The sequence below is a fragment of the Muricoccus roseus genome, assembly GCF_900141905.1.
GTDB classification, from domain to species: Bacteria; Pseudomonadota; Alphaproteobacteria; order Acetobacterales; family Acetobacteraceae; genus Roseomonas; species Roseomonas rosea.
Map to the genome: position 1 here is coordinate 1 of NZ_FQZF01000014.1, position 56,735 is coordinate 56,735.

Sequence of the window (56,735 nt, forward strand, 5' to 3'; positions counted from 1 at the left end):
GGTGGAAGTCGGGTAACCGACGCAGCCGAGCGGTCCTAATCGCCCGATCGAACTCATCCCCCCCACCGCTGAGGCCTAAAAACCCTCGCCGTGCGCAGCACCAATACGCAAACCCCTCCCACACAACACACCAACCCATCCATCACACCATCCGTCCCCAAACCAAGATCTGGCCCGGTGGCCTGGTGCCTATAGCGAGGTTGCCACACCCGATCCCATCCCGAACTCGGCCGTGAAACACCTCCGCGCCTATGGTACTGCGTCTTAAGACGCGGGAGAGTCGGTCGGCGCCAGGCCACCAGACCAGATCTTGATCAAGGACGGATCACGCCGCTGCGCCTCATCGCGCAGCGGACATCGCGGGGTGGAGCAGCCCGGTAGCTCGTCAGGCTCATAACCTGAAGGTCACAGGTTCAAATCCTGTCCCCGCATCCAGATACAACCCCGTTCCCTCACCGGAACGGGGTTTTTTCGTGCCTTGTATCCGGCGCCGCAGAGCATAGAACCGCTGGGAACCCCAAGCGGAGTGGCGGCGTCCATGCCCAATCCCCCAACCGGCTTTCAGCACGGCATCACCCTCGACCAGGCGCAGCGCGTCGCGACCGCTGCGCTCGAGGAAGGCCGGCGCCTTGGCCTCGCCCCGCTCACCGTCGTGGTCCTCGATGCCGCGGGGCAGATGAAGGCCTTGCTGAAGGAGGATGGCTGCAGTCTTCTTCGCCCCGCCATTGCGCATGGCAAGGCCTTCGGCGCCATGGGCCTGGGTTTCGGTGGGCGGGAGCTCGCCCGGCGCTCCCAGGGCATGCCGGGCTTCATGAACGCCTTCTCCGACCTCGCCGGCGGCGCGGCCGTGCCCGTGCCGGGCGGGGTTCTGGTCCGGGACGGGCAGGGGGCCATCCTCGGCGCCGTCGGCATCTCGGGCGACCTGTCCGACAAGGACGAGGCGGCCGCGGTCGCCGGGATCAAGGCCGCGGGGCTGACCCCGGATACGGGCGACGACGCATGACCGCCGCGCCCTCGCAGGCTCTGCCCCAGGTCCTGGCGCGGATCGACGCGGCGGAGGCCGAGATCCGGGCCCGCTACTTCGACTTCCTCCGCATCCCCAGCGTCAGCGCGCAGCCTGACCATGCCGGCGATTGCCGCCGTGCCGCCGCCTGGCTGGTCGAGGAGCTGACCTCCCTCGGCTTCACCGCCGAGATCCGCGAGACCAGGGGCCACCCGGCCGTGGTCGCCTTCCATCCCGGCCCGGGCGGCGAGGCGAAGCCGCTGCTCTATTACGGCCATTACGACGTGCAGCCGGCCGAGCCCTTCGAGCTCTGGACCTCGCCCCCCTTCGAGCCGACGGTGAAGCAAGGCCGGAACGGCCCGGTGACCGTCGCCCGAGGGGCCGTGGACGATAAGGGGCAGGTGATGACCTGGCTCGCGGCCATGCGCGCCTGGCACGAGGTGGCCGGCGGCCCGCCCGCGCCCATCCGCGTGCTGGTGGAGGGCGAGGAGGAGATCGGCAGCCCGAGCCTCGACGCCTTCCTGGAGGAGCATGCGGCGGAGCTGCGCCAGGCGCGGGCCGTGGTCGTCAGCGACACGAACATGTGGGACGCGAAGACACCCGCCATCTCGGCGCGGCTGCGCGGAATGGCCTATGCGCAGATAGACCTCTTTGCCGCCTCGCGGGACCTCCATTCCGGCCTCTATGGCGGTATGGCCCTCAACCCCATCAACCTGCTCTGCCGGATCCTTGCTGAGCTGACGGATGCGAATGGCCGAATCCAGCTCCCGGGCTTCTATGACGGCGTGCCGGAGGTCGGCGGTAATCTCGATGCTGCCTGGGACTCCCTCGGCTTCGACGAGGCGCGCTTCCTCGGAGATATCGGCCTCTCCGTCCCGGCGGGCGAGAAGGGGGTGAAGCCGCTGGTCCGGCAATGGGCGCGGCCGACCTGCGATGTGAACGGTATCTGGGGCGGCTATACCGGCCCGGGCGCGAAGACGGTCATCGCGGCGGAGGCCCATGCGAAGGTCTCCTTCCGCCTCGTCGGCGACCAGGACCCGAACCAGGTGCTGGATGCGCTGGAGGAGTTCGTGAAGGCACGCCTGCCCGCTGATGCCCGGGCCGAGATCCAGCGCTTCAGCGCCGCGGCGCCGGTCGTCGTACCGGAGGACAGCGCGGAGGTGGCCGCCGCCCGGCGGGCGCTCGCCGCCGAGTTCGGGCGCGAGGCCGTGCTGATCGGTTCCGGCGGCTCCATCCCGGTGGTGGAGAGCTTCCGGCGCATCCTCGGTCTCGACAGCGTGCTGATGGGCTTCGGCCTGGATGACGACCAGGTGCACAGCCCCAACGAGAAGTTCGACTGGGCGTGCCTGATGCATGGCGCCCGCAGCCACGCCCGGCTGCTGGCCGAACTGGCGGGCTGAAACGCAAGACGGCCCCGCCTTCAAAGAGAAGGCGGGGCCGTCCTTACGCCGTAAGCCTCAGCGCTTGGTGGCGCCGCCGATATCCGCGCGCAGCTCCATGATCCGGCCCTTGATGCTCTCGCGCAGGCTTGGGGAGGTGTGCGGCTTCATCCCGGCCAGCGTCTGCTCCAGCTCGGCCAGGAGGCGACGCTTCTCGTCCACGCTCCGGCGGATCGGCTTGTTGTCGCTGAATTGTCCATCGAAGGCGCGCATTCGGCTCCTCCTCTCCCTGTCATCTCAGTGGCTGTCCCGTGCCGGGGGGTGGATGCGCCGGCAGGCGGCACGATCAGGACCCACCCTGCCTTGCCGCTCGGAGCAGCCATCGGCCCGGGATGGCGGGACTCTAGCCATTCCGGCGGCTGACCGGAATACCCGGCCCATCCCCGTTCGCCTGGGCAATATCCCCAGCCCCGCAGGGGCCGGGGCGCGAGCGGTCAGTACTCGTATTCGTAGGTCAGCCCGAGCCCCTGGCTGTCGGCCCCGGCGCCGCTTTCCAGCTTAAGGCGCGGCGTCAGCTCGATCTCGACGCCCACCCGGGGCGAGCCCGTGCTCGTGCCAGGATCGACGTTCAGATAGATGCCCTGGCCGAGATAGCCGCCTGCCTCGATTCCCGGCGTGCCGTTCGCCCCCGTGCCGATCCCGAGCCGGTCCAGCCCGAGCGTGCGGCTCACCCGTCCCAGCACGCCGCTTACCGGGTCTTCCTGCCCGCCCGAGACGGCGCCCGAGAGCACGCGGGCTAGCTGCGCGATCTGGAAGGGGGAGAGCCGGTCCGCCGAGCGGTTGAAGATCAGCCGCGCCAGCACCTCGTCCTGCGGCAGCTCGGGGCTGGAGGTGAACTCGATCTTCGGCGCCCGGGGAGTCCCCGTGACGGTCACGTTGATCGTCGTGGCGCTCACCCGCGAGGTGGCGAGCAGGTCGATCTCGGGGGACGCGACATCGCCCTGGAAGGTCAGCACGCCCCGCTCGAAGTTCAGCCGCCGGTCCAGCACGGTCAGGTTGCCGCGGCGGAGCCGCAGCGCGCCGTTCGCCTGCGGCTCCGAGATGGTTCCCCCGATCCGCACATCGCCGCCCATTTCCACATCCAGCCCGCGGCCACGCAGATACACCTGCCCCGGCGCGCGGAAGGTGATGTCGAGCGCCATGGGCGGGGCATCGGACGGAGGCGCCGCGGGCGCCTGGCGCCCCGCCGTCCGGCGTGCGGCGGCCGTGCCCGGCGGCGGGGAGGGCGCGCCGCGACCGACCTCCCGCACTTCCCCGATCTCCGCCACGCCGCCGGGGAGCCCCTCGGGGATGCCGATCGTGGCGGTGCGGGTGGTGATCATGCCGGCCAGCCGCATCCCGTCCCCGACCGAGCCGGAGAGGCGGAGATCCGTGTCGAAGGCGCCGCGCAGCAGGTCGGAGGAGATAGGCTGGAGGTTCTCGCCCCGCACCGTGAGGTCGATGGGCTGCCCCTCCGCGAAAGGCTGGATCTGCCCGCGCGCCGTCAGCGTGCCCGGGCCGGCTCGCGCCGTGATCGATTCCACGACGATCCGGTCCATGTCGCCCCGCACCGTGCCCTGGATCTCCCGTAGGGCGAGCCCGTATTCGAGGTTCCGGAAGAGGCCGCGAGAGAGCCGTGCCGTCCCCGAGATCTGCGGGGAAGCGACCGTGCCGCCCGCCCGGGCGTCGATCGCGACGGTGCCGGCCACCCGGTTCGCGCCGCCCAGCAGGAACGGCCCCGCAACCACGCCCAGGTCGGTGGTGCCCCGCAGGGTGGCGTTGATCGGCCCCTCGAAGTCGCTGGGCACGCGCGCCTCCAGGTCCAGCCGCAGCGCGGGCCCGACGCGGAATTCGGCGCGCGTCTCCACCGTTTCCCCGCGCATCCGCGCGGTGGCCTGCAGCGTCCCCGCCGGAAGGCCGCGCGCCCAGGGCGCGCCGGCCCGCAGCCCGGTGCCGCGCAGCTCTCCCTCGATACCGGGCTTCGCCACGGGCCCGGACAGCCGGACCTCACCCGAGAGAACGCCCGAGAGCGTCGGGTCGGGCACGAAGAGATTGACGAGCGAGAGAGGCAGGCTGGAAAGGTTGGCGCGCAGGTCGGCATTGTCCGGCCCCCAGCGCCCGGCCACCTGCAGCGCGCCACCGGGGCGCCCCTGGAGGGAGATGCCCAGGGTGGAGATGCCGCCATTCGCCGCGATCACCACCGTGGCCGGGGCAGAAAGGCGGATCCCGAGCCCCTGGCGCTGCACGTCCAGCGCCGAGAGCTCGATCCGCTTTTCCGGCTGGTCCAGCGCCAGCCGGGCACGCAGGGCGGCACGGCCATCCAGCGCGCGCAGGTCTCCGCGGACATCCAGTGCCGCATCCGTGCCGCTGGCCAGCACCGTGCCGTTCACCACCTGCCCGCCGGCCCGAAGATTGTTCGCGCGGACCTCTGCCTCGATCCCCTGGCGTTGGGCACCTTCCGGCCCCGTGGGCATGAGCTTCGCGGTCACGCGCAGCCCGCCGCCGAGAGGCGTCCCCGCGACAGGGGTGAGGGGCGCGAGGTCCGCCGCCTCGAGCGTGAGCTCCGCCCGCGCGAGGAAGCGGGCGATATCCACCTCGCCGCCCGCCTGCAGGCGCGCCGGGCCGAGCGAGGCGCGCAGCGTCTCGATGCGGATGCGGTCACCCTCCTGCGCGGCGCGTGCCTCGGCGGCCAGCGGCAGGCCCTGGAGCCGCGCGTTCAGGTTCAGGCTGCCGGCCGGAACCGTGGCACGGGGCAACGCGGCCTCCAGCCGCAGGGCCTCGAAGCGGCGGCCATAGGCTTCCAGGGCAGGGGAATCGGCCGTGAGGGCGACGGCCGGGTCGGAGGCCGGGCCTGTCACCCGCGCCTGGGCCTGCAACTGCCCGCGCACGGGGACATTCGGGATGTCCTGCGCCTGCAGGCCTGCCTGGAGGGTGAGGTCGAGCACCTCGCCATAGGCGCCCTCCGCCCGCAGCGTCACCGCACGGCCATTGATCGCCAGCTCATGAACCCGCTGCTGGTTGGCGCGCAGGAGAATGGTGGGGGCGGGGCCGAGAAGGCCGGGCGCAGGCTCGGGCAGCCGCGGGTCGCGCAACGTGGCTTCCACCCGCAGTTCCGGCGCCGCGTTCGTGCCAGTGACGGTCCCGCGCGCCTCGATCCCGCCCCAGCCCACCGTCTCCGGCACCAGGCCCGCCAGCGTGCCCGCATCGTTCACCCGGGCATCGAAGGCGAGGTCGAGCGCGTCGCCCACCGTCCCGCGCGCCTCGACCACCGCCGCACCCGTTTCCACCCGCACCCGCTCGATCCGGGTGGCGCCACCCTCCCCGGGGCTGGTGCGGATGTCGTAGCGCAACGCGGCGACGGGTGCGGGCAGGAAGCCGCCGAGATTCGCATCGCCCGAGGCCTCCAGCCCCACGCCACCACCGGCGGGCAGGCTGACGAAGCCGCGCCCCTCCACCCGCGCCGTCTCGCCCATATCGGCGAGGAGGGTGAAGCCGGCGCCACTGGCGGGACCATCGAGCGCCAGGCGCAGCCGCGTGGCCTGCTCGGGCTTGCCGAGCAGCCCGGCCACGAGCCCGCCGCGCGCCTCGTCATAGGTCAGGTCGATCTTCACCCGCTCCCCCGGCGCAAGCGCCAGGTCGAGGTCGAGCGTGCCGGGCGCATCGAGCCGGCGCCCCTTGGCGCCGAGGAACGCGCCATCCGCGCCGAGCCGTCCACCCGCCTCCAGCGAGAGGGTCGCGGGAAAGCCCGCCACGGCCTCGCCCAGCTCGATGCGCGGCAGCGACAGGCGTTCCAACGCCACCCGCACCGGCAGCTGAGGCAGCTGCGGGATGAGAGGACCGGGCTCGGAGGGCGCCACGGGCGCATTCGGATCGGTCACGGGCAGGCGGCTGAAGGCCACGCGCGCGGCGGCGAGGTTCGAGACCCGCAGCTCCCCCGAGGCGAGGCGCAGCAGGTCGAGGTCGAGGGCGACATCCTCGAGCACGAGGTAGGGTCCCTCGGCATCCGAGAGCACCACGCGCCCGATGCGCGGCGCGGCGGGCAGCCCGCCATGCAGGTTCTCGATCTGCAGCCCGGGCACGAAGCCCATGGCCAGCCGCGCCAGCGCGTCCTGGCCCGGCCGCACGTTGAGCGCCACCCAGCCGCCCGCGAGGAGCAGGATGGGCAGGATGACGACGATCCCGAGGATCGCCAGCAGGATCCGCTTCACCCAGCGCATCAGAAGGCCTGCCCGATGCCCACGTAGAAGCCGAAGCCCGCGCTGCCCGGCACCTTGGAGAGGGGCAGGGCGACATCGGCCCGGATGGGGCCGATCGCGGTCGCGTAGCGGAAACCGACGCCGGCGCCGACGCGCAGGTCGCCGAAGCCGGAAAGCGCCTCCTCGCCCACGCTGCCCGCATCCGCGAAGACGGCCACGCCATAGGGGCCGGAGATGCGCTGGCGCAGTTCCACGCTGCCCTCCACCAGGGAGAGGCCGCCGCGAGGGCTCTGGTCCCGCCGCCGGGGTCCGATGCTCTGGTAGTCATAGCCGCGCACCGAGCCGCCGCCGCCGGCATAGAAGCGTAGATGCGGCGGAACCTGCCCGGCTTCGGCCCCGGCCAGGGTGCCGACGCCAGCCCGCACCGCCAGGATGCTGCCCTTGTCGCCGCTCAGATCGAAATAGGCGCTTCCGGTACCCCGGACGCGGACGAAGGTGGCATGCGTATCCCCGAGCGACAGAGTGGGCGAGACCAGCAGGTTCGCGCGGTAGCCGCGGGACGGGTCCAGAACATTGTCCGTCCCGTCGAAGCGCGCGCCGAGGGGCAAGGAGATCAGCGTGTAGCGCAGATCCTGGTCCAGTTCGGAGGTATTCCCGATCTCTCCTGCGATGCCGGCGGAGAGGGTGAGGCGCGGGTCGATCTTCCGCTCCAGCGAAAAGCCAGCGGTGATCGCGTCCCGGTCATAGGCCAGCAGCCGCTCCCGCAGGATGGCCACATCGGTCACCGCCGTGGCGTTCAGCCCGGCGAACCAGGGCTGGCGAAGATTGGCGGAAAGCCGGTAGCCTGTGTCGCTCACCCCCCGCTGGGTGGTGCGGGAGACCTCCCCCTCGATCCGGAGGCGCTCCGCCGCGCCGAAGAGGTTCCGGTGCTCCCAATAGGCGCGGAGCGTCGGGCCGTAGCGTGTCTCGTACCCCGCCGTCCCGCCGATCGCTCGGAAGGGTCGCTCGGCCACGAGGAAGGTCACGGGCAGGCGCCCCTCCGGGTCCAGCCGCTCGCCAATCCGCGCGCGCACCGTGCCGAACACGCCCAATGCCAGCACGTCGCGCCGTACCCGGTCCAGCTCGTCCGGGTTGTAGACCTCGCCGGCGAGCACCCCCGAGGCCCGGCGCAGCAACTCCGGATCAACGTTTTCCGAGCCTTGCACGGCCGGCTGGGCGAAGCGGGCGCGCGGCCCGGGCTGCACGCGATAGACCACCTCCATGCTCCGCGCGTCATGATCCACCGTGATCTCGCGCCGCGGCACGCTTGCGAAGGGGTGGCCTGCCTCCCGCAACCGGGTCAGCAGGGTCTCCTGTGTGCTGTTCACCGCCTCGGCCCGGGCCGGATCGCCTGGGCCGAGCCCGGCGACCTCGCCCGCCTCGGAGATATCCTCCTCCAGCACGGCGGGGCGGGTGGTGACGGTGGAGATGCGATACAGCGGCCCGGTCTCGGCGGCGATCACAACCGGTACCGGCTCCGGACCCCGGGCCTGGAGCCGGATGGCGAGATCCGGCGCATCCGGCGCCTCCCCCGCCACTGTCACCCGGGGGGTACCGGCATAATAGCCTTCCGAGCGAAGCGCGGTGCGGAGGTTGCTCAGGTCCTGAAGGGCCCGCGCCACCAGCCCCTCCGCGCTGGTCGGCACGCTCTCCCGCAGGCGGCGCAGGACCGAGACGCCCTCCATGGCGGTGTCGAGCTGTGCGTTCCCGGTGGGGGTGAAGGTCACCTCATAGGGGCGGACGGGACCTTCTGCGTCATCGGGGTTCGGGGCCGCCGCCTCGCGCGGTTCCTCCGCTGCTGGCGCCGCGGCGGGCTGCGCCCAGGCGGTTCCGATCAGCAACAGGGGGATCAGCGCGAGTCCGGGGTGGAGGGAAGGCAATGGAAGGGCTAACTCCTGAGTCCATGGATCAGAACCTCGCCGAGACCCTCACGCGTTGGCGCCGCCATCTCCACGCGAACCCGGACGTCACGAAGGAAGAAGGCCCGACGGCCGCTTTCGTCGCCCAACGTTTGCGTGAACTGGGTGTCGAGGAGATCGAGACGGGGATTGGCGGCCACGGGGTGGTAGCCACCATCCGGCGCGGCGGCGGCAACCGCAGCGTCGGGCTTCGCGCCGATATGGATGCGCTGCCCATCCAAGAGGCGAGCACCGAGCTGCCCTATCGCAGCACCAGGCCCGGGGTGATGCATGCCTGCGGGCACGACGGCCACACCACGGCCCTGCTGGGCGCGGCGGCCCTGCTGATGCGGGACGAAAGCTGGTCCGGCACGGTGCGCCTGGTGTTCCAGCCCGCCGAGGAGGGGGGCGGCGGCGCGCGCGCGATGGTGGAGGACGGGCTTTTCCAACGCTTCCCCATGGACCGCATCTTCGGCTGGCACAACTGGCCCGGCCTGCCGGTGGGCACCATCGCCGTGCATGATGGTCCCGTGATGGCGGCCGGGCGGCGCTTCCTGATCGAGATTGAAGGCCATGCGGGCCATGCCGCCCTGCCGCACCTCACCCATGACCCGATCGTCGCGGCCGGGCACGCGATCGTCGCCTGCCAGTCGATCGTCGCCCGCAACCTCGACCCGCTGGATTCGGCCGTGGTCAGCCTCACCACCATCGAGGGGGGCGAGGCCTGGAACCAGATCGCGGCCAAGGTCACGATCCGCGGCTCCATGCGCTTCCTGCACGACGCGACAGGCCGGATGATCGAGGACGGCCTGACCCGGATCGCCCGTGGCCTCTCCGAGACCTTCCAGGTGAAGGCGCGGGCCGAGGTGCTCGGCGGCGTGGATGCGACGGTGAACCACCCGGCCGAGCGGGACCTGGCGGCCGGGGCCGCCTCCGCCGTGGCGCCGCTGCGGCGGGACATGGCGGCGGCCATGACGGGCGAGGATTTCTCGGTCTTCCTGCAGAACGTGCCCGGCGCCTTCGTCTGGATCGGCAATGGCCCGACCGATGGCGGGCGTGAGCTGCACCACCCGAATTACGATTTCGACGACCGCGTGCTGCCCGTGGCCAGCGGCTTCCTGGTGGAAGCCGCCAAGCGCGCCCTCGCGAGCGGCTGAGGCCCCGCGCCATGGCTCTGCCGGTCTCCCTCTCCGGCCAGGGGCTGGCGCGTGGCTTCCATGACACCGCGCTCTTCGCCCCGAGGCGGGTGGCCCTGATGGCGGACCCGGCGATCCCGGCCTCGGCCATCCTGGCGCGCAACATCGCCGCGGGCGGCTTCCAGGGAACGCTGCACGCCGTCGGCGCCGCCTGGCCGGGGATGGTGCATGCGGAAAGCCTCTCGGCCCTGCCCGCCGCGCCGGAGCTGGCGGTGCTCTCCCTCGCGCCCGAGGCGGTGGAGCCCGCCATGGCCGCCCTGGCCGAGCGGGGCTGCTTCGCGGCCGTGGTCACTGGGCCCGCGCCCGGCCTCGCCGCGGCCTGCGCGCGCACCGGGGTGAGGGCGATGGGGGAGCGCAGCTTCGGCCTCTGCATTCCGCCCCTCGGGTTGAACGCCTCCCTCTCGCACCTACCGCCGCGCCCCGGGCGCCTCGCGCTGCTTTGCCAATCCTCCGCCCTCGCCCGCGCGGTGATCGACTGGGCCGAGGGCGAGGCGGTCGGCTTTACCCTGATCGCCGGCATCGGCACCAATGCGGATTACGGCTTCGCCGGCGGGCTGGACTGGCTGGCGCGCGATGCCGCGACGGGCGCCATCCTGCTCGACCTCCGCCGCATCAAGGACCGGCGCCGCTTCATCTCCTCGGCACGCGCGGCGGCCCGCAGCCGGCCGGTAGTGGCGCAGCGCCCCGGCCATGCCGGGCGCGGCGTCGCCGATGCCGTGATGGGCGCGGCGCTCCGCCGCGCGGGCGTGCTGCGGGTCCAGGGGCTGGAGGATCTGCTGTCCGCGGCCGAGACCCTCGCGCGGGTGAAGCCATCGCCCCGGCCGGGGCCGGAGGGCACCCGAGGCAACCGCATCGCGATCGTCACCAACGGGTTGGGTCCCGGCCAGATGGCCGCCGACGCCGCGCTGCGTGGGGGAGGCCGCCTGGCGGAAATCTCGCCCGACGCCCGCGCCGTGCTGGAGCTGGCCTTGCCGGGCGGCTGGGCCGGGGAGAACCCGCTTGCCCTTCCGATGGGGCAGGGGCACCGCCTGGCCGAGGCGGCCGCCCTTCTCTCCGCCCTGGCGGAGGTGGATTCCGTGGTCGCCATCCACGCCCCGGTGCCGGACGAGGATCCGGCGATCGCCGCGGAATCCCTCGCTGCCGCTGCCGCGTCTTCAGGCCGCGGAGGGCGGGCCGCACCGGTCCTCGCCGCCTGGCTCGGTCAGGCCACGGCCGGGCAGCAGCGCCGCAAGCTCGCCGAACGCGGCGTCGCGGTCTTCGCCACCCCGGAAGCGGCGGTGCAGGGCGCGCTGCATCTCGCACAGGACCGCCGCAACCGCGCGGCGGCTGCGGAGCTGCCCCCGAGCCAGGTGCTGGAGGTCACGCCGGACCGTGCGCGTGTCGCCGCCCTGTTTTCCGCTCTACGCGCCGCCGGCCGCCTCTCGCTCGACGAGGCGGAGTCGCTGGCCGTGCTCTCGGCCTATGGCATTCCCGTCGTCCCCCACGCGACCGCGGCGACGTTGGACGAGGCCGTGGCAGCTGCTGGGCGGCTGGGCTGGCCTGTCGTGCTCAAGGTGCTCTGCCCCGAGCTGCCGGCGAAGACCGAGGTCGGGGCCGTCGCGCTCGACCTGCGGGACGAGGCGGCGCTGCGGGCCGCCGGCGCGGCCATGGCGGCGCGGGTCGGGGCGGACCGGCCGAGCATCTGCCCCCGCGGCTGGATGGTTCAGCGCCAGTCGCTGCCGGGCCGGGAGTTCCGGCTGCGCCTGGGCGAGGATGCGATGTTCGGGCCCTGGATCGGCTTCGGCCGGGGCGGCACGGCGGCCGGCATGGAGGCGGACGAATCGCACGACCTGCCGCCGCTGAACCGCGTGCTGGCCCTTTCCATGATCGGCCGCACCCGGGTTTCCCGGCTGCTGGATGGCTGGCGCGACCAGCCGGCCATCTCGCGGGAGCGGCTGGCCGAGGCGCTGGTGGCGCTCTCCCAGCTCGCAGTGGATTTCCCCGAGATCGCCTGCTTCACCATCAATCCGCTTCGCGCCGTGGGGGAAGGAGTGCTGGCGCTGGACGCGGACCTCACCCTGCGCCCGGAAGGGGAGCGGAGCTTCCTGGCGATCCCGCCCTACCCCGCCGAGCTGGCCCAATCCTTCGCCACCAGGGATGGGCGCCAGCTGATGGTGCGGCCCATCCGCCCGGAGGATGCCGAGGGGGTGGCGGCCTTCGTTCGGCAGGCTTCACCGGAGGATATCCGCTACCGCTTCTTCAATCGGCTGCGGGAACTGCCGCCGGCCCAGGTCGTACGCCTGACCCAGATCGACTACGACCGGGAGATGGCCTTCGCCGCGCTGGATGGCGGCCAGATCGCCGCCACGGCGCGGCTCGTGATGGACGGGGAGGGCGGGGGCGAGTTCGCCATCCTCGTCGGGGGCGGCTGGAAGCGCGGCGGGCTCGCACGGCACATGATGGCGCGTCTGGTCGATTGGGGGCGCAGCCGCGGGCTGCGCCGCATCTCGGGCCAGGTGCTGGCCGACAATGCGGGGATGTTGCGCTTCGTCCGTGCGATCGGCTTCACGACCCGCCGCACGGAGGATTCGGAGATCCTCGAGGCCTATCTCGACCTGGAGCCGGGCTGAGGAGCGCGCGCGCCCCTTAGTGCAGCTGCGTCTCGGCGAGGAGAAGGCGCACGCGGGCCGCCGCCTCCGCGCCCTTGCGGGCCTCGCGCCAGGCGGTCTCGGCAACCCGCTGGTGGATCGTCACCGCCTCGTCTGCCGCCGTGATGGTTCCCACGCCGATCGCGCCGAGGGGCGGGCTGTCCGGCAGGAAGGGGTTGGCGCAGAGATGCGCGCGCTCCCGCGCCCGCAGCACGATGAAATGGCCCGTCGGCTCGGCATCGGTCAGCAGCCCGAGCTGCAGCCCCATCGGCACGCTTTCCATCAGCGTCGCGACGTTCTCCACCTCGGCCCGCGCCGCGACCCGGCAGCGCTGGCGCTGGCGCTCGGACAGCCGGAGGGCGGGCGCGATCCCGTCCGCCAGGAAGGCGCGAAGGGCCTGCTCGCTCACCATCGCGATGATGGAGGGACGCCGGGACTGATAGAGCCGCTTGCGCGCATGCAGCAGGCCGAGCGTCTGCTCCGCCGCCGCGTGGAAGGCAATTCGCTCCGAGGCGTTCTCCGAAGCCTCGGACAGGGCCTCGGTCAGCGCCGCGTCATAGCCGTCGGTCGTCACCAGCGTGCAGAGCGCCCCGCCGAGCTGGAGGATCTGCTCGGCATCCTCCTCCACCTGGCGAAGCCGCTCCTGCAGGGCCAGCGGGCGGGAGAAGTACTCGACGCCGATCCCCAGCAGCGAAAGGGGTGAAATCTTCAGCAGCTCGGCCAGGCGCCGGATCGTGTCCAGCTTGATGACCTCGCCCTTCTCGTAGCGGTACAGCGCCGCGCGCGACACGCCGAGGCGCGCCGCAATCTCCTCGGCCCGCAGCCCGGACTCCAGTCGGTAAGCCCTGAGCTGCTGGCCGATATCGGCGAAGCGCATGGCAGGTCCCTCGCTCATCGCGTCAATCTTCCTGGCCCTGCCAGGGGGCGCATCTCACCCCACTGGACTCTCGATACAAAATGCGCGCTCTGATCGTGCAACGCAACCGTGCATTGCATCGCATAATCAGGTCGGACGGTCACCCGATTTCATGGGATGCCAGACGCTCCAGGGCCTGCACAAGGGCCGAATGGTCCTGTTGGCCGCCACCGGCGGCCGATACGGCGGAGAAGAGCTGCTGGGCCGATGCGGTATGGGGCAGCGCGACTCCGAGTTCACGCGCCGATTGCAACGCCAGGTTGAGATCCTTCTGGTGCAGGGCGATCCGGAATCCGGGCTCGAAGGTCCGCTTGATCATCCGCTCCGCATGCACCTCGAGGATGCGGGAGGAGGCGAAGCCGCCCATCAGGGCCTGCCGCACCTTCGCCGGATCGGCCCCCGCCTTGCTGGCGAAGACCAGCGCCTCGGACACCGCCGCGATGTTCAGCGCCACGATGATCTGGTTGGCCACCTTCGTGGTCTGCCCGGCACCGTTGCCGCCGACGAGGGTGATGTTCTTGCCCATCGCCTCGAACAGGGGCAGGGCCCGGTCGAAAGCCGCCTGCGGGCCGCCCACCATGATGGTCAGCGCGGCGTTGCGCGCGCCCACCTCGCCGCCGGAGACGGGCGCGTCCAGGTAGTCGCAGCCCCGGGCGTTCACGCGCGCGGCGAAGTCCTTCGTCGCAGTCGGGCTGATCGAGGACATGTCGATCACCAACGTGCCGGGCTTCAGCGCCTCGGCCACCGCCCCCTCGCCGAAGAGCACCGCCTCCACGTCCGGCGTGTCGGGCACGATCAGGATCACCACCTCGGCGGCCTTCGCCACCTCGGCGGGGGAGGGGAGGACGGTCGCGGCGCCACGGATCTCCTCCGTCAGGCTGGCGCGCTCCGGCACGAACAGCTCATGCCCGGCCTTCTTCAGGTTGAGCGCCATCGGACGCCCCATGATGCCGAGGCCGATGAACCCGATCTTCATGCGTGTCGCTTCCCTCTTCTTCCCTGGCTCGGTCAGGCGCGCCAGGGGGCGAACCAGCCGAGCCCTTCCTCGGTGCCGGCCGCCGGCCGGTACTCGCAGCCGATCCAGCCGCGATAGCCCGCGGCATCGATCCGGTCGAACACATAGGGCCAGTTCACCTCGCCCGTGCCCGGCTCGTGCCGGCCGGGCGTGTCGGCGACCTGGGCATGGGTGATCAGGGGCAGCAGCGCCTCGAAGCGGCGGGTGATGTCCCCCTCCGTCACCTGGGTGTGATAAAGGTCGAACTGTAGGCCGAGCCGCTCGGGCCCGATCGCCTCGATGATCGCCGCCGCCTCCCCGGTGGTGTTCAGCACGTAGCCCGGCATGTCGCGGCGGTTGATCGGCTCGATCAGCGGCTTCACGCCATGGGCGGCGCAGCGCTCGGCGGCCCAGGCGAGGTTGGCGGCATAGGTCGCCAGCAGTGTGTCGCGCGCGATCCCCGCCGGGGCGAGCCCGGCCATGACATGGAGCCGGGGGCAGCCAAGCTGCCCCGCGTAGTCCAGCGCCCGGGCGATGCCGTCGCGGAAGTCCCGCTCGCGGCCGGGGAGGGCGGCCAGGCCTTTCTCGCCCCGTTCCCAATCGCCCGGGGCGGCGTTGAACAGCACCAGCCGCAGCCCGGCATCCTCCAGCCGCGCGCGGATCGCGGCGGCCGGGTGCGCATAGGGGAAGAGGCATTCCACAGCGGAGAAGCCCGCCGCGCGGGCGTGGGCGAAGCGGTCGAGGAAGGGGTGCTCGCCGAAGAGCATCGAGACATTCGCGGCGAAGCGCGGCATCGGGCCAGTTCTCCCCGGCCCCATCCCTTGCCGGCGGCCATGGCGCGAGGGTAGCGCGATTCGGCACCCCGCCCAAGGCGCGGCGGCACGGGCCTGTGGCGGCCCTGGCGCAGGCGCGCAATAAGCATCCGGCGCTGCGGCCCGCCAGGGGCGGGCGCCCGCCAAGGAGGCCGCATGCCGGACGACAAGCAGTTCCTCATCCGCCTGCTGGGCGTGGCCGCGCTTGTGGCGCTCCTCGTGGGATGCTTCCTGGTCCTCCGCCCCTTCCTTTCCTCGCTGCTCTGGGCCGCGATTCTCGCCTTCACCACCTGGCCCGGCTACCGCCTGCTGACCGACCGGGTGGGGTTGCGGCCGGGCTGGGCGGCCGGCGTCATGGTCACGGCCATGATGCTGGTCATCGGCCTGCCCCTGGCGCTCGCCGCGCCCACCAGCCGCGAGGAGATCGACGGGCTGCGCAACGCCGTGCAGGGCTTCCTGACGGATGGGCTCCCGGCGCTGGTCAGCGCCGTCGGCCGCCTCCCCCTAGTCGGTCCCTTCATCCAGGAGCGGCTGGACGCGCTGGATCTCGGTGTCGGGAACCTGTTCAGTGTGCTGCGCCCCTATGCCGGCAGCCTGGCGCAGACGGCGCTCAGCCTCGTGCTGGCCATCGTCTCCGGCGTGGCCGAACTCCTCATCGCCATCCTCCTGTCCTTCTTCTTTTTCCGCGACGGCCCGCGCCTGGCCGAGGCGCTGGACCGCATGGCCGAACGCGTGGCCGGCGGGCGCGGGCGGCGGCTGGTGGTGCTGACGGGGGCGGTGACCCGGGGCGTCATCTACGGGCTGCTCGGCACCGCGGTGGTGCAGGGGGCCATGACGGCCTTCGGGCTCTGGGTCTCCGGCGTGCCGCAGCCGGCCCTGCTGGGCATCCTGGCCGGCGTCATCTCCATCCTGCCGGTCGGCGCGCCGGTGGTCTGGATTCCGGCCTCCATCTGGCTCCTGGCCAATGGCAGCACGGGCTGGGGCATCTTCATGGCCCTCTACGGCGCCTTTGGCATCTCCTCCGTGGACAACTTCATCCGACCCTGGCTGATCGCGCGCGGCGCGGACCTGCCGCTGCTGCTGACGCTGCTGGGGGCGCTCGGCGGCGCCTTCGCCTTCGGGCTGCTCGGTCTCTTCCTCGGCCCGGTCCTGCTGGCGGTCGCCTTCACCGTCATCAAGGACTGGGCCCAGGACGGCCAGAGCCGCAGCGGCCCGATGGCGATGTGATCCTGTCCGTGGTGCAAGGATTGCTTGGCGCCGGGCGGATGGAGAGAGGATTCTCGAGCTGATGGCATCGGCGCTTCAGGAGCACGAAAGCCGGGTGGACGGCCCGGCGCCGCTCCGCTAGGCGGAACCCGTGTTCGCCTTCATCCTCTCGCGCATCCTCCAGGCCATCCCGGTCATGCTGGCCGTGGCGCTGATCGCCTTCGGCCTCTTCACCTTCGTCGGTGATCCCATCGCGACCATGCTGGGGCAGGAATTCTCGGTCCAGCAGCGGGACGCGCTGGTAGCCGCCCTCGGGCTCGACCAGCCGGTCTGGGTGCAGTTCCTGCGCTTCATCGGCAACGCCCTGCGCGGGGAGTTCGGCTTGTCCTACCGCCTTTCCCGGCCGGTGGCGGACCTGATCGTGGAGCGGGCGCCGGCCACGCTCGAGCTGGCGCTCTGCGCCTCGGTGGTGGCCCTGGCCGTTGGCGTGCCCATGGGCGTCTATACCGGCCTTTACCGCCGCTCCTGGCTGTCCCGCGCCTTCCTGACCTTCAGCCTCATCGGCGTCTCGCTGCCGACCTTCCTCATCGGCATCCTGCTGATCCTCGTCTTCTCGGTCTGGCTGGGCTGGCTGCCCAGCTTCGGGCGCGGCGACACGGTGCAGCTGGGCTGGTGGAGCACGGGCTTCCTCACCGCCTCGGGCTGGAAGGCCCTGGTGCTGCCCTCGATTACCCTCGGCCTGTTCCAGCTCACCCTTATCATGCGCCTCGTCCGCTCCGAGATGCTGGAGGTGCTGCGGTCCGACTACGTGAAGTTCGCCCGGGCGCGGGGCCTGCGGGACCGGTCCATCAACTTCGGGCATGCCCTGCGCAACACGCTGGTGCCGGTCATCACTATCGTCGGCCTTCAGCTCGGCTCCATCATCGCCTTCTCGATCGTGACCGAGACCGTGTTCCAATGGCCGGGCATGGGGCTGCTCTTCATCCAGTCCGTCTCCTCGGCCGATATCCCGGTGATGGCGGCCTATCTCCTCCTCATCGCGGCGGTGTTCGTGCTCATCAACCTGATCGTGGACCTGCTCTACTACGCGGTGGACCCGCGGCTTCGCACCGGGCGGGGGCACTGAGCCATGGCGGCCATCGCGCGCCTTTGGAACAGCGATCTCTTCTGGTCCTTCCGCACCACGCCCACTGCGGTCATCTCGGCCGCGGTGGCGCTCGTCTGCATCCTCGGCGCGGTGCTGGCGCCGGTCCTGGCGCCCTATAATCCGTTCGACCTCGCCAGCCTCGACCTGATGGACGCCTTCAACCCCCCGGCCTTCATGGAGGAGGGGTCCTGGGCCCATCCCTTCGGCACGGACGACCAGGGGCGGGACGTGCTCTCAGCCATCATGTACGGCGCGCGCGTCTCGCTGCTGGTGGGCGTCTCGGCCACGGCCTTCGCCCTGGCGCTCGGCGTGCTGGTCGGCCTGCTGGCGGGCTATGCCGGCGGGGCGGTGGATGCGGTGCTCATGCGCATCGCCGATATCCAGCTCACCTTCCCCAACATCCTCATCGCCCTGCTGATCGACGGCGTGGCCCGCGCCGCCCTGCCGCGCGAGCTGCACGACCAGCTCGCGGTCTATGTGGTCATCGTCGCCATCGGCATTTCGGAATGGCCCAAATTCGCCCGCACCGTGCGCGGCTCCGCCCTGGTCGAGCGCAACAAGGAATACGTGCTGGCGGCGCGGGTCATCGGCATCTCCCCGGCCAGGATCATGCTGACGCATGTGCTGCCCAACGTCCTCGGGCCGCTTCTCGTCCTCGCCACCCTCAATCTCGGCCTCGCCATCCTCTCGGAGGCGACCCTCTCCTTCCTCGGCGTCGGCGTGCCGCCGACCCAGCCCTCCCTCGGCACCCTCATCCGCATCGGCAACGACTTCCTCTTCAGCGGGGAGTGGTGGATCGCGATCTTCCCCGGCCTGGCGTTGGTGGCGATGGTGCTGTCGGTGAACCTGCTGGGCGACTGGCTGCGCGACGCCCTCAACCCGAGGCTCCGCTGATGGCAGCCCTTCTCGAGGTCCGCGACCTCGTCGTCGAATTCCCCACCCGCCGCGGCACCCTGCGGGCGCTGGACGAGGTCTCCTTCGACATCGCGCCCGGCGAGGTGCTGGGCGTGGTCGGCGAATCCGGCGCGGGCAAGTCGATGACCGGGGCCGCCATCATCGGCCTGCTGGAGCCGCCGGGGCGGATCGCCGGCGGCTCCATCTCCCTGCGCGGGCAGCGAATCGACAACCTGTCCCGGCGGGAGATGCGCCGGATCCGCGGCAAGCGGATCGGCGCCATCTTCCAGGACCCGCTGACCACGCTGAACCCGCTCTACACCGTCGGCCGGCAGCTCACCGAGACGATGCAGACGCATCTGGACATCGACGCCGCCGAGGCCCGCCGCCGCGCCATCGGCTGGCTGGAGATGGTAGGGATCCCCGCCGCCGCCGAGCGGATCGACGCCTACCCCCACCAGTTCTCCGGCGGCATGCGCCAGCGCGTCGTCATTGCCCTCGCCCTCTGCGCGGAGCCGGAGATGGTGGTGGCGGATGAGCCCACCACCGCGCTGGACGTGTCCATCCAGGCCCAGGTCATCGCGCTGCTGAAGCGCCTGACGCGGGAGAAGGGGACCTCCGTGATGCTCATCACCCACGACATGGGCGTGATCGCCGAAACGGCGGACCGGGTGGCCGTGATGTATGCCGGACGGGTGGCCGAGATCGGCCCGGTGCGCTCGGTCGTGAAGGCGGCCTCCCACCCCTATTCGGCGGGGCTCATGGCCTCCATCCCGCCGCTCTCGCACCGAGTGGAGCATTTGCCCCAGATCGACGGCGCCATGCCGCGCCTGACCGCCATTCCCACGGGCTGCGCCTATAACCCGCGCTGCCCGCATGTCTTCGACCGGTGCAAGGTGGAGCGGCCGGAGCTGCTCCCCGCCAATGAGACGCGGGCGGCCTGCTGGCTCTTCGACAGCCACGCCCCGCGGGAGCGTGCCCATGTCTGAGGCCCTGGTGGCGCGCATCCCTGAGGCGCCCAACTTCGAGGCGCCCATCTTCGAGGCACGCGACCTCAGCCGCGCCTTCGACGTCTCCAAGCCCGTCCTCCAGCGCCTGATCGCGCGGGAGGGGAAGCGCCTCCTCCGCGCCGTGGATGGCGTCTCCTTCGCCATCCCGCGCGGCACGACCCTGTCCCTGGTCGGCGAAAGCGGCTGCGGCAAGTCCACCGTCGCGCGGCTGGCCGTCGGCCTCTACGAGCCGAGCGGCGGAGAGGCCCTGTTCGAGGGGCAGGATCTGGCGGAGGCCCGGAAATCCGTCGCGCAGCGCCGCCGCATGCAGATGATTTTCCAGGACCCCTATGCCAGCCTGAACCCGCGCTGGCGGGTGGCCGACATCATTGGCGAGCCGATCCGGGCCTTCGGCATCGCGAATGGCGGAGCCGCCCTGCGTGAGAAGGTGGGGGCGCTGCTGCGGCAGGTCGGGCTTTCGCCCGCGGACGGCAACCGCTTCCCGCATGAGTTCTCCGGTGGGCAGCGGCAGCGCATCTCCATCGCCCGCGCCCTGTCCTCCAACCCCGATTTCCTGGTCTGCGACGAGCCGACCTCCGCCCTCGACGTCTCGGTGCAGGCGCAGATCCTGAACCTGATGAAGGACCTCCAGCGCCGGCTGGGCCTGACCTATCTCTTCATCAGCCACAACCTGGCCGTGGTGCGGCAGGTGAGCGACCAGGTGGGGGTCATGTATCTCGGCCGGATCGTCGAATCCGCCCCGGCGGAGCGGCTCTTCACCACGCCGCGCCACCCCTATACGCGCGCCCTGATGGAGGCGATCCCCGACCTCGACATGGTGGGGAAGGAACGCCAGCCCGTGGGCGGCGAAGTTCCAAGCCCGATCAACCCGCCCTCCGGCTGCACCTTCAACCCGCGCTGCCCGCTGGCGAACGACCGCTGCCGGGCCGAGCGGCCGGCGCTCATCGCCGCGCGGGGCACGCCCGAGACGCTGGTGGCCTGCCATGCCGTGGAGGAAGGCCGGGACGGGTTCGAGAGCCGGGTCGCCGCCTGAGCCGCGGCCGCCCTGCGGCAGGCCGCCCCCCTCCCTGACCTGCCTCAGGCGGTCGGCGCGGCCTCGGCCTGCCTCGCCTGCCGCTGCTCCCATTGCGCGACGAGCTGCCGCAGCGCGGCAACGAGGGCCTCCGGCTCTGCCGCCGCCTCTCCCATCGCATCGATATCCGGGGCTGGCACCTTCAGCGCCGCGGCCAGGGAGGGGAGAAGGAGATCCGGCGGCTCGCCGCTGCGCCGGAGCGACTGCGCCACGTCGCGCGCGATCCGGCGAACCCGCTGCGCCGGGTCGCGCTCCGCCGCGCGCAGCACCTGGCGCGTGAAGCTGGCCTCGGGCGAGTTGATGAGGGCGGCGCTTTCATAGTGGAAGGCGTCGGTGAGCGCCGGCTGCCGCCGCAGCACCGCATGCAGCAGCCTTTGGTCGTCCGGCTGGTCCACCCACTCGACCGCCGCGCGCAGGCGCTCCAGTGGCAAAGCGTCCAGCCCCTCCATCCAAAGCCGCGCGATCCGCTGGGTGTCGGGATGCGCGCAATTCGCGAAGAACACGCCGTCATTGACGTTCCAGGGCTCCGGCCCGCTGCCCCGGGCGATGATGAAGGAGCGGTCGGCATGGGTGTCGAGATAGGTGGCGATGTCGAAGCGGCGGTCATGCACATAGGCATCGGCATCCAGGTGCAGGAACCAGCCCCCGTATCCCTGCGCCACCAGGTCGTGCAGGAAGAGGATGCGATTGTAGCAGGCCTGCCAGGGGTGGAAGCCGTAGAGAACCGCCTGAACGCAGGCATATCGGACCTTGCGGCGCCGGCAGAAGTCGCGGTTCGGCCGGGCCGTCAGCCGCAGCATCTCGAAGTAGTTCACCGGGTCGGCGGATTGCACCATCACCGCGCGCTCGTCCGGCACCGGCCTGAACATCGACGTCTCCTTCAGCGCGCCGTGGGCACCACCGCCACGGCGCTGAAGGGCGATCCTTCCACCAGCCTGGTGGACCAGGCCAGATACACGACGGCGCCCCGCTGTTCGTCGATGAAGCGGTGCACGCGGGTTTCCTTGAAGAACAGGCTCGTGGAGCTTTCATGCACCACCTCGCCCCGCTCCCCCCGGGCGGCGCCGGGCAGGATCTCCACCGGACCAGTGGCGGTGCAGGAGAGGGCGAATCGCGCCGGGTCCTCGGCCACCCCCACCATTCCCGAGATGCCGCCGGTACGGGCCTGGCTGATGTAGCAGGCCACGTTGCGCACCTCGGGGTCATCGAAACGCTCCACCACCACGCGGTGGCTCCGGGTCAGGCCCATATTGGTCATGGCGGTGTTCACATAGCCGATCTGAGCCGTCTCGTCGGCCGCGGCGGCAGGGCCGGCGAGGGCGGTGGCGGCGAGCAGGGCGAGGGCGGTGCGGCGCATGGGAGTTCTCCAGGGATGGGCGCATAGCGCGCGGCGTGCGGGGGAGTTAGGGTCAGTCACCGACCGCAACACCCTCCCGCCGTGGATCGGCGCCGCCGACCAGCCCGGCGGCCGTGAGCCTGATCGCCTGGAGGCCGGAGACCATCGGCCGGATCTCCACCCGCTGCCCCCGGGCCTGGAGCGCCGCGGCCAGTTCCGCGGCCGAGCTTCCCTCCTCCAGTTCCACGGCCCCGCCGACCGTGCCGACATGCGGCAGGGAGACCGCGTCCTGCGGCGAGAGGTTCCAGTCGAGCATCCCAACCAGGGCCTGGGCCACATAGCCGATGATCCGGGACCCTCCGGGCGAGCCGAGCACGGCCAGGAGCTTGCCCCCGGAATCGAGGACCAGGCTCGGGGACATGGAGGAGCGCGGCCGCTTGCCGCCCTGGACCCGGTTGGCGATGGGCCGGCCCTCGAGGTCCGGCCGGAAGGAGAAATCGGTCAGCTCGTTGTTGAGGATGAAGCCGGCGACCATCAGCCGGGCGCCGAAGGCATCTTCCACCGTTGTCGTCATGGAGACGGCATTGCCGGCGGAATCGACGACCGAGACATGGCTTGTGCCGTTCTCCACGGCCTCCGGCATGGGCGCGTGGCGCCGTGTCTCGCGCCAGCGTGGATTGCCGGCGCGTGGCTCGGCGATCGCGCGGCCCGGGGCGACGAGTTGGGCGCGCAGGGTTAGGTAGGTCGGGTCGAGAAGGCCACGCACCGGCACCGGGACGAAATCGGAATCGGCCAGGTATTGCGCCCGGTCCGCGAAGGCGAGGCGCCCCGCTTCGGCGAGGAGATGCGCGGCTTGCGGTCCGCGCGGATCGAGGTGCGGCATGTCGAAATGCTCCAGCACCCCGAGGATCTGCCCCACGGCCACGCCGCCGGAGGACGGGGGTGGGAAGCCGCAGATCCGGAAGGCGCGGTAGGGGTAGCAGAGGGGCTGGCGTTCCTTGGCGGAATAGACGGCGAGATCGTCCACCGTCATGAGCCCGCCCTCTCCGTGGCCGCGCACCGCGCTGGCGATGGTCGAGGCAATCCCGCCGCGCAGCAGCGCCGCGGCACCCTCCCTGGCGACCAGGCGGAAGGTCTCGGCCAGTGCGGGATTCTGCAGCCGCTCACCAGCCTGCAACGGACGGTCGCCGCCGCGCAGGAAATACTCGCGCGTGCTCGGGTGCCGCGCGAGGCGCGCCGCATCGGAGGCAATGGCCTCGGCCAGCCGCGCGGAGACAGGGAATCCCTCCTCGGAGAGCTCGATGGCCCGCTGCCAGAGGGAATCCCAGGGCAGCTTGCCGTGGCGGCGATGGGCCATCTCCAGCATGGCCACGGCGCCGGGCACGCCGACGCTGCGGCCGGAGAGGACCGCGTCATAGAAGGGCAGGGGCGTGCCGTCGGGGCGGAGGAAGAGGTCGGGCTGCGCGCCGGCCGGGGCGGCCTCCCGGCCGTCGAAGGCCGTGACCGCGCCGGCAGCGCCATCCCAATGCAGCAGCAGCGCACCGCCGCCGATGCCGCTGGATTGCGGTTCCACGAGGGTCAGCACCGCCTGGATCGCCACGGCGGCGTCCACCGCGCCACCTCCCCGGCGGAGCACCTCCAGCCCTGCCTCCGCCGCGATCGGATGCGCCGCCGCCACCATATGCCGCTGCGCGACGGCAGGCGTCTGGGCGAGGGCGGGCAGGGCACCGAGGAGCAACAGGGCGGCTATGATGAGGCGCATGGCCGACTCCGGTAATTCAGCGGCTATCCTGGCAGCATGGACCCGCAAGCCAAGGAGCAGGCCCGCCGGGCCGCGGAGCGCCTGGGACAGGACGCCGAGGCACGTGCCGCCGCGGCCCTGGAGGCCCGCGGCTGGACGGTGCTCGCCCGGCGCGTCCGCACGCCTTCCGGCGAGCTGGACATCGTGGCGGAACGCGAGGGGCTTCTCGCCTTCGTGGAGGTCAAGGCCCGGGCGAAGCTCGCCGAGGCGGCCTTCTCCCTATCCGCCCGCCAGCAGGCGCGGATCATGGCCGCAGCGGAGGCCTGGCTCGCCGGGAATCCCGGCCATGGCGGGGCGGGGATGCGCTTCGACGTCATCCTCGTCGCACCCGAAGGCCTGCGCCGGGTCGCGGATGCCTTCCGCGCCTGGGGGTAGGGGGCCCCTCCGCCTCAGCGCGCGGAGAGAATAGCGGGGCAGGCCGCCGGAAGCCGGGGCGGCGGACCGGGCGGGGCAGCGGTGCGGGGCGGGTTCCGCGCCTCCGGCGAGAGCCACCAGGCCAGGCCGGCGTCGCAGCCATCCCCGGCAGGGACAGGCGGCTGGTCCCGGCAGTCCGGGCTCCCGGATGGGCAGCGCAGGCGGATGTGCATGTGGCTGTCATGTCCGCGCCAGGGCCGCACGAGCCGCATCCAGGGCTCGCCGGCATGGGTGGCGCACAGGCTGCGCTTGATGCCGTGATTGACGAAGATGCGATCGACCCCGGGCAGTTCGGCGGCCATGCGGATCAGCCGCGCATGCGCGGGGGTGAAGAGGCGGGGATCGGCCTCCGACTGGTCCGGCAGCACCAGCGATTGCTCGGGGAGGGATTCCCGCGCCGAAGCCGACCGAAGCGACTTGGGGGAAAGATCCAGCCAGACATCGACATCGAGCCCTATCTGGTGACTTGCATGGCCAAATGGCAGCGGGCCGCCACGGGGCTGGCCGAGGTCGCCGATCCATAAGTCTGGCAGCCCCGCCCGCCGCGCCCGCCCGGCCAGCTCGCGGATCGTGGCGATGAGCACGGGATGTCCCCAGTTGCGGTTGCGCGAAAGGCGCACCGCCTGCCAACCCGGACCCTCGGGCGGCAGCATCTCCGCCCCCTGGATGCAGCCAAGCGAGGTACCACCAATGCTGCGGGCCGGCCCAACAGCCGGGCCGGGCGCCGCAGCCCACTGGCTGGACGGCTGCGCCGCGGCCGGGCCGGCCAGCAGGACAGTGAGAAGGGCAAGGCGGGAAAGGCGGGAAAGGCTGCGCATGATGCGCCATTCTCCCCCGCCGCCGCCCGTCCCGCCAGGGCTCAGGCTTTCGTCTTTGGGGCATGCCGGGGAGGGCCCTGCCCTCCACCCGCCAAGGGCCTGAGGCCCTTGGAACCCCGTCTGACTGCCGTGGATACCCTGATCGAAGGGGTCTCTGGTGAGCGGGTGCTTTTCCTGCCTTCGCAGTCGCCTCGGGTCCATGACCCGAGGCGCACCGTCAGCCCCGCGATTCCAAACTCGAAAAAGAAGATGATGGTGAGGGGGCCGGGGAGAGGAAGAATTCGTTCTTCCTCTCCCCGGGACAGACAGACACCCCAGAACAAAGGCCCGTCGGCAACCGCGTCAGCCCTGGAAGCGGAAGGCCGCCGGCGGCTCGGCCGGCTCCGGCGCGGCTTGCCCCGGCTGGGTCTCACGCGCCTTCGCCTCCACCTCGCGCAGGAGGCGGGTGAGGGCGCCGGCGACGGCGGGGAGCTGGGTGAGCGGGACGACCAGGAGCCCGGTCGGCACTGGCGTGCCCTTGCCGTCCTGCACGGCCAGCTTCAGGCGGGCGACGCCGTGGCGGACGGTGGCCTCGACGACGCCGTCGGCGAAGAGGGTGGGAAGATCGGCCATCTCGGTCCTATTGCTCGCGGAAGGCGCGGTGGAAGCTGTCGAGCAGCGGCTGGATCATGTAGCGCAGGAAGGAGCGCTCGCCGACCTGGATCTGCGCCTCCACGGGCATGCCGGCGCGGAGCTGCACGCCTTCCAGGCGGTTCAGCTCGCCGTCATCGATGTTTATGCGGACGCGGTAGTATTCGTGCATCGTCCGCTCCTCCGTGGTCACGTCGCCGGCGACCACCGTCACCTCGCCGTTGATGAAGGGGACGAGGCGCTGCTTGAAGGCGGGGAGCCGCACCTCGGCCAGCAGGCCGGGATGCACCATGTCGATATCGGTCGGCGCCACCCGGACCTCGGCGATCAGCTTGTCGCGCGCCGGGACCAGCTCCATCACCGCCTCGCCGGGGCGGACCACGGCGCCGGTGTTGAAGAAGCGGCTGTTCAGCACCGTGCCGTCCTCGGGCGCCAGGATCTCGCGCCGGGCCGAGACGTCGTTGGCCGCGCGCAGCTTCTCCTCCGCGTCGTTCAGCTTCGCCCGGACATCGCGGCTTTCGGTCGAGGCCTCCTGCAGGCGCTGGTCCATCACCTGGCGGATCTGGAACTGCGCCTCCGCCACCTGGGCCCGCGCCCGCTCGATCTGCGCGACGAGGTCGGAGATGGTGCCATTGGCGGCATGGACCTGGCGCTGCAGGGCATAGAGGCGCGGCTGGCGCTCCAGCCCCTGGCGCACCAGCCCCTGCACGTCGCTTTCCTCCCGCTGGAGGAGCTCGAGCTGCCGGCGCTGGCTGGCGATCTGCGCCTCGGCGGAGCTGGCGAGGGCCTGGAACTGCAGGATGCGGGATTCCAGCACCTGGAGCTGGCTGCGCAGGCTCGCCTGACGGGAGGCGAAGAGGACGCGCTGGCCGTCCATCGCCTCGCGCGCCCGGGAGTCGGTGGCGGCGAGGAGGTCGGGGGGGAAGGCGATAGCCTGCGCGCCCGCGATCTCGGCGGCGATCCGGCTGTCCTGGGCGAGAAGGGCCCAGCGCTGGGCGCGGGCGGCCTCGCGGCCGGTGGCTGCCTGCACGTCGTCCAGCCGCAGCAGGGGCTGGCCCGCCTTCACCGCGTCGCCATCACGCACCAGGATCTCGCTGACGATGCCGCCCTCGAGATGGGCGATGGTGCGGCGGCTGCCCTCGGCCTTGATCACGCCCGGCGCGATGGCGGCCTCGCTGAGCGGGACGAGCACCGAGAAGGCCGTGAAGCCGCCGACGAAGGTGAGCAGGGCGGCGAGGCCGAGCGCCACGGCACCGCGGGTGCGCGGGCGCGGCATGTCCAACACCAGCAGCGGACGTTCGCCGGCCGGGGCATAGCCCGCGGGCAGCGCCGGGACGGAGGTGGGGGAGAGGGTGGCGAGGCTCATGCGGCGACCCCGGGAAGGTTCTTGGGCGGCTGGCCCGGAGGATTGGGAAGGTTGGGCGGGATCGGCCGGGCGGAAAGCCGGGCCAGCACCTCGGCGCGAGGGCCAAACAGCTCCGCGGCGCCGTCACGCATCACCAGCACCTTGTCCACGCCGCGGATGAGGGAGGGGCGGTGGCTGACCAGCACGACGGTGGCGCCGATCGCCTTCAGCCCCGCCAGCCCATCGAGGAAGCGGGCCTCGGCATCGCCGTCCAGGCTGCTGTCCGGCTCATCCAGGATGACGAGGCGCGGGTCGCCATAGAGGGCGCGGGCCAGGCCCACCATCTGGCGCTGCCCGCCGGAAAGGGCGCCCTCCGCCACCTCGGTCTCGTAGCCCTGGGGCAGGCGGAGGATGGCCTCGTGGCAGCCGGCGAGCTGGGCGGCGCGGTGCACCGCCTCGGGCGCGGGCTCGGGCTGGAGCCGTGCGATGTTGCGGAACACCGTGCCCTCGAACAGCTCCACGTCCTGGGGCAGGTAGCCGATATGCCGGCCCAGATCCTCGCGCGGCCAGGTGGCGAGGTCGGCGCCGTCGAGACGCGCGTTGCCGCTAACGGGGGCGAGGGTACCCACCAGCAGGCGCAGAAGGGTCGTCTTGCCGGAGCCCGAGGGACCGATCACCCCCAGGCTCTCCCCCGGCTCCAGCGCGAAGCTGACGCCCTTGATCACGGCGGCGGCCTGCCCGGGCGGCGCCCAGCTCAGGCGCTCGGCCGTCAGGCGGCCCTTGGGGATGGGCAGGGGCTCGGCCTCCGGCCGCAGCCGGGGCTGGGCGAGGAAGGCGAGCAGGCGGCGATAGGCCTGACGCACCTGCACCAGCCCCTTCCAGCCGCCGATCAGCTGCTCCACCGGCGCCAGGGCACGGCCCATGATGATGGAGCCCGCGATCGCCGCGCCGGAGGTCATCTCCTGGCGCAGGGTGAGCCAGGCGCCGACGCCGAGCACCGCGATCTGCACGGCCAGGCGCACGAACTTGGTCAGGGCGGAGAGGATGGCGGCGCGGTCGGCCGCCTTCTGCTGGAGCGGGGCCGCCTCGGCCACGCCGTCACGCCAGAGGCGGAGCAGGGCAGGGACCATGCCCATGGCATCGGCCGCCTCCGCATTGCGCGAAATGGCGTCGGCCCGCTTCTGGGTGGAAATGGCGGCGAGGTTGGCCCGGCGGAGCGGCGCGGCCGTCGCCAGCTCGCTGGCCAGGGCCAGGCCGAAGAGGATCACGGCACCGCCGGTGGCGATCAGGAAGAGGAGCGGGTTCAGCAGGTAGATGACGAAGAGGTAAACCGGCACCCAGGGCACGTCATAGAGGGCGAGGGCGCCCGGGCCCGAGAGCCAGGCGCGGCAGGTTCCGAGGTCGCGCAGCACCTCCATCCGGTAGGGGCGGTTGCGGAGCGTGGCCTCCAGCGCGCGCGCGAAGCCCTCCGGCGCCACGCGCCCCTCCACCCAGATGGCGATGCGCTGCATGACCTGGGAGCGCACGCCGTCCAGCAGCGCCAGGAGCCCGATGGCCGAGATCGCGACCACGGTCAGCCAGAGCAGCGTGTCCAGGCTCCGGGTGGCGAGCACCCGATCGAAGACCTGCATCATGTAAAGCGAAACGGTCAGCTGCAGCAGGTTCACGACCAGGCTGAACAGGCCCACGGCACCGAACTGGGTGCGGCAGGTGGCCAGGGCCGTTTGCAACGCGTTCAGCCGTGGCGGAGACAAGGCCATCGGATCAACTCCCCGGGCGCCCCCCGGCCACGCCCTTCGTAGCCCGCCGCCCTCGGCGCCTCCGTTAGCACAGCTTCGCGAGCGGTCTATGAATTATCGGGTATAAATCGATCCGTCGCCGATCCCGCGGCGGCCCCCGGCACAGCTCAGGGGCGAGAGCCGGGGGCGGGCTGGGCGAGGTAGGCGATGCGCTTCGCCTCGATCCGCCCACGGGTGACGGTGTCGAGAATCAACCCGCAGGCGAGTGCGAGGAAGGAGAGCATCATCATCATCGCGGAAGCGACGAAAGTCGGGAGGCGGGGCACCAGCCCGCTCTGCAGGTACGTTTCCAGCACCGGCGCGAAGAGCCCGGCCGCGATGAGGAACAGGGCCAGCGCGACCAGCCCGAAGAACAGGCGCGGCCGCTCGCGCTGCACCAGGGCAAGGATCATCCGCAGGATCCGGAAGCCGTCGTGATAGGTGCGGAGCTTCGATTCCGAACCGGCCGGGCGCTCGCTATAGGCGGTGCGCAGCTCGCCCACGGGCATCCGCAGCTCCAGCGCGTGGACGGTGAACTCGGTTTCGGTCTCGAACCCCTTCGCCAGGGCTGGGAAAGACTTCACGAAGCGCCGGGAGAAGCAGCGATAGCCCGAGAGCATGTCCGTGACGCGGTTGCCGAAGACGTGCCGCACCACGCCGGTCAGCAGCTGGTTGCCCAGCCGGTGCCCGGGGCGGTAGGCGCCCTGGGCATCGGTCACGCGCACGCCCGTGACCATGTCCAGCCGCTCCTCCATGAGGGCCCGGAGCATCGCCGGGGCGTCCGTGGAGTCATAGGTGCCGTCGCCGTCAACCAGGAGATAGGCGTCCGCCTCCACATCCGCGAACATGCGGCGCACGACATTGCCCTTGCCCTGCTGCGGCTCGGAGCGGACCACTGCGCCGGCCGCGGCGGCGGCCTCGCGTGTCCGGTCGGTCGAGTTGTTGTCGTAGACGTAAATGGCGGCATCCGGCAGGGCGGCCCGGAAGCCGGCGACGACCCCGCCGATCGCCACCTCCTCGTTATGGCAGGGGATCAGGACGGCGACCTTGGGATAGCTCATCGGTTCTGGAACACATATCGGCGGGAGAGGAGGAAATTGCCGCCCATGCCGGCCAGGGCGCCCGCCGCGACCCCCAGCACGGGATGGGCCGCGGCCAGGGGAAGGTTGCCGACGAGCAGGGCATAGGCGCCATAGTTCATCGCGAATCCCACGAGGTTGACCAGCAGGAACAGGGCCCATTGCCGGCCCATGGCCGCCCGCCCCCGGGGCCCCGCCGCCGCGCGGAAGGTCCAGGCCCGGTTCATCGCCCAGGTGGCGGTGGCCGCCGCGAGATAGGAAAGCACCCGCCCGCCATAGAGGCCCGCGCCCAGGCCAAGGGCGGCGTAGAGCACGGCCGTATCCACCGCGAATCCGGCCGCACCGACCACCCCGAAGCGGAGGAACTCGGCGGCCAGGGCCCGGTGCTGCGGCGGCAGGATCCGGTCCAGCGGGACGGAGGGGAGCATGACCGCCCCTCTAGCGGCTGGGCACGGCTCCGTGAAGGGCGGGGCTTGCGCGGACGGCCCGGCTGCGCTTGCCTCTCCGCCTTCCTCCCCGAAGGATCGAGAGAGCGCATGCCCACGGATCGACGTCGCTTCCTCGCCGGCGGCGCCGGCCTTGCCCTAGCCGGCACCGGCCCCCTCGGCCTCGCAGCTCCCGCCCTGGCACAGCCGGCCGGGGCGCGGGTGCTGAAGTTCATCCCCCAGTCGGACGTGACGGTCACGGACCCGATCATCACGACCGCCTATGTCACGCGCCACCACGGCTACCTGATCTGGGATACGCTGTACGGCTTCGACGAGGACTTCAACCCGCAGCCGCAGATGGCCGAGGGCCACAAGGTCGAGGAGGACGGCAAGCGCGTCACCATCACCCTGCGACAGGGGCTGAAGTGGCATGACGGCGCGGCCGTGACGGCCAAGGACTGCATCGCCTCCATCCGCCGCTGGGCGGCGCGCGACGCGCTGGGCCAGGTGCTGATGGCGCGGACCGACGCGCTGGAGGCGCCGGACGACCGGAGCATCGTCTTCCGCCTGAAGCAGCCCTTCCCCATGCTGTTCTCGGCGCTGGGCAAGCCCAGCACGCCAGTCTGCTTCATGATGCCCGAGCGCATCGCCCAGACCGACCCGAACCAGCCGATCCGCGAGATGATCGGCAGCGGTCCCTTCCGCTGGAAGGCCGACGAGCGGGTGCCGGGGTCCCGTGCGGTGTATGAGCGCTTCGCAGACTACGTGCCGCGGGCCGAGGGGACGGCCAGCTGGACCGCCGGGCCCAAGCGGGTGAACCTGGATCGCATCGAGTGGCACGTCATCCCCGATGCCTCCACCGCCGCCAACGCTCTCGCCAATGGCGAGATGGACTGGTGGGAGCAGCCGACAGCCGACCTGCAGCCGACGCTGCGCCGCAACCGGAACGTGGTGATGGAGATCCCGGACCCGACCGGGCTTTGCGCTATCGCCCGCTTCAACCACCTGCACCCGCCCTTCAACAACCCGGCCATCCGTCGCGCCCTGCTCGGCGCCGTGGTGCAGGGCGACTACATGACCTCCGTCATTGGCACGGACCGCTCCCTCTGGAAGGACGGCAACGGCTTCTTTCCGCCGGGCACGCCGCTGGCCAACGAAGCGGGCATGGAGGCCCTCAACAGCCCGCGCGACATGGAGAAGGTGAAGCGGGACCTCGCCGTCGCCGGCTACAAGGGCGAGAAGGTGGTGCTGATCGCCGCCTCCGACTTCCCCTCGCTCAACGCGCTGGCGCAGGTCGGCAATGACATGCTGACGAAGGCGGGCATGAACGTGGAGTTCGTCTCCACCGACTGGGGCAGCGTGGTGCAGCGCCGCGCGAGCCGGGAGCCGGTGGAGCGGGGCGGCTGGAGCATGTTCTTCACCTTCTGGGCCGGGCTGGACATGATCAACCCCGGCGTCAGCCAGAGCCTGCGCGGCAATGGCCAGCAAGCCTGGTTCGGCTGGCCCACCATGCCGCGCATGGAGGAGCTGCGGAACGCCTGGTTCGACGCGCCGGACCTGGACGCGCAGAAGAAGGTGGCGCAGGAGATTCAGCAGCTCGCCTTCCAGGAGGTGCCCTACCTCCCGCTGGGCCAGTATTTCCAGGCCACCGCCTATCGCCGGAACATCTCGGGCGTGCCTAAGGGCTTCCCGATGTTCTGGAGCGTGCAGAAGACCGCCTGATCATTTCCGGGACGCCGGGCTTGCCCCGGCGTCCCGCATGCTGCTCACATAACGGTAACGTTTGGGAGCAGGACGGATGATTCGACGCCGCCACCTCATGGGGGCCGCGGGCGCTGCGGCGTTCGCGCCCGCCATGCCAGCGCTCGCGCAGCCCGCCGGGCAGCGCGTGCTGAAGATGGTACCCCAGGCCAACCTGACCAGCCTGGACCCGATCTGGACCACCGCAAACATCACCCGCAACCACGGGTACATGGTCTATGACAACCTCTACGGCATGGACTCCCAGTTCCGGCCGCAGCCGCAGCTGGCTGAAGGCCATGTGGTGGAGGATGATGGCAAGCGGGTCATCATCACGCTCCGCCAGGGGCCGAAGTTCCATGACGGCCAGCCCGTGCGCGCGGCCGATGCCGTGCAGAGCCTCAAGCGCTGGATGCGACGCTCGCCCTCCGGCCAGAAGCTGGCGGAATTCGTGGACGAGTTGTCCGCGCTCGACGACCGCCGCCTGCAGTTCCGGCTGAAGCGGCCTTTCCCCTTCCTCCTGCCCGCCCTGGCCCAGGTGAGCAACAGCCCGGCCTTCATCATGCCGGAGCGCATCGCCCAGACCGATGCCTTCCAGCAGGTGCGGGAATCCGTCGGCAGCGGGCCGTTCCGCTTCAAGGCCGACGAGTTCAACTCCGGCAGCCGTGTGGTCTATGAGCGCAACTCGGATTACGTCCCGACGACGGTCGGCTCGCCCAGCCTCACCGCCGGGCCGAAGGTCGTCCATTTCGACCGGGTCGAGTGGCACATCATCACCGATGCCTCGACCTCCGCGGCCGCGCTCCAGGCCGGCGAGATCGACTGGTTCGAGCAGCCCCCGCCCGAGATCCAGCAGCTGATCCGTCGCAACCGCGCGCTTTCGGTCGAAGCGATCGACCCGCTGCCGCTGATCGGTATCCTGCGCTTCAATCACCTGCACGCCCCCTTCAGCGACAAGAAGATGCGCCAGGCCCTGCTGCCCGCCATCGACCAGGCCGATTTCATGCAGGCCATCGTCGGCACCGAGCCGGGCCTGTGGGAGATGGCCGGCGTCTTCACCCCCGGCACGCCGCTGGCGAGCGATGTGGGGATGGAGCCGCTGAAGGGGCCGCGGAGCCTGGACCGCGCGAAGGCGCTGATGCGCGAGGCCGGCTACACCAATCAGCCCATGCGTCTGGTCGGGCCCACCGACATCCTCGCCCCCTCGGCGATGACGCAGGTCTGCGCCGACCTCGTGCGACGGCTCGGCTTCAACGCGGATATCGTTCTGACGGACTGGGGCACCACGGTGCAGCGGCGGACGAGCCGGGAGCCGGTGGACAAGGGCGGCTGGAGCATGATCCTTACCTCCTTCTCGTCCTTCGACTTCGTCGATCCCTCCGCGCATTTCCCGCTGCGCGGCAACGGCACCAATGCCTGGCCGGGCTGGCCCAACATCCCGCAGCTGGAGACGCTGCGCGACGAGTGGTTCGTGGCCCCCAACCCGGCCGACCAGAAGCGCATCGCCGAGCAGATGCAGCGCGTGGCTCTGGACGAGCTGCCCTACATCCCGGTCGGCGCCTACAAATCCCTCACCGGCATCCGGAAGGACCTGAGGGACCGCGTGGCGGGGTTCGCCATGTTCTGGAACATCAAGCGGGCCTGAGGAGAAAGACCGATGCTACGCCGCCGCGACACCTTTACGGGATTGGTTGCGGCGGCTGCCGCAATGCAACTGCCCAGGCCCGGCCTGGCGCAGGGCAGCGCCGCGCGCACCTTGCGCGTGGTGCCCCAGGCCAATCTCACGAGCCTGGATCCGGTCTGGACGACCGCCGTCGTCACCCGCAACCACGCCTATCTTGTCTACGACCAGATCTGCGCCGTCGATTCCACCAACACCCCGCGGCCGCAGATGGCCGAGGGATGGGAGATCGGCCAGGACGGCCGGGAATGGGTCTTCACCCTCCGCAGCGGGCTGAGGTTCCATGACAACGAGGCGGTGCGCGCGCAGGATTGCGTGGCGAGCCTCAAGCGCTGGATGGTGCGCGACGTCTTCGGCCAGGCGCTCGCCGCGCAGACGGACGAGCTCGCGGCGCTGGACGACCGGCGTTTCCGCTTCCGGCTGAAGAAGCCTTTCCCCTTCCTGGCGCTCGCCATCGGCAAGAGCCAGAACCCCTGCTTCGTCATGCCCGAGCGCCTCGCCGTCACCGATCCCTTCCAGCAGGTGCGCGACGCCACGGGCTCCGGCCCCTTCCGTTTCGTGGCGGGGGAGTGGAATCCGGGCCAGACTGCGGTCTGGCAGAAGTTCGACGCCTACCAGCCCCGCCAGGAGGAGCCGAACGGGCTCGCCGGCGGCCGCATGCCGCGGCTCGACCGGATCGTCTGGACCGTGATCAGCGACGCATCCACCGCGGCCTCGGCCATGGTGAATGGGGAGCAGGACTACTGGGAATACCCGCTGCATGACCTGCTGCCGGTACTGCGCCGCTCGCGGGACCTGGTGGTGGAGCAGCGGCTGCTGGAAGGCACTTATGGGGTGCTGCGCTTCAACCATCTCCATCCGCCCTTCAACAACCTGGCGGTGCGTCGCGCGGTGGCCATGGCGGTGGACCAACGCGACTACCTCCGCGCCGTGGCGGGGGATGACCCCAAGGGCTGGGGCACCTGCGAAGGGGTGTTCACCTGCGGCACCAGCCTGGCGAGCGAGCGGGGGAGCGAGATCCTCAAGACCCGGAACCTGGACCGGGCCAAGGCGGCGCTCCGGGAGTCCGGCTATGCGGGCGAGAAGGTGGTGCTCATCGCGCCCAGCGACTACCCGCAGATCAACGCCCTCTCCCTCGTCACCGCCGACCTGATGACGCGGATCGGGCTGAATGTGGAGGTGATCTCGGCCGACTGGGGCACGGTGGTGCAGCGCCGGGCGAGCAAGGAGCCGGTCGAGCGCGGCGGCTGGAGCGTGGTGCACACCACCTCCTCGGGCAGCGATCTCGGCGTGCCCACCATCCATCTCTTCCTGCGCGCGAACGGGCCGAATGCCTGGTTCGGCTGGCCGCAGGACGAGCAGATCGAGACGCTGCGGGCCCAGTGGCTGGACGCGAAGGACGAGGCCGAGAGCACGCGGATCGGCGCCGCCCTCAACGCGCGGGCGATGGAGGTGCTGCCCTATGTGCCGCTGGGCTTCTACTGGCAGCCCAGCGCCTGGCGGCGGAACGTCACGGGGGTGTTCCGCGCGCCGGCCACGGTCTTCTGGAACATCGCCAAGAACTAGGCATGGCACGCGTCGTGCAAGGGCCCGCGCCATGGTGGCGTGGGCCGGGTTTTTCCGGCAGGCTGCGCCGGACAGGGATCGGGGCACGGCGAAGGCCGGCCCGTTTGGGGGCTTGAGATGGATCGTCGTTCCTTCCTGATCGCTGGCACGGGCCTGGCTGCCGCCGGGCTTTCGGCACCGGCCCTGTCGCAGGGGGCCGATGCGCGCACGCTGCGCTTCGTGCCGCAGGCCAATCTCGCCAATTTCGACCCGATCTGGGGCACGCAATATGTCGTCCGCAACGCGGCGGCGATGGTGTGGGACACGCTCTATGGCGTGGACGCCCAGCTTCAGCCGCAGCGCCAGATGGTCGAGAGCGAGGAGGTCTCCTCCGACGGCCTCACCTGGACGTTCCGCCTCCGCTCCGGCCTGAAGTTCCACGATGGCGCCCCGGTCCTCGCCAAGGATGCGGTCGCCAGCCTCAAGCGCTGGGCGGTGCGCGATCCGATGGGTCAGATGATCCTGGCTATCCAGAACGAGCTGGCCGCGGTGGATGACCGGACCTTCCGCTGGTCGCTGAAGGCACCCTATCCCAAGATGCTGCTGGCGCTGGGCAAGAACAACAGCCCTTGCTCCTTCATCATGCCGGAGCGGATCGCCCGCACCGATCCCTTCCAGCAGATCACCGAATATGTCGGTTCCGGCCCCTTCCGCTTCGTGCGCAACGAATGGGTGCCGGGCGCCAAGGCCGTGTTCGAGAAGTTCGCGGACTACCAGCCCCGGAGCGAGCCCGCCTCCTGGCTCGCCGGCGGCAAGCGGGCGATGGTGGAGCGGGTGGAATGGGTGGTGATGCCCGACCCCGCCACCGCCGCCGCCGCCCTGCAGAACGGCGAGGTGGACTGGTGGGAGAACCCGATCAGCGACCTGATGCCGCTGCTCCGCCGCAACCGGAACATCCAGGCCGACGTCGCCGATCCGCTGGGCAACATCGGCACTTTCCGCATGAACCACCTGCACGCGCCCTTCAACGACGTGCGCGCCCGCAAGGCCGTTCTGATGGCGATCGACCAGGCCGACGTGATGCGTGCGCTCGCCGGCGACGACGAGAGCATGTGGAAGCGCCTGCCGAGCTTCTTCACCCCCGGCACGCCGATCTACTCGGAGGAGGGCGGCGACCTGCTCAAGGGCCCTCGCAACTACGATGCCGCCAAGCGGCTGCTGGCCGAGAGCGGCTACAAGGGCGAGCCCGTCGTGATGCTGGTCGCCCAGGACCAGCCGATCACCAAGGCCCAGGGCGACGTGACCGCCGAGGCCATGCGCAAGATCGGCATGAACGTGGACTATGTCGCGACCGACTGGGGCACGGTGGGCAGCCGTCGCGCGATGAAGAACCCGCCCAGCCAGGGCGGCTGGAACATCTTCTTCTCCTGGCATGCGGGCGCGGACTGCATTAACCCGGCCGCGTACACCGCCATCCGCGCCAATGGCGACGGCGCCTGGTTCGGCTGGCCGAAGAGCGACGAGGTGGAGGCCAAGCGCGACGCCTGGTTCGCCGCCACCACCGTCGAGCAGGAAAAGGCCGCCATGGCCGCGCTGAACAAGGCGGCGATGGACCATGTCATCTTTGCCCCGACGGGCTTCTTCTCCTTCTACACCGCCTGGCGCCGCAACGTGTCCGGCATCGTGAAGGGGCCGCTGCCCTTCTTCTGGGGCGTCTCCAAGAGCTAGGGTATCAGGATGTTCGCCTACGCCATCCGCCGAATCGTCGCCACCATCCCCGTCATGGCGGTGGTGGCCCTCTTCGTCTTCAGCCTTCTCTACATCTCTCCGGGCGATCCGGCGGCGGTGATCGCGGGCGACCAGGCCACGCCCCAGGATGTCGAGCGCATCCGGGCGAGCCTGGGCCTCGACAGGCCCTATCTCGTCCGCTTCGGCGAATGGGTGTGGAACATCGTCCGGGGCGATCTCGGGACCTCGATCTTCACCAACCTGCCGGTCAGCACCATGATTGCGCAGCGGATCGAGCCGACGCTCTCGCTCATGGTCATCACGCTCTTCCTCGCCATCGGCATCGCCGTGCCGATGGGCGTGGTCGCGGCCTGGAAGCAGGGCACCTGGATCGACCGGGCCGTGATGGGCTTCGCCGTTCTCGGCTTCTCCGTGCCGGTCTTCGTCGTCGGCTACCTGCTGGCCTATGTCTTTGCGCTGGAGCTCGATTGGCTCCCGGTGCAGGGCTACACGCCCTTCTCGCGCGGGATGTGGCCCTGGTTCCAGAACCTGATCCTGCCGGCCGTCGCGCTGGGCGGCGTCTATATCGCCCTCATCGCCCGCATCACCCGCGCCACCATGCTGGAGGTGCTGCAGCAGGATTACATCCGCACCGCGCGGGCCAAGGGCGTGGGGCAGTCGGGCATCCTCTTCCTGCACGCGCTCAAGAACGCGGCGGTGCCCATCGTCACGGTCGTCGGCATCGGCGTCGCGCTCCTGATCGGCGGCGCGGTCGTCACCGAGAGCGTCTTCGCCATTCCCGGCCTCGGCCGGCTGACGGTGGATGCCATCCTCCGCCGCGACTACCCGGTGATCCAGGGCGTGATCCTTCTCTTCTCCTTCGTCTACGTCCTGGTGAACCTGCTGATCGATCTCCTCTACACCCTGTTCGATCCGAGGATCCGGTATTGAGCACCACCACCCTCCAGCCGGGCCGCCTCGGGCCCGGCGATGTCGCCGCCGCGGCGCCGCTGCCGGACATCATGCCGCCCGTGAAGGCCCGGAAGGGCTTCATTGGCTTTCTTCGCCGCAACCCGACCATCGCGATCGGCGGCGGGCTGATGCTGCTGATCATCGCAATCGCGATCTTCGCGCCGCTGCTCTGGACGACCGACCCCACCGCGCTCGCCCCCGCCCGGCGCACGCGGGAACCCTCGGCCATGTACTGGTTCGGCACGGACATGCTGGGCCGGGACGTCTACTCCCGCGTGCTCTACGGCGCGCGCGTGTCCCTGACCGTCGGCTTCTCGGTCGCCTTCTTCTCCTCGCTCATCGGGCTGACCATCGGCCTCACCTCGGGCTTCATCCGTTGGGCCGATGCCATCGTCATGCGGATCATGGACGGGCTGATGTCCATCCCCTCCATCCTGCTGGCCATCGCCCTCATGGCGCTGACCCGCGGCAGCGTGGGCAACGTGATCCTGGCCATCACCATCGCCGAGGTGCCGCGCGTCTCGCGCCTCGTGCGCGGCGTCGTGCTCTCGCTCCGTGAGCAGCCCTATGTGGATGCGGCGGTCGCCTCGGGCACCACCACGCCTCGCATCATCTTCCGCCACATCCTGCCCAACACGCTCGCGCCACTCACGGTGCAGGCGACCTATATCTGCGCCAGCGCGATGATCGCGGAGAGCATCCTCTCCTTCATCGGCGCCGGCACGCCGCCCATCATCCCCTCCTGGGGGAACATCATGGCGGAGGGGAGGGCGCTCTGGCAGGTGAAGCCCTATATCGTCTTCTTCCCCGCCATCTTCCTGTCGCTCACCGTGCTCGCCGTGAACCTCCTCGGCGACGGCCTGCGCGACGCGCTCGATCCCCGCATGGCGAAGAGGGTCTGACCATGGCTGAAACCCCTCTTCTCGACGTCCGCAACCTGCAGACCCACTTCCGGACGCCGGATGGCATCAACCGCGCGGTGGATGGGCTCTCCTTCCATGTGAACGCGGGCGAGACCGTGGCCATCGTGGGGGAATCCGGCTGCGGCAAGTCGGTCACCTCCATGTCCATCCTGCGCCTCATCCCGGAGCCTCCGGGCAAGATCGCGGGCGAGATCGTCTTCAACGGGCGCGACCTGCTGAAGCTCTCGGACAAGGAGATGCGGGCCATTCGCGGCAACGACGTCTCCATGATCTTCCAGGAGCCGATGACCTCGCTGAACCCCGTCCTCACGGTCGGGCGGCAGATCGGCGAGACGCTCCGCCTGCACCAGGGGCTGAACGCGCAGCAGGCCGAGGCGAAGGCGGTGGAGATGCTGAAGCTCGTCGGCATCCCGGCGCCGGAGCGGCGGGTGAAGGAATACCCGCACCAGCTCTCCGGCGGCATGCGCCAGCGCGTGATGATCGCGATGGCGCTGGCCTGCAATCCGAAGCTGCTGATCGCGGACGAGCCGACCACCGCGCTGGACGTGACCATCCAGGCCCAGATACTGGACCTGATGCGCGACCTGAAGCACCGGGTCGGGGCGGCCATCGTGCTCATCACCCATGACCTCGGCGTGGTGGCCGAGGTCGCGGAGCGGGTGATCGTCATGTATGCCGGCCGCAAGGTTGAGGAGGCCCCGGTGAAGGAGCTCTTCAACGACCCCAAGCACCCCTATACCCAGGGGCTCCTTGGCGCCGTGCCGAAGCTCGGCTCCTCGCTCGATGGCTCGACCGAGCGGCTGGCCGAGATTCCGGGCCTGGTGCCCAGCCTCAAGCAGCGGATCGACGGCTGCGTCTTCGCCGGGCGCTGCCCCAAGGTGACTGATCTCTGCCGCGCCGTGGCCCCTGCGCTGGAGCCCAAGGCGCCGAACCACGTCGCCGCCTGCCATTATGCCGAGAAGGAGCTGCTGGCGGCATGAGTGCCACGCTCACCCCTCCCAAGCCGATCCTTCAGGTCGACGACCTGAAGAAGCACTTCCCCCTGCGCGGCGGCCTGCTCGGCGGCGTCACGGGTCATGTCTATGCCGTGGACGGAATCTCCTTCGAGATCGCGAAGGGCGAGACCCTGTCGCTGGTGGGCGAATCGGGCTGCGGCAAGTCCACGGTCGGGAAGGCCGTGCTGCGCCTGTTCGACATCACCGCCGGCCAGGTGGTGCTGGATGGGACGCGGATCGACACCCTGCCGCAATCCACTCTGCGCCCCATGCGGCGCCGCGTGCAGGTGGTCTTCCAGGACCCGTTCAGCAGCCTGAACCCGCGCATGCGGGTGAAGGACATCCTGGCGGAGCCGATCCGCAATTTCGGCCTCGCCAAGAACAATGCCGACCTGGACCGCCGACTCGCGGAGCTGATGGACACCGTGCGCCTGCCGCGCGATGCCATCACCCGCTGGCCGCATGAATTCTCCGGCGGCCAGCGCCAGCGCATCGGCATCGCCCGCGCGCTCGCGGCCGAGCCGGACCTCATCATCTGCGACGAGGCCGTCTCGGCCCTCGACGTCTCGGTGAAGGCGCAGATCGTCAACCTGCTGCAGGACCTGCAGAAGGAGCTCGGACTCGCCCTGCTCTTCATCAGCCACGACCTGGCGATCGTCGAGCACATGACCCACCGGGTAGCCGTGATGTATCTCGGCAAGATCGTGGAGGTGGCGCCGCGCCGCAGCCTCTTCGCCGCGCCGAAGCACCCCTATACCCAGGCGCTGCTCTCGGCCGTGCCGGTGCCGCAGCCCGGGGCCGCGCGCCAGCGCATCATCCTCAAGGGCGACGTGCCGAGCCCGATCAACCCGCCCAGCGGCTGCCGCTTCCACACGCGCTGCCCCTATGTCTTCGACCGCTGCCGGGTGGACGAACCGCTGCTGAAGCCGACCAGCCCGGCGCATACGGCGGCCTGCCACCTGCACGACCTCCCGCCGGAACAGAACCCGCTTTCGGCGGATGCGTCGCCCCTCATCTGAGGGGCGTCGCTTGACGCGTCGGGGGCGCCGCGCGAGGTTCCGTGCCGTGGATTGCGCGGGGAGGTGACCATGCCGAGTGTGAGCCTGACGGTGAACGGCCAGCCCCACAGCGTGGAGGTGGAGGGCCGCACCCTTCTGGTGGAGCTGCTGCGCGAGAAGCTCCGCCTCACCGGTACCCATGTGGGCTGCGACACGAGCCAGTGCGGCGCCTGCGTCGTGCATGTGGATGGCGAAAGCGTGAAGTCCTGCACCATTCTGGCCGTGCAGGCGGATGGCAGCGCCGTGACGACCATCGAGGGGCTTGCCGCGCCGGACGGCACGCTGCACCCGATGCAGGAGGCCTTCCGCGAATACCACGCCCTGCAATGCGGCTTCTGCACGCCGGGCATGGTCATGTCGGCCATCGACCTGGTGAAGAAGCACCCGGACGGCATGTCCGAGCATGAAATCCGGGAAGGGCTCGAGGGCAATCTCTGCCGCTGCACGGGCTACCACAACATCGTCAAGGCGATCGCCGCGGCGCAGGAGGTCATCCATGGCCGCCGCGAGACGCTGGCGCCCGCCGAAGCGTGATCCGGAGGCCTGATCCCGATGTATGATTTCGCCTTCCACAAGCCGAGCAGCCTCTCCGAGGCCGTCGCCCTCCTGGCCGATCCCGATGCCCGCCCCATCTCGGGCGGCCAAACGATCCTCCCCGCGCTGAAGCACCGGCTGGACCGCCCCTCGGCCCTGGTGGACCTCTCCGGAATCGCCGAGCTCCGCGGCATCCGGCGGGAGGGGGACCGGATCGTGATCGGTGCGATGTCCCGCCATGCCGAGATCAGCCGGGATCCGACGGTCGCGGCCGCCATTCCGGCGCTGGCCCGCATGGCCGGCAACCTGGGCGACACCCAGGTCCGCAATCGCGGCACCATGGGTGGATCGCTCGCGAACAACGACCCAGCGGCCGACTACCCCGCCGCCGCACTGGGCCTGGGAGCCACCTTCGTCACCAGCCGGCGCCGCATCGGGGCGGATGACTACTTCCAGGGCATGTTCGCCACGGCGCTGGAGCCCGGCGAGCTGCTGACCGCCATCGAGTTCCCGGTGCCGGAGAAGGCCGGCTACGCCAAGATGCGGAACCCCGCCTCCCGCTATGTCATGACCGGCGTCTTCGTCGCGCGCGGGCCCATGGGCGTGCGGGTGGCGGTGAACGGGGCTGGGCCCGGCGTGTTCCGCCAGGCGGAGATGGAAGCCGCGCTGGCCGCCAACTGGTCTGCGGACGCCGTGGCCGGCATCCGCCAGTCTCCGGACACGCTGAACGGGGACATCCATGGCAGCGCGGAATACCGCGCCCATCTCGTCACGGTGATGGCCAAGCGCGCCGTCCTGGATGCGGGCTGAGCCCACGCCCGGCGGCGCGCATCTCGTCGTCATCGGCGCCGGCATCATCGGCGCCGCCACCGCCCTGGCGGCGCTGGACCGGGGCCTTCGCGTCACCATCCTCGATCCCGGCCCGCCGGGCGGGGAGCAGGCCGCCTCCTACGGCAATGGCTGCTGGCTTTCGGTGATGTCGGTCATTCCACCGGCCGTTCCCGGCCTGTGGAAGCAGGTTCCGGCTTTCCTGCGCGACCCCCTGGGCCCGCTGGCCATCCGCTGGTCCTACCTGCCGCGGGCTCTCCCCTGGCTCTGGGCCTATCTCCGCTCCGGCTGGACCGAGGCGCGGGTGCTGGCCACCGCCCGGGCCCTTCACAACCTGCTGGCCGATGCTCCGGCCCTGCACCGGGCCCTGGCCGAGCGGGCCGGCGTCGGCGAGCTGATCCGGCGCGACGGGCTGATGTATGTCTATCCCTCCCGCGCCGAGTTCGAGCGCGAGGCGATGGGCTTCCGTATCCGGCGGGCGGTCGGCCTGCGCTGGAAGGAGATCGGGCCGGAGGAAATGCGCCAGCTCCAGCCTGAGCTCGACCCGCGCTACGGCTTCGGCGCGCTGTTCGAGGAAGCCGGGCACTGCACGGACCCCGGCGCCTATGTGGCGGCCTTGGTGGACCGGGCCGTCGCCGAGGGTGCGACGCTCCGCCGCGCCAAAGCCACCGGCTTCCGGCTGGAGGGCGGTCGGCTGAAGGCGGTGCGGACCGGGGAGGGAGAGATCCTGGCCGATCGCGCGGTGATCGCGGCGGGCGCCCATTCCAAACCCCTGTCCGCCGCCGCCGGCTCGCGCGTGCCGCTCGAGACGGAGCGCGGCTACCATGCCGTGATCCTCGGGGCGCAGACCGGGCCGCGCATCCCGATCATGCCGTCGGACGGGAAGATGGGCATCACCGCCACCCGCGCGGGGCTTCGCGCCTCGGGGCAGGTGGAGATCGCCGGGCTGGCGGCGGCGCCCAACTGGAAGCGGGCGGAAATCCTGCGGGACCACCTGCTCCGGGCCTTTCCGAAGCTGCCGCGAGACCTGCCGCCGGAGAAGCTGGCCTTCTGGATGGGCCACCGCCCCTCCATGCCGGACGGGCTCCCCTGCCTCGGCCATGCCGCCGCGACGCCCGATATCGTGCTGGCTTTCGGCCACGGCCATGTGGGGCTGGTGGCCGGCCCGCGCAGCGGGGAAGCCGCCGCGGCGCTGGCCGCCGGCGGCGAGCCCGGGATTGACCTCAGGCCCTATGATCCCCGCCGATTCGGCTAGCATTCCTTGCTTGGCCGTGCCAGCATGAGGATACCGGTCCTGCATCCCGTCGGGCCGATCTGTTTGCGGATAATGAGATACAGTGTTCCCCGAGAATGAATCGCAGGGTGGCACCGGGCCCGTAGAGGCCGAGGTGAAGTGGTACAACGGCCGTAAGGGTTTCGGCTTCGTGCTCGGGCCCGACGGTCAGGATGTGTTCTTCCACGCTTCGGCAATGGCCGAGGCCGGCATCCAGTCGGCCGATACGGGTGACAAGCTCGTCTGCGAGATCGGCACCGACCGCCAGGGGCGTCGCCTGGTCACCCGCATCGTTGAGCTGAAGCCCGGCCCCGGCGGCGGCGCTGGTGGCGGCGGTGGCTTCGGGGACCGCCCGCCGCGCCGTGACTTCGGCGGTGGTGGTGGTGGCTTCGGCGACCGTCCGCCGCGCCGTGACTTCGGCGGGGGTGGTGGTGGCTTCGGCGACCGTCCGCCGCGCCGTGACTTCGGCGGCGGTGGTGGTGGCTTCGGCGACCCGCCGCCGCGCCGTGACGGCGGCGCCGGTGGTGGTGGCTTCGGTGGCCCGCCGGGCGGTGGCTTCGGCGCCCCGCGCCGCGAGTTCGGTGGTGGCGGTGGCGACCGTCCGCCGCGCCGCGACTTCGGCCGTGACGAGGGTGGCCCGACCTATGCCGTGAACGGCACGGTGAAGTGGTTCGACCAGGTTCGTGGCTTCGGCTTCGTGACCCCGGATGATGGCGGCCAGGACGTGTTCCTGCACTCCTCCGTCCTGCAGCGCGCCGGCGTGACCGACGTGCAGCAGGGCCAGAAGGTGGCGCTGGACGTGCGCGACGGCCAGCGCGGCCGCCAGGCCGTGCAGTACAAGGGCGGCTGATCGCCGCATCCCTTGCTGATTGATGAGGGGCCCCGGCCATGTGCCGGGGCCTTTCTGATTCCTGGGGACCCGTGCTTCAGGAAAAATACGTGGCCCGGCTGCCGTTAGCGATTGGTTCATCCTTCTCGCTCAGTGTCTTCCCGAGGGCGGGCGACCCGCCGACGCGAAGGGAAGACCCCGATGGCGACAAATTCGGTCAATACGAACATCGGCGCGCAGGTCGCGCTGCAGTCGTTGAACCGCACCAATGAGGCTTTGGCGGTGACGCAAAAGCGCGTCTCCACCGGCTATCGCGTGTCGGACGCCAAGGATGACGGAGCGGCCTTCGCGGTGGCCCAGGCCGTCCGCGCCGATATCGCCGGCCTGACCTCGGCCAATGAGCAGATGGGCAGCGTCCAGGGCATTCTGGACACGACCCTCGCCGGCCTGAACAAGGTCTCGGACACTATGACGGACATCCGCGGCGTGCTGGTGAAGCTCGCCGACGGCACGCTGTCCTCGTCTCAGCGCACGCAGTACCAGGCGCAGTACGACTCCCTGCGTACGCAGGTGCAGAATTACATCGCGGACGCCACCTATAACGGGCGCACGCTGCTCACCACCGCGAGCGCCTCAGGCGGCGGCGACATCGCCACCACCCGCAACGAGCAGGCAACACTCTATACCCTGACCGCCGTCGAGGGGGCGAGCTCCCTCGTCGTGGCGGCAGCGCCGACCGATGCCGCCGCCGCCGCTTCGGCCCTGGCCTCCAGCGGCGACTTCGTGACGAAGATGAGCGCGGTGAACACCGCGCTGAACACCTTCGGCTCGAACTCCACCTATCTGGAAGCCCAGATGAGCTACAACAAGGAAAAGCTGGACGCGCTCGAGACGGGCCTCGGCTCGTTAATCGACGCGGACCTGGCCAAGGAAAGCGCGAAGCTCCAGGCGCTGCAGATCCGCCAGCAGCTCGGCACCCAGGCGCTCGGCATCGCCAACCAGTCCCCGCAGGGCCTGCTCAGCCTCTTCCGCGGCTAGCCCGGCCGCCGCCCCGCTTCCCCCGGCCACGCCGCGCCGGTGGAATGGGGCGGGCGGGGCGCCTATTCTTTCCCGCGACAAGGGAGGGATAAGCGATGGCCGGGACGGAAACCAAGGGCGCCTCAAAGGGGGCCTGCATCATCGGCTGGGCCCACACGCCCTTCGGCAAGCTCGAGGACGCGGATGCCGAGGCGCTGATCGGCCGTGTCGCCCGGGCGGCCATCGAGGACGCCGGCATCGATCCCGCTGAGGTCGACGCCATCTATGTCGGCCATTTCAACGGTGGCTTCCAGAAGCAGGACTTCCCGTCCTCCCTGGTGCTCCAATCCGTGCCCGAGCTGCGCTTCAAGCCCGCCACCCGGCTGGAGAATGCCTGCGCCACCGGCTCTGCCGCCCTTCACGGCGCCATGGACTTCATGGCCGCGGGCCGGGGCCGCTTCACCCTCGTCATCGGGGTCGAGAAGATGACCGCCATCCCCGGCGCCCAGGTGGGCGACGTCCTGCTCGGCTGCGCCTACCGGCGGGAGGAAGGGGATATTCCCGCGGGCTTCGCCGGCGTCTTTGCCCGCATCGCCCAGGCCTATTTCCAGCGTCATGGGGATCAGTCCGACGCCCTGGCGGCGATCGCGGCCAAGAACCACCGCAACGGGGTGGAGAACCCCTATGCCCAGATGCGCAAGGACCTGGGCTACGAGTTCTGCCGCACCGAGAGCGAGCGGAACCCCATCGTCGCCGGCCCGCTGAAGCGCACGGATTGCAGCCTTGTCTCCGACGGCGCGGCTGCCATGGTCCTGACCGATGCCGAGACGGCGAGCACCATGGGCAAGGCCATCCAGTTCCGCGCGGCGGTTCAGGTCAATGACCTCATGCCCATCTCCGCCCGCGACATCACCCGCTTCGAAGGCGCGCGCGAGGCCTGGCGGCGCGCCTATGACACCGCCGGAATCGGCCTCTCCGACCTCTCCTTCGCCGAGGTGCATGACTGCTTCACCATCGCGGAGCTGATCGACTACGAGGCAATGGGCCTGGCGCCGGAGGGGCAGGGGGCCCGGGCCGTGCTGGACGGCACGGTCGCCAAGGGCGGGCGCCTGCCCGTGAACCCCTCGGGCGGGCTGAAATCCAAGGGCCACCCGATCGGGGCCACCGGCGTCTCGATGCATGTGCTCGCCGCCATGCAACTGGCCGGGGAGGCGGGCGGAATGCAGGTGCCGGGCGCCACGCTCGGCGGCGTCTTCAACATGGGGGGCGCGGCCGTGGCCAATTACGTCTCGATCATGGAGCGCCTGCGCTGAGGCCTCCGCTCCTCATCGGGTCCGAGGTTTATCGCGGCTCCACCTACGGGGCGAAGCACCCGCTGGCCATCCCGCGGGTGCCCGCCACGCTGGACCTCGTCCGCGCGCTGGGCTGGCTCGATCCCCGGCGCTACCTCGACAGCCCGCCCGCCACGCCCGCGCAGCTCACCCGCTATCACACGCCAGACTACGTGGCCGCGCTCGAACGCGCCGAGGCCGAGCAGAGCGTCCCGCCGGAGGTGCGGGAGCGGCATCACATCGGCGCGCATGGCAACCCGGTCTATCGCGAGGTCTTCCGCCGCCCCGCCACCAGCGCGGGCGGGGCCATCCTCGCCGCGCGGCTCACCCGCCAGGGCGGCATCGTGCATGTGCCCGGCGCCGGAACCCATCATGCCTTCCCCGACCGGGCGGCAGGCTTCTGCTACATCAACGATCCCGTCCTCGGCCTGCTCGAATGGCTCGATCTCGGCCTGGCCAACATCCTCTATCTCGACATCGACGCGCATCACGGCGACGGCGTGGAATTCGCCTTCCGCGACGACCCGCGCGTCTTCACCCTCTCGGTGCACGAGGCCGGGCGCTGGCCCTTCACCGGCCGGCTGGAGGACCGCGCGGGCGGCCATGCCCGCAACATTCCCGTGCCGCAGGGCTTCAACGACACGGAGATGGACCATGTGCTGCACGCGGCCATCCTCCCCATCCTCCGCCATCTCCGCCCGGAGGGGGTGATGATCCAGTGCGGCGCCGACGCGCTGGAGGAGGACCCGCTGGCGCGGCTCTCCCTGTCCAACAACGCGCATCAGGCGGTCGTCCGCGCGGTCATGGAGGAAGCGCCGCGGCTGATCGTGACCGGGGGAGGGGGCTACAACCCCTGGACCGTGGCCCGCTGCTGGACCGCCATCTGGGGCACGCTGGACCACCGCCCCATGCCGGAGCGCCTGCCGCCGGCCGCCGAGGCGGTGCTGCGCGGCCTGGAATGGTATCGCGCGGCGGGCCGCAACCCGCCGCCGCACTGGTTCACCACCCTCGTCGACGCGCCCCGCCCCGGCCCGCTCCGGCCGGAGGTGATCGAGGCCTGCGCCGCGGTGCTGGAGGGGCTGCCCGCGCCCGTCAGGCCGGCACGAGCAGGCTGACCGCCGCCTGGGCGGCAATCCCCTCCTCCCGCCCTGGGAAGCCCAGCCGCTCCGTCGTGGTCGCCTTCACCGAAACCCGGTCCTCCGGCACGCCCAGCAGCTCGGCGACGCGCGCGATCATCGCGGGGGCGTGGGGGGTGATCTTCGGGCGCTCGCAGATGAGGGTGACATCGGCATTGGCGAGCACGCCGCCGCGTGCCGCGATCCGCCCGGCCGCGTGGCGCAGGAAATCCGCGCTGTCCGCGTCCTTCCACTGCATCTGGCTGGGCGGGAAGTGGCGCCCGATATCGCCTTCCGCCAGGGCGCCGTAGATGGCGTCGCACAGGGCGTGCAGTCCGACATCGGCGTCGGAATGTCCGTCCAGCCCCAGCGAATGCGGCACCTCCACCCCGCAGAGGAAGAGCTTCCGCCCCTCCACCAGCCGGTGCACGTCGAAGCCGGTGCCCACGCGGGGGATGAAGCGCGGCAGCAGCCCGGCCTCCACGCGCTCGAGGTCGCCGGGATAGGTGATCTTCACATTGCTCTCCGATCCGGGGACGAGGCGCACGGCATGGCCCGCCGCCTCCAGTAGGGCCGCATCATCGGTCGCGCCTTCCGCGGCGGTGCGATGCAGGGCCAGAAGCAGGGGGAAGCGGAAGCCCTGCGGCGTCTGGGCGCGGTGCAGACCTTCCCGCGGCACCGTGCGGCGGATGCGGCCCTCCTCGCCCAGCTTCAGCGTATCGGCCACGGGCTGCGCCGGAATCGCCCCCTCGGCCCTTTCCAGCGCCGCGACGACCGCCGCGACCGTGCCGGCGGGCACCACCGGGCGCGCGGCATCATGCACCAGCACCAGGGCCGGCTCGCGCGGGGCCAGCGCCTCGAGCCCCGCGCGGACGCTCGCCTGGCGCGTGGCGCCGCCCGCCACGGCGGGAAGCACGGGCAAGCCGGCCAGGATCGAATCCACGCGCGCCCGCTCGCCCTCGGCACAGACGGGCTGGATGGCGTCCACGAGCCCGTCCCGCAGCAGCGCCTCGGCCGCGTGGCGCAGCACCGGGCGGCCTAGCAGGGGCAGGAACTGCTTCGCCTCCGTGCCGCCCAGCCGCTCGCCGCGCCCCGCCGCCATCAACAGTGCCGCCACCCGCATTCCGTCATTCCCGCTCATCGCGGCCGGAACCTAGCTTCCCGGCCCGGTGCCGCCCAGGGGCGGCTTCGCGGCCTTCATGCGATGGCGCTTGACCGCCCACCTGCCCAGTTGATAGGCAGATGCCCATGCCCACAACATCACGCATTGGAGAGGCTGCCCAACCCGAGGGCAGGCCGCAGCTGCGGCCCATCGTGCTCGGCGATGTCCGGATCGAACGACCGGTGATTCTCGCCCCGATGTCGGGAGTCACGGACCTTCCCTTCCGCCGCATCTCCCGCGCGCGCGGCACGCCCATGGTGGTGAGCGAGATGATCGCGAGCCAGGCCATGGTGCGCGAAAACCGGCAGACCCTGAAGATGGCCGAGGTCGATGGCTTCGGCGGGCCCGCCAGCGTTCAGCTCGCGGGCTGCGAGCCGGAGGTGATGGTCGAGGCGGCGAAGCTCGCCGTCGATCGCGGCGCCGCGCTGGTGGACATCAACTTCGGCTGCCCGGTGAAGAAGGTGGCCATCGGCCAGCAGGCCGGCAGCGCCCTCATGCGTGACGAGATCAAGGCCGCCCGGATTCTGGAGGCCACGGTGAAAGCCGTGAAGGTGCCCGTGACGCTGAAGATGCGCATGGGCTGGGACCATCAGAGCCTCAACGCACCGAATCTCGCCCGCATCGCCGAGGCCTGTGGCATCCGCATGGTCACCGTCCATGGCCGCACCCGGCAGATGCTCTACACCGGCACCGCCGACTGGGCCTTCGTCGCGAAGGTGAAGGCGGCGGTCGGCATCCCCGTGATCGTGAACGGCGACATCCTCGGCCCCCTGGACGCCGAGGAGGCCCTGCGCCAGTCCGGCGCGGATGGCGTGATGATCGGACGCGGCGCCTATGGCCGGCCCTGGCTGGCGGGGCTGGTGGCGGAATACCTCGCGACCGGCACCATGCCCGAGCTGCCCTCGCTGGCGGAGCAGCACGCCATGCTGCTGGAGCACTATGCGGACATGCTGTCGCATCACGGCAGCAATCCCGGCCTTCGCCTCGCCCGCAAGCACATCGCCTGGTACTCGCGCGGCCTGCCCGGCAGCGCCGAGTTCCGCGTGCGGATCAATGCCGCGGACACGGTGGAGGAGGCGCTGGCCGCCATCGAATCCTTCTACCGCCCGCTGCTCGATGCCGGGGTGGAGGGCGTGCGCGACATGTTCCGCGAGGCCGGCCGGGAGGCGGGCAGCGCGGGGGATGCCGGCGAAGAAGCCCTGGCCGCCTGAGGGAGGGACCCCATGCCCGACAGCATCGACTCCCTCCGCAGCGCCGGCCTGCCGGGCAGCGCGCATCTCCTCTCCGCGCTGCCGGTGCCCGTGGTGCTGCTGGACGCCGAGGAACGCTTCCGCTTCGCCAATCCGGCCGCCGAGCTCTTCCTCGGAATCTCCGCCGCCAGCCTGGCGCAGATGCATCTGACCGACCTCCTGCCGGAGGATTCGCGCCTCGCCGCCCTGGTCCGGCAGGTGCGTGCGGCCGATGCGCCCATCTCCGATCACGACCTGACGCTGCACTCCCCCCGCATCCACCGGGATGGCGTGGCGGCCCATGGCGCGCCGATGCCGGAAATGCCCGGGGCGGTGGTGCTGACGCTCCAGGATGGCTCCACGGCGCAGAAGCTGGACCGCCAGATGAACTTCCGGGGGGCCGCCCGGGGCGCCAGCGCCATGGCGGCCATGCTGGCCCATGAGGTGAAGAACCCGCTCTCCGGCATCCGCGGCGCGGCCCAGCTGCTGGAGCAGGCCGCCAATGAGGCGGACCGGGAGCTGTGCATCCTCATCCAGGACGAGGCGGACCGCATCCGCGACCTGGTCGAGCGGATGGACATGTTCTCCGAGCGCCCGCTGGAGCGCGAGGCGGTCAACATCCATGAGGTGCTGGACCATGTGCGCCGCATCGCCGCCACCGGCTTCGCGGCGCATCTCCGCATCCTGGAGGAATACGACCCCTCCCTGCCGCCGGTCTGGGGCAACCGCGACCAGCTCGTGCAGATCCTGCTGAACCTGGTGAAGAACGCCGCCGAGGCGGTGGACCCGCGGGAGGGCGAGATCGCCCTCACCACCGCCTACCGCCACGGCGTGCGCCTCGCCATCCCGGGCTCGCGCGAGAGGGTGCACCTGCCCCTGGAGGTGACGGTGCGCGACAACGGCCCCGGCATTGCCGAGGACGTCCGCGCCAGCCTGTTCGAGCCCTTCATCACCACCAAGCGGGGCGGGCAGGGGCTCGGTCTGGCCATGGTGGCGAAGCTGGTGGCCGACCACGGCGCGCTGATCGAATGCGACAGCCGGCCGGGCCGCACCGTGTTCCGGCTTTCCCTTGCCAAGGCGCCCGCCGGCGCCGCGCCGGCCCAGCCGCGCGCCCGCCAGCGCCTGACCGCCTGATTCCCCGCCCCCGGCCTCCAGAAGAAGCCCTCCGAAGAAGACGAATGACCGAACGCACCATCCTCATCGCGGATGACGACCGCGCCATTCGCACCGTCCTGGCCCAGGCGCTGGGACGCGCGGGGTACAATGTGCGCGCCACCTCCTCGGCGGCGACGCTCTGGCGCTGGGTGGAGGACGGGGAGGGCGACCTCGTCATCACCGATGTGGTGATGCCGGACGAGAACGGGCTGGACCTCGTCCCCCGCATCCGGCGCGTGCGGCCGGAGCTGCGTGTGGTGGTGATGAGCGCCCAATCCACCTTCGCGACCGCCCTGAAGGCCGCCCAGCGCGGCGCCTTCGACTACCTGCCCAAGCCCTTCGACCTGAAGGACCTGATCTCCCTCGTCCAGCGGGCCCTTGCCGCCCCGGCCGCCGCGCCGGAGGAGGATGGGGAAGGGCCGGAGGAGGAGCGTCTGCCGCTCGTCGGCCGCTCGGCCGCCATGCAGGAGATCTACCGCACCGTCGCCCGCCTCACGACGACCGACCTGACCGTGATGATCACGGGCGAGTCGGGCACGGGCAAGGAGCTGGTAGCCCGCGCCCTGCACGACTATTCCCGCCGCCGGACCGGCAGCTTCGTGGCCGTGAACATGGCCGCCATCCCGCGCGACCTGATCGAGGCGGAGCTGTTCGGCCATGAGCGCGGGGCCTTCACCGGCGCCATGGCCCGCGGCGTCGGCCGCTTCGAGCAGGCGGCCGGCGGCACCCTCTTCCTCGACGAGATCGGCGACATGCCGCCCGAGGCCCAGACCCGCCTGCTGCGCGTGCTGCAGGAGGGCGAGTTCACCACCGTCGGCGGCCGCACGCCCATCAAGGCGAATGTCCGCATCGTCGCCGCCACCCATCGGGACCTGCGCCAGGCCATCCGCGCCGGCGTCTTCCGCGAAGACCTGTTCTACCGCCTGAACGTGGTGCCCATCCGCCTGCCGCCCCTGCGCGAGCGGGCGGAGGACATCCCCCTCCTGGCCCGCCACTTCCTGGACCGCGCCAAGGCCGCCGGCCTGCCCGCCAAGTCGCTGGACAACGGCGCCGTGGAGCGGCTGAAGGCGCATCCCTGGCCCGGCAATGCGCGCGAGCTGGAGAACCTCATGCGCCGCCTCGCCGCCCTCTACCCCCAGGAGGTGATCGGCGAGGATGCGGTGGCGGCCGAGCTGGCCGAGGCCGAGGCCGTGCCCGGCATCCCCTCCGCCCCGACCGCGCCGGAGACCCTGGAGCAGGCCGTGGAGCGGCACCTCGCCACCTTCATGAGTGCGCAGCGGGACGGGCTTCCCGTGCGCGACCTGTATGAGCGCGTCCTCGCCGAGGTGGAGCGCCCGCTCCTTCGCCTCGCCCTGGCCAATACCCGCGGGAACCAGATCAAGGCCGCGGCCATGCTCGGCCTGAACCGCAACACGCTGCGCAAGAAGATCCGGGAGCTGGAGCTGCCGGTCGTGCGGGGGCTGTCGTGACGGGCCGGCCATGAACGGCGTCGCCCACGGACCTGGCGGGACGCGGAAGAGCCTGGTCCGGCGCTTGGCGGACCTGCTGCTCGGCCGGGCCATGACGCTGGGGCTGGCGCTCGGCGCACTGCTGGTGGGCATTGCCTCCTTCGCCGTCCTGGCCGGCGGCAGCCCCTTCGGCCCCACCAGCCCGGCCCAGACGGCCGGCCTCGTCTTCGTCAACGCCGCCTTCGTCCTTTTGCTGGCCGCGAGCCTCGCGGGGCGCCTCGTGCGCGTCTGGGCGGAACGCCGCCGCGGCAGCGCGGGCTCGCGCCTGCATGTCCGGCTGGTCATGCTGCTGGGCGGGGTGGCCGTCGTCCCCGCCCTGCTGGTCGCGGTCTTCGCCACGGTGTTCTTCCAGCTCGGCATCCAGGCCTGGTTCGGGGACAAGGTGCGGGACACGCTGGAGGCGAGCCTCGTCGCCTCCCGCGCGTATCTGGACGAGAACCGCAACACCATCCGCGCCGATGCCCTGGCCATGGCGGCGGACCTGAACCGCGCCGCCCCGCTGCTGCCCGACAACACCATCGGCTTCAGCCGGGTCCTGGCCACCCACACCGCGCTCCGCGGCCTGACCGAGGCGACAGTCTTCGAGCCGGTGCTCGGCCGCGTCACCGCCAATGCCGGCCTCGGCACCGCTGTCGTCATGGACCCTCCGCCGGCCTGGGCCATGGAGGTGGCGCGCCAGGGGGACGTGGCGGTGCTGGCCGAGGAAGGGGAGGAGGGGCGCGTGCGCGGCCTCGTCGCCCTGGATATCGAGCCCGGGCTGATGCTGATGATCGGCCGCCCGCTCGACCCCTCCATCATCGAGCACATGCAGCGCACCGAGCTGGCCTTCCAGGAATACGACCAGCTCGACCGCAACCGCTCCGGCCTGCAGATCACCTTCGTGATGATCTTCGCCATCGCCACCCTGCTGGTGCTGCTGGCGGCGGTGCTGATCGGCCTGGTCATGGCTAACCAGATCGCCCGCCCTATCTCGCGGCTGATCAACGCGGCCGAGCGGGTGAGGGGGGGCGACCTGTCCGTGCGGGTCGATGAGGGCCGCGCCGATGACGAGGTCGGCAGCCTGTCCCGCGCCTTCAACCGCATGACCAACCAGCTCGCCGCCCAGCGCAGCGAGCTGCTGGAGGCCTACCGCCAGCTCGACGACCGCCGCCGCTTCACCGAAAGCGTGCTGGCCGGCGTCTCGGCCGGGGTGATCGGGCTGGACGCGGAAGGGCGGATCAACCTGCCTAACCGTCCAGCCAGCGAGCTGCTGGGCCAGGACCTGGAATCCGCGGTGGGCCGGCCCCTGGCCGAGGTGGTGCCGGAGTTCCGCGCCTTCCTTGCCGCGGCCGCCGCCACGCCGGAAAAGCCGCGGACCGAGGAGATACCCGTCCCCGGCCCCTCCGGCCGCCGCACCCTGCTGGCGCGGATCGGGGCGGAATTCGATACCGGCGGCCTGACCGGCTACGTGCTGACCTTCGACGACATCACCGCGCTTCTCTCCGCCCAGCGGATGGCCGCCTGGGCCGATGTGGCGCGCCGGATCGCCCATGAGATCAAGAACCCGCTGACCCCCATCCAGCTCTCGGCCGAGCGGCTCAAGCGCCGCTACCTCAAGCAGATCAGCGACGACCCCGACACCTTCCGCGCCTGCACCGATACGATCGTGCGGCAGGTGGGCGATATCGGGCGCATGGTGGACGAGTTCTCGGCCTTCGCCCGCATGCCCCAGCCGGTGATCCGCCCGGAGAACCCGGCCCAGCTCGTGCGGGAGGCGCTGGTGCTGCAACGGGACGCGCATCCGGCCATCACCTATGAGTTCCGCACCCCCGAGGCGCTCCTGCCCATCCGCTGCGACCGGCGGCTCATCAACCAGGCCCTCACCAACCTGCTCCAGAACGCCGCCGACGCCGTCGCCATGCGGCCGGAGGGGGAGGCCGGCGGGCGGGTGCTGGTGGAGGTGTCCACCAGCCCGGGATGGCTGCATATCGCGGTCGAGGACAACGGGATCGGCCTGCCCGGAGACAGCGAGCGCGACCGGCTCACGGAACCGTATGTGACCCATAAGGCCAAGGGCACCGGGCTCGGGCTTGCCATCGTGAAGAAGATCATGGAGGACCATGGGGGCGGGCTGACACTCGCCGACGGGGCGGAGGGCGGCGCGCGCGCGACCCTGAGCCTGCCATTGGACGAAACATCGGAGCAGGACGGATTGCAGGAGAGAGGAGAGATGCTGCGCCATGGCGCATGACATCCTGATCGTCGACGACGAGCCGGACATCCGCGCCCTGATCGACGGCATCCTGGGGGACGAGGGTTACGAGGTGCGCCAGGCCGCGAACAGCGACCAGGCCCTGGCTGCCTTCCGCCAGAAGCGCCCCAACCTCGTGATCCTCGATATCTGGCTGCAGAATTCGCGCCTGGACGGCCTCGGCATCCTGGAGGCGCTGCACCGGGAGGAGCCGCGCGTGCCGGTGGTCATGATCTCGGGCCACGGCACCATCGAGACGGCCGTGCAGGCGATCCAGCAGGGCGCCTATGACTTCATCGAGAAGCCCTTCAAGTCGGACCGGCTCCTCCTGATCGTCGCCCGCGCCCTGGAGGCCGCCCGCCTCAAGCGCGAGAACAGCGAGTTGCGGCTCCGCACGGGCTCCGAGACCGAACTGGTCGGCACCTCCTCCCACATCGCGCAGGTCCGGAACGCGATCGAGAAGGTGGCGCCCACCGGCTCGCGCGTGTTGCTCACCGGCCCGGCCGGCTCCGGCAAGGAGGTGGCGGCGCGCATGATCCATGCCCGCTCCCGCCGGGCCGACGAGCCCTTCGTGGCGCTGAACTGCGCCACCCTGAACCCCGCCCGGTTCGAGGAGGAGCTGTTCGGCGTGGAGGGCGGCCCCGACCCGATCGCCCAGCCCCGCCGGCAGGGCGTGCTGGAGCGCGCCCACGGCGGCACCCTGCTGCTGGACGAAGTGGCGGACATGCCACTGGAAACCCAGGGCAAGATCGTCCGCGCCCTGCAGGAGCAGGGCTTCGAGCGGATCGGCGGCGCGACCCGGGTGAAGGTGGACGTGCGCGTCACGGCCACCACGAACCGGGACCTCTCCGCCGAGATCGCGGCCGGCCGCTTCCGCGAGGACCTGTACTACCGGCTCGCCGTGGTGCCGATCCGCATGCCCTCCCTGCGCGAGCGGCGGGAAGACGTGCCGGCGCTCGCCCGCCACTTCATGGCCAAGTCGGCCGAGAATTCCGGCGTGCCCCCGCGCGAAATCAGCGAGGACGCGATGGCGGCGATGCAGGCCTATGACTGGCCAGGCAATGTCCGCCAGCTCCGCAACCTCGTGGACTGGCTGCTCATCATGGCCCCGGGCGGCCCTGCCGACCCGATCCGGCCGGAAATGCTGCCCCCCGAGGTCGGCTCCGCGGCGCCGGCCATGCTCAAGCTGGACCGCTCCAGCGAGATCATGACCCTGCCCCTCCGCGACGCGCGCGAGCTGTTCGAGCGGCAGTATCTGGAGGCCCAGCTCCTCCGCTTCGGCGGCAATATCAGCCGCACCGCCAATTTCGTCGGCATGGAACGCTCCGCCCTGCACCGGAAGCTGAAGTTCCTGGGTGTGCAGGCCGAGGATAGAGCCAATGCTTGAGGGCTTCCGCCCCGGGGCGAACGCTTGAGATGTCGCGCATTGCCTATGTGAACGGGCGCTACGTCGCGCAGCGCGACGCCTGCGTGAACATCGAGGACCGGGGCTTCCAGTTCGGCGACGGCATCTACGAGGTGGTGAACCTCGTTGATGGCCGCTTCCTGGACGAGGACCTGCACCTCGCCCGGCTGGAGCGCTCCCTGGGCGAGATCCGCCTGCCCATGCCGATGCCTATGGCCTCGCTCAAGCTCGTCATCCGCGAGGTGGCGCGCCGCAACCGCGTGACCGAGGGGTTGGTCTACCTGCAGGTGAACCGCGGGGTGGCCCGGCGGGACCATGCCTTTCCCCGCAAGCCCGTGCCCGTCAGCCTCGCCGTCACCTCCCGCCACGGCGTGCCCTATCCGGCCAGCGTCGAGGGCTGGAACATCGCCTGCATCACCC

At 71.0% G+C, this 56,735-nt stretch carries 47 protein-coding genes, 1 tRNA gene and 1 rRNA gene (1 of these 49 running past the window's edge); 33 read left to right on the plus strand and 16 right to left on the minus strand.

Annotated features, from left to right (window positions below):
- Positions 1–181: 181 nt before the first annotated feature.
- The 4 genes from rrf (at position 182) to BUB97_RS12840 (ending at position 2,403) form a co-directional block, all read left to right on the plus strand.
- Positions 182–296 (plus strand): 5S ribosomal RNA (rrf, locus tag BUB97_RS12825).
- Positions 297–358: 62 nt separating this feature from the next.
- Positions 359–435 (plus strand) — tRNA-Met (locus BUB97_RS12830).
- A gap of 103 nt (positions 436–538) precedes the next feature.
- The gene (locus tag BUB97_RS12835; RefSeq protein WP_073135310.1) at positions 539–1,003 is read left to right on the plus strand and encodes a GlcG/HbpS family heme-binding protein; all 465 of its coding nucleotides are present in this window, start codon (positions 539–541) and stop codon (positions 1,001–1,003) included.
- The gene (locus BUB97_RS12840; RefSeq protein WP_073135312.1) at positions 1,000–2,403 is read left to right on the plus strand and encodes a M20/M25/M40 family metallo-hydrolase; all 1,404 of its coding nucleotides are present in this window, start codon (positions 1,000–1,002) and stop codon (positions 2,401–2,403) included. The genes BUB97_RS12835 and BUB97_RS12840 overlap by 4 nt, the downstream gene beginning before the upstream one ends.
- A 57-nt stretch (positions 2,404–2,460) precedes the next feature.
- Here BUB97_RS12840 and BUB97_RS12845 read toward each other — a convergent pair whose 3' ends face one another.
- From BUB97_RS12845 to BUB97_RS12855, 3 genes are all read right to left on the minus strand, one after another.
- The gene (locus BUB97_RS12845) at positions 2,461–2,655 is read right to left on the minus strand and encodes a hypothetical protein (protein ID WP_073135314.1); all 195 of its coding nucleotides are present in this window, start codon (positions 2,653–2,655) and stop codon (positions 2,461–2,463) included.
- A 221-nt stretch (positions 2,656–2,876) separates the two neighbouring features.
- Positions 2,877–6,638, minus strand: coding sequence for a translocation/assembly module TamB domain-containing protein (locus BUB97_RS12850; RefSeq protein ID WP_073135318.1), 3,762 nt, complete (start codon positions 6,636–6,638; stop codon positions 2,877–2,879).
- On the minus strand, positions 6,638–8,497 hold the full coding sequence (locus tag BUB97_RS12855) for an autotransporter assembly complex protein TamA (protein WP_245818292.1): 1,860 nt from the start codon (positions 8,495–8,497) through the stop codon (positions 6,638–6,640). The genes BUB97_RS12850 and BUB97_RS12855 overlap by 1 nt, the downstream gene beginning before the upstream one ends.
- 62 nt (positions 8,498–8,559) lie before the next feature.
- Between BUB97_RS12855 and BUB97_RS12860 the strand changes: the two genes are divergently transcribed.
- A complete protein-coding gene (locus BUB97_RS12860) occupies positions 8,560–9,711 on the plus strand; it encodes an amidohydrolase (RefSeq protein WP_086062165.1) in 1,152 nt (383 codons plus the stop codon).
- Positions 9,712–9,722: 11 nt separating this feature from the next.
- Positions 9,723–12,359, plus strand: coding sequence for a bifunctional acetate--CoA ligase family protein/GNAT family N-acetyltransferase (locus BUB97_RS12865; RefSeq protein WP_073135325.1), 2,637 nt, complete (start codon positions 9,723–9,725; stop codon positions 12,357–12,359).
- Between the two features lie 16 nt (positions 12,360–12,375).
- Here BUB97_RS12865 and BUB97_RS12870 read toward each other — a convergent pair whose 3' ends face one another.
- From BUB97_RS12870 to otnI, 3 genes are all read right to left on the minus strand, one after another.
- Complete coding sequence (locus tag BUB97_RS12870; RefSeq protein WP_073135327.1) at positions 12,376–13,254, minus strand: helix-turn-helix domain-containing protein; 879 nt, start codon at positions 13,252–13,254, stop codon at positions 12,376–12,378.
- Positions 13,255–13,393: 139 nt separating this feature from the next.
- Entirely contained in the window at positions 13,394–14,269 is an 876-nt protein-coding gene (locus BUB97_RS12875; RefSeq protein WP_073135329.1) for a 2-hydroxy-3-oxopropionate reductase, read from the minus strand.
- 32 nt (positions 14,270–14,301) lie between these two features.
- Entirely contained in the window at positions 14,302–15,081 is a 780-nt protein-coding gene (otnI, locus tag BUB97_RS12880; protein WP_073135331.1) for a 2-oxo-tetronate isomerase, read from the minus strand.
- A gap of 174 nt (positions 15,082–15,255) precedes the next feature.
- Between otnI and BUB97_RS12885 the strand changes: the two genes are divergently transcribed.
- The 5 genes from BUB97_RS12885 to BUB97_RS12905 all read left to right on the plus strand — a co-directional run bounded on the left by BUB97_RS12885 (position 15,256) and on the right by BUB97_RS12905 (position 20,389).
- On the plus strand, positions 15,256–16,326 hold the full coding sequence (locus BUB97_RS12885) for an AI-2E family transporter (protein ID WP_073135333.1): 1,071 nt from the start codon (positions 15,256–15,258) through the stop codon (positions 16,324–16,326).
- A gap of 130 nt (positions 16,327–16,456) precedes the next feature.
- Positions 16,457–17,431, plus strand: coding sequence for an ABC transporter permease (locus BUB97_RS12890; protein WP_073135335.1), 975 nt, complete (start codon positions 16,457–16,459; stop codon positions 17,429–17,431).
- A 3-nt stretch (positions 17,432–17,434) separates the two neighbouring features.
- Positions 17,435–18,346 carry an ABC transporter permease gene (locus tag BUB97_RS12895; protein WP_073135338.1) on the plus strand — a complete coding sequence of 304 codons (912 nt, stop codon included), beginning with the start codon at positions 17,435–17,437 and terminating at the stop codon, positions 18,344–18,346.
- Complete coding sequence (locus tag BUB97_RS12900; protein WP_073135340.1) at positions 18,346–19,335, plus strand: ABC transporter ATP-binding protein; 990 nt, start codon at positions 18,346–18,348, stop codon at positions 19,333–19,335. The genes BUB97_RS12895 and BUB97_RS12900 overlap by 1 nt, the downstream gene beginning before the upstream one ends.
- Entirely contained in the window at positions 19,328–20,389 is a 1,062-nt protein-coding gene (locus tag BUB97_RS12905) for an ABC transporter ATP-binding protein (RefSeq protein WP_073135342.1), read from the plus strand. The genes BUB97_RS12900 and BUB97_RS12905 overlap by 8 nt, the downstream gene beginning before the upstream one ends.
- Before the next feature lie 44 nt (positions 20,390–20,433).
- On the opposite strand, the gene BUB97_RS12910 is transcribed toward BUB97_RS12905, so the two are convergent.
- Genes BUB97_RS12910 through ggt form a run of 3 tightly spaced genes read right to left on the minus strand, consistent with a single transcriptional unit; the run spans position 20,434 to position 23,526 of the window.
- Entirely contained in the window at positions 20,434–21,297 is an 864-nt protein-coding gene (locus BUB97_RS12910; RefSeq protein ID WP_073135344.1) for a hypothetical protein, read from the minus strand.
- An 11-nt stretch (positions 21,298–21,308) separates the two neighbouring features.
- The gene (locus BUB97_RS12915; RefSeq protein WP_073135346.1) at positions 21,309–21,785 is read right to left on the minus strand and encodes a CreA family protein; all 477 of its coding nucleotides are present in this window, start codon (positions 21,783–21,785) and stop codon (positions 21,309–21,311) included.
- Positions 21,786–21,837: 52 nt separating this feature from the next.
- On the minus strand, positions 21,838–23,526 hold the full coding sequence (gene ggt, locus BUB97_RS12920) for a gamma-glutamyltransferase (RefSeq protein ID WP_073135347.1): 1,689 nt from the start codon (positions 23,524–23,526) through the stop codon (positions 21,838–21,840).
- A 36-nt stretch (positions 23,527–23,562) separates the two neighbouring features.
- Between ggt and BUB97_RS12925 the strand changes: the two genes are divergently transcribed.
- Positions 23,563–23,940, plus strand: a complete 378-nt coding sequence (locus BUB97_RS12925; RefSeq protein ID WP_073135349.1) for a YraN family protein — start codon at positions 23,563–23,565, stop codon at positions 23,938–23,940.
- 14 nt (positions 23,941–23,954) lie between these two features.
- Here the strand turns inward: BUB97_RS12925 and mepA are convergent, their stop codons facing one another.
- The 6 genes from mepA to BUB97_RS12955 all read right to left on the minus strand — a co-directional run bounded on the left by mepA (position 23,955) and on the right by BUB97_RS12955 (position 30,057).
- Entirely contained in the window at positions 23,955–24,797 is an 843-nt protein-coding gene (mepA, locus tag BUB97_RS12930; protein ID WP_073135351.1) for a penicillin-insensitive murein endopeptidase, read from the minus strand.
- Positions 24,798–25,139: 342 nt separating this feature from the next.
- Positions 25,140–25,409: a hypothetical protein gene (locus tag BUB97_RS12935; RefSeq protein ID WP_073135352.1), complete on the minus strand. Its 270-nt coding sequence runs from the start codon at positions 25,407–25,409 to the stop codon at positions 25,140–25,142.
- Between the two features lie 7 nt (positions 25,410–25,416).
- A complete protein-coding gene (locus BUB97_RS12940; protein ID WP_073135354.1) occupies positions 25,417–26,793 on the minus strand; it encodes an HlyD family type I secretion periplasmic adaptor subunit in 1,377 nt (458 codons plus the stop codon).
- Positions 26,790–28,532, minus strand: a complete 1,743-nt coding sequence (locus BUB97_RS12945; protein WP_073135356.1) for a type I secretion system permease/ATPase — start codon at positions 28,530–28,532, stop codon at positions 26,790–26,792. The genes BUB97_RS12940 and BUB97_RS12945 overlap by 4 nt, the downstream gene beginning before the upstream one ends.
- Positions 28,533–28,678: 146 nt before the next feature.
- On the minus strand, positions 28,679–29,611 hold the full coding sequence (locus BUB97_RS12950) for a glycosyltransferase (protein WP_073135359.1): 933 nt from the start codon (positions 29,609–29,611) through the stop codon (positions 28,679–28,681).
- A complete protein-coding gene (locus BUB97_RS12955; RefSeq protein WP_073135361.1) occupies positions 29,608–30,057 on the minus strand; it encodes a GtrA family protein in 450 nt (149 codons plus the stop codon). The genes BUB97_RS12950 and BUB97_RS12955 overlap by 4 nt, the downstream gene beginning before the upstream one ends.
- A 108-nt stretch (positions 30,058–30,165) precedes the next feature.
- On the opposite strand from BUB97_RS12955, the gene BUB97_RS12960 reads away from it, so the two are divergent.
- From BUB97_RS12960 to BUB97_RS13030, 15 genes are all read left to right on the plus strand, one after another.
- A complete protein-coding gene (locus BUB97_RS12960; RefSeq protein WP_073135363.1) occupies positions 30,166–31,779 on the plus strand; it encodes an ABC transporter substrate-binding protein in 1,614 nt (537 codons plus the stop codon).
- A 76-nt stretch (positions 31,780–31,855) separates the two neighbouring features.
- Complete coding sequence (locus BUB97_RS12965; protein ID WP_073135365.1) at positions 31,856–33,442, plus strand: ABC transporter substrate-binding protein; 1,587 nt, start codon at positions 31,856–31,858, stop codon at positions 33,440–33,442.
- Between the two features lie 63 nt (positions 33,443–33,505).
- On the plus strand, positions 33,506–35,044 hold the full coding sequence (locus BUB97_RS12970) for an ABC transporter substrate-binding protein (protein ID WP_245818293.1): 1,539 nt from the start codon (positions 33,506–33,508) through the stop codon (positions 35,042–35,044).
- 117 nt (positions 35,045–35,161) lie between these two features.
- Positions 35,162–36,751 (plus strand): ABC transporter substrate-binding protein, encoded by a 1,590-nt coding sequence (locus BUB97_RS12975; RefSeq protein WP_073135371.1) that lies wholly within the window; start codon positions 35,162–35,164, stop codon positions 36,749–36,751.
- 9 nt (positions 36,752–36,760) lie between these two features.
- Positions 36,761–37,702, plus strand: a complete 942-nt coding sequence (locus tag BUB97_RS12980) for an ABC transporter permease (RefSeq protein WP_073135373.1) — start codon at positions 36,761–36,763, stop codon at positions 37,700–37,702.
- The gene (locus tag BUB97_RS12985) at positions 37,699–38,625 is read left to right on the plus strand and encodes an ABC transporter permease (protein ID WP_073135375.1); all 927 of its coding nucleotides are present in this window, start codon (positions 37,699–37,701) and stop codon (positions 38,623–38,625) included. Before BUB97_RS12980 ends, BUB97_RS12985 begins: the two co-directional genes overlap by 4 nt.
- A gap of 2 nt (positions 38,626–38,627) precedes the next feature.
- Complete coding sequence (locus tag BUB97_RS12990; protein WP_073135376.1) at positions 38,628–39,626, plus strand: ABC transporter ATP-binding protein; 999 nt, start codon at positions 38,628–38,630, stop codon at positions 39,624–39,626.
- Positions 39,623–40,660: an ABC transporter ATP-binding protein gene (locus tag BUB97_RS12995; protein ID WP_073135378.1), complete on the plus strand. Its 1,038-nt coding sequence runs from the start codon at positions 39,623–39,625 to the stop codon at positions 40,658–40,660. The genes BUB97_RS12990 and BUB97_RS12995 overlap by 4 nt, the downstream gene beginning before the upstream one ends.
- A 69-nt stretch (positions 40,661–40,729) precedes the next feature.
- Complete coding sequence (locus tag BUB97_RS13000) at positions 40,730–41,233, plus strand: (2Fe-2S)-binding protein (RefSeq protein ID WP_073135380.1); 504 nt, start codon at positions 40,730–40,732, stop codon at positions 41,231–41,233.
- Positions 41,234–41,251: 18 nt separating this feature from the next.
- Positions 41,252–42,043 (plus strand): FAD binding domain-containing protein, encoded by a 792-nt coding sequence (locus BUB97_RS13005; RefSeq protein WP_073135381.1) that lies wholly within the window; start codon positions 41,252–41,254, stop codon positions 42,041–42,043.
- On the plus strand, positions 42,033–43,316 hold the full coding sequence (locus BUB97_RS13010; protein WP_073135383.1) for an NAD(P)/FAD-dependent oxidoreductase: 1,284 nt from the start codon (positions 42,033–42,035) through the stop codon (positions 43,314–43,316). Before BUB97_RS13005 ends, BUB97_RS13010 begins: the two co-directional genes overlap by 11 nt.
- A gap of 82 nt (positions 43,317–43,398) precedes the next feature.
- A complete protein-coding gene (locus BUB97_RS13015) occupies positions 43,399–44,184 on the plus strand; it encodes a cold-shock protein (protein WP_073135385.1) in 786 nt (261 codons plus the stop codon).
- Positions 44,185–44,364: 180 nt separating this feature from the next.
- Positions 44,365–45,201, plus strand: coding sequence for a flagellin (locus BUB97_RS13020; protein ID WP_073135386.1), 837 nt, complete (start codon positions 44,365–44,367; stop codon positions 45,199–45,201).
- 95 nt (positions 45,202–45,296) lie between these two features.
- On the plus strand, positions 45,297–46,493 hold the full coding sequence (locus tag BUB97_RS13025) for an acetyl-CoA acetyltransferase (protein WP_073135388.1): 1,197 nt from the start codon (positions 45,297–45,299) through the stop codon (positions 46,491–46,493).
- A 62-nt stretch (positions 46,494–46,555) separates the two neighbouring features.
- Entirely contained in the window at positions 46,556–47,626 is a 1,071-nt protein-coding gene (locus tag BUB97_RS13030; RefSeq protein ID WP_456306336.1) for an acetoin utilization protein AcuC, read from the plus strand.
- Here the strand turns inward: BUB97_RS13030 and BUB97_RS13035 are convergent.
- Positions 47,604–48,749, minus strand: coding sequence for a bifunctional 2-C-methyl-D-erythritol 4-phosphate cytidylyltransferase/2-C-methyl-D-erythritol 2,4-cyclodiphosphate synthase (locus BUB97_RS13035; protein ID WP_073135391.1), 1,146 nt, complete (start codon positions 48,747–48,749; stop codon positions 47,604–47,606). The genes BUB97_RS13030 and BUB97_RS13035 overlap by 23 nt on opposite strands.
- A 125-nt stretch (positions 48,750–48,874) precedes the next feature.
- Between BUB97_RS13035 and dusB the strand changes: the two genes are divergently transcribed.
- The 6 genes in view from dusB to BUB97_RS13065 are tightly spaced (at most 44 nt apart) and all read left to right on the plus strand, a layout consistent with a single transcriptional unit that may run on beyond the window.
- Complete coding sequence (dusB, locus tag BUB97_RS13040; RefSeq protein WP_086062175.1) at positions 48,875–49,999, plus strand: tRNA dihydrouridine synthase DusB; 1,125 nt, start codon at positions 48,875–48,877, stop codon at positions 49,997–49,999.
- Between the two features lie 12 nt (positions 50,000–50,011).
- The gene (locus BUB97_RS13045) at positions 50,012–51,151 is read left to right on the plus strand and encodes a two-component system sensor histidine kinase NtrB (RefSeq protein WP_073135394.1); all 1,140 of its coding nucleotides are present in this window, start codon (positions 50,012–50,014) and stop codon (positions 51,149–51,151) included.
- A 44-nt stretch (positions 51,152–51,195) separates the two neighbouring features.
- Complete coding sequence (gene ntrC / locus BUB97_RS13050; protein WP_073135396.1) at positions 51,196–52,641, plus strand: nitrogen regulation protein NR(I); 1,446 nt, start codon at positions 51,196–51,198, stop codon at positions 52,639–52,641.
- A gap of 10 nt (positions 52,642–52,651) precedes the next feature.
- Positions 52,652–54,910 carry a sensor histidine kinase NtrY-like gene (locus BUB97_RS13055; protein ID WP_073135397.1) on the plus strand — a complete coding sequence of 753 codons (2,259 nt, stop codon included), beginning with the start codon at positions 52,652–52,654 and terminating at the stop codon, positions 54,908–54,910.
- Positions 54,900–56,297, plus strand: a complete 1,398-nt coding sequence (gene ntrX / locus BUB97_RS13060) for a nitrogen assimilation response regulator NtrX (RefSeq protein WP_073135399.1) — start codon at positions 54,900–54,902, stop codon at positions 56,295–56,297. Before BUB97_RS13055 ends, ntrX begins: the two co-directional genes overlap by 11 nt.
- 29 nt (positions 56,298–56,326) lie before the next feature.
- Positions 56,327–56,735, plus strand: the 5' portion of a protein-coding gene (locus BUB97_RS13065; RefSeq protein WP_073135400.1) for a D-amino-acid transaminase. The gene runs 464 nt beyond the window's last position; only the first 409 of its 873 coding nucleotides appear in the window; it begins with the start codon at positions 56,327–56,329; its stop codon lies off the right edge, out of view.

Bases quoted from the DNA above. Each gene is read 5' to 3' on its own strand.
- BUB97_RS12835 (WP_073135310.1), top strand. From the start codon at position 539: ATGCCCAATCCCCCAACCGGCTTTCAGCACGGCATCACCCTCGACCAG.
- BUB97_RS12840 (WP_073135312.1), top strand. From the start codon at position 1,000: ATGACCGCCGCGCCCTCGCAGGCTCTGCCCCAGGTCCTGGCGCGGATC.
- BUB97_RS12845 (WP_073135314.1), bottom strand. From the start codon at position 2,655: ATGCGCGCCTTCGATGGACAATTCAGCGACAACAAGCCGATCCGCCGG.
- BUB97_RS12850 (WP_073135318.1), bottom strand. From the start codon at position 6,638: ATGCGCTGGGTGAAGCGGATCCTGCTGGCGATCCTCGGGATCGTCGTC.
- BUB97_RS12860 (WP_086062165.1), top strand. From the start codon at position 8,560: ATGGATCAGAACCTCGCCGAGACCCTCACGCGTTGGCGCCGCCATCTC.
- BUB97_RS12865 (WP_073135325.1), top strand. From the start codon at position 9,723: ATGGCTCTGCCGGTCTCCCTCTCCGGCCAGGGGCTGGCGCGTGGCTTC.
- BUB97_RS12870 (WP_073135327.1), bottom strand. From the start codon at position 13,254: ATGCGCTTCGCCGATATCGGCCAGCAGCTCAGGGCTTACCGACTGGAG.
- BUB97_RS12875 (WP_073135329.1), bottom strand. From the start codon at position 14,269: ATGAAGATCGGGTTCATCGGCCTCGGCATCATGGGGCGTCCGATGGCG.
- otnI (WP_073135331.1), bottom strand. From the start codon at position 15,081: ATGCCGCGCTTCGCCGCGAATGTCTCGATGCTCTTCGGCGAGCACCCC.
- BUB97_RS12885 (WP_073135333.1), top strand. From the start codon at position 15,256: ATGCCGGACGACAAGCAGTTCCTCATCCGCCTGCTGGGCGTGGCCGCG.
- BUB97_RS12895 (WP_073135338.1), top strand. From the start codon at position 17,435: ATGGCGGCCATCGCGCGCCTTTGGAACAGCGATCTCTTCTGGTCCTTC.
- BUB97_RS12900 (WP_073135340.1), top strand. From the start codon at position 18,346: ATGGCAGCCCTTCTCGAGGTCCGCGACCTCGTCGTCGAATTCCCCACC.
- BUB97_RS12905 (WP_073135342.1), top strand. From the start codon at position 19,328: ATGTCTGAGGCCCTGGTGGCGCGCATCCCTGAGGCGCCCAACTTCGAG.
- BUB97_RS12910 (WP_073135344.1), bottom strand. From the start codon at position 21,297: ATGTTCAGGCCGGTGCCGGACGAGCGCGCGGTGATGGTGCAATCCGCC.
- BUB97_RS12915 (WP_073135346.1), bottom strand. From the start codon at position 21,785: ATGCGCCGCACCGCCCTCGCCCTGCTCGCCGCCACCGCCCTCGCCGGC.
- ggt (WP_073135347.1), bottom strand. From the start codon at position 23,526: ATGCGCCTCATCATAGCCGCCCTGTTGCTCCTCGGTGCCCTGCCCGCC.
- BUB97_RS12925 (WP_073135349.1), top strand. From the start codon at position 23,563: ATGGACCCGCAAGCCAAGGAGCAGGCCCGCCGGGCCGCGGAGCGCCTG.
- mepA (WP_073135351.1), bottom strand. From the start codon at position 24,797: ATGCGCAGCCTTTCCCGCCTTTCCCGCCTTGCCCTTCTCACTGTCCTG.
- BUB97_RS12935 (WP_073135352.1), bottom strand. From the start codon at position 25,409: ATGGCCGATCTTCCCACCCTCTTCGCCGACGGCGTCGTCGAGGCCACC.
- BUB97_RS12940 (WP_073135354.1), bottom strand. From the start codon at position 26,793: ATGAGCCTCGCCACCCTCTCCCCCACCTCCGTCCCGGCGCTGCCCGCG.
- BUB97_RS12945 (WP_073135356.1), bottom strand. From the start codon at position 28,532: ATGGCCTTGTCTCCGCCACGGCTGAACGCGTTGCAAACGGCCCTGGCC.
- BUB97_RS12950 (WP_073135359.1), bottom strand. From the start codon at position 29,611: ATGAGCTATCCCAAGGTCGCCGTCCTGATCCCCTGCCATAACGAGGAG.
- BUB97_RS12955 (WP_073135361.1), bottom strand. From the start codon at position 30,057: ATGCTCCCCTCCGTCCCGCTGGACCGGATCCTGCCGCCGCAGCACCGG.
- BUB97_RS12960 (WP_073135363.1), top strand. From the start codon at position 30,166: ATGCCCACGGATCGACGTCGCTTCCTCGCCGGCGGCGCCGGCCTTGCC.
- BUB97_RS12965 (WP_073135365.1), top strand. From the start codon at position 31,856: ATGATTCGACGCCGCCACCTCATGGGGGCCGCGGGCGCTGCGGCGTTC.
- BUB97_RS12970 (WP_245818293.1), top strand. From the start codon at position 33,506: ATGCAACTGCCCAGGCCCGGCCTGGCGCAGGGCAGCGCCGCGCGCACC.
- BUB97_RS12975 (WP_073135371.1), top strand. From the start codon at position 35,162: ATGGATCGTCGTTCCTTCCTGATCGCTGGCACGGGCCTGGCTGCCGCC.
- BUB97_RS12980 (WP_073135373.1), top strand. From the start codon at position 36,761: ATGTTCGCCTACGCCATCCGCCGAATCGTCGCCACCATCCCCGTCATG.
- BUB97_RS12990 (WP_073135376.1), top strand. From the start codon at position 38,628: ATGGCTGAAACCCCTCTTCTCGACGTCCGCAACCTGCAGACCCACTTC.
- BUB97_RS12995 (WP_073135378.1), top strand. From the start codon at position 39,623: ATGAGTGCCACGCTCACCCCTCCCAAGCCGATCCTTCAGGTCGACGAC.
- BUB97_RS13000 (WP_073135380.1), top strand. From the start codon at position 40,730: ATGCCGAGTGTGAGCCTGACGGTGAACGGCCAGCCCCACAGCGTGGAG.
- BUB97_RS13005 (WP_073135381.1), top strand. From the start codon at position 41,252: ATGTATGATTTCGCCTTCCACAAGCCGAGCAGCCTCTCCGAGGCCGTC.
- BUB97_RS13010 (WP_073135383.1), top strand. From the start codon at position 42,033: ATGCGGGCTGAGCCCACGCCCGGCGGCGCGCATCTCGTCGTCATCGGC.
- BUB97_RS13020 (WP_073135386.1), top strand. From the start codon at position 44,365: ATGGCGACAAATTCGGTCAATACGAACATCGGCGCGCAGGTCGCGCTG.
- BUB97_RS13025 (WP_073135388.1), top strand. From the start codon at position 45,297: ATGGCCGGGACGGAAACCAAGGGCGCCTCAAAGGGGGCCTGCATCATC.
- BUB97_RS13035 (WP_073135391.1), bottom strand. From the start codon at position 48,749: ATGCGGGTGGCGGCACTGTTGATGGCGGCGGGGCGCGGCGAGCGGCTG.
- dusB (WP_086062175.1), top strand. From the start codon at position 48,875: ATGCCCACAACATCACGCATTGGAGAGGCTGCCCAACCCGAGGGCAGG.
- BUB97_RS13045 (WP_073135394.1), top strand. From the start codon at position 50,012: ATGCCCGACAGCATCGACTCCCTCCGCAGCGCCGGCCTGCCGGGCAGC.
- ntrC (WP_073135396.1), top strand. From the start codon at position 51,196: ATGACCGAACGCACCATCCTCATCGCGGATGACGACCGCGCCATTCGC.
- BUB97_RS13055 (WP_073135397.1), top strand. From the start codon at position 52,652: ATGAACGGCGTCGCCCACGGACCTGGCGGGACGCGGAAGAGCCTGGTC.
- ntrX (WP_073135399.1), top strand. From the start codon at position 54,900: ATGGCGCATGACATCCTGATCGTCGACGACGAGCCGGACATCCGCGCC.